Source organism: Domibacillus indicus (genome assembly GCF_023715895.1).
Lineage (GTDB): Bacteria > Bacillota > Bacilli > Bacillales > Domibacillaceae > Domibacillus > Domibacillus indicus_A.
The window spans coordinates 230,687-287,404 of the sequence record NZ_JAMBOO010000002.1; the positions used below are offsets into that span (position 1 = coordinate 230,687).

General features: G+C 44.5%; 62 protein-coding genes (2 of these 62 only partly in view). 16 read left to right on the forward strand and 46 right to left on the reverse strand.

Annotated elements, in window-relative coordinates; all coding sequences use genetic code 11:
* From M3221_RS04400 to M3221_RS04435, 8 genes are all read right to left on the reverse strand, one after another.
* Positions 1-484 carry the 5' end (the start) of a UDP-N-acetylmuramoyl-L-alanyl-D-glutamate--2,6-diaminopimelate ligase gene (locus tag M3221_RS04400; RefSeq protein WP_251270332.1) on the reverse strand. 992 nt of this gene lie to the left of the window's left edge, so only the first 484 of its 1,476 coding nucleotides appear in the window; its start codon is at positions 482-484; its stop codon lies beyond the left edge, outside the window.
* Between the two features lie 129 nt (positions 485-613).
* The gene (locus M3221_RS04405; RefSeq protein WP_251270333.1) at positions 614-2,506 is read right to left on the reverse strand and encodes a stage V sporulation protein D; all 1,893 of its coding nucleotides are present in this window, start codon (positions 2,504-2,506) and stop codon (positions 614-616) included.
* Between the two features lie 113 nt (positions 2,507-2,619).
* Positions 2,620-4,827, reverse strand: a complete 2,208-nt coding sequence (locus M3221_RS04410; protein ID WP_285879044.1) for a penicillin-binding protein — start codon at positions 4,825-4,827, stop codon at positions 2,620-2,622.
* Entirely contained in the window at positions 4,824-5,171 is a 348-nt protein-coding gene (gene ftsL / locus M3221_RS04415) for a cell division protein FtsL (protein ID WP_251270334.1), read from the reverse strand. Before ftsL ends, M3221_RS04410 begins: the two co-directional genes overlap by 4 nt.
* Before the next feature lie 12 nt (positions 5,172-5,183).
* Positions 5,184-6,131 carry a 16S rRNA (cytosine(1402)-N(4))-methyltransferase RsmH gene (gene rsmH / locus M3221_RS04420; RefSeq protein ID WP_251270335.1) on the reverse strand — a complete coding sequence of 316 codons (948 nt, stop codon included), beginning with the start codon at positions 6,129-6,131 and terminating at the stop codon, positions 5,184-5,186.
* A 22-nt stretch (positions 6,132-6,153) separates the two neighbouring features.
* Complete coding sequence (gene mraZ / locus M3221_RS04425) at positions 6,154-6,585, reverse strand: division/cell wall cluster transcriptional repressor MraZ (RefSeq protein WP_251270336.1); 432 nt, start codon at positions 6,583-6,585, stop codon at positions 6,154-6,156.
* 123 nt (positions 6,586-6,708) lie between these two features.
* The gene (gene bshC, locus M3221_RS04430; RefSeq protein WP_251270337.1) at positions 6,709-8,325 is read right to left on the reverse strand and encodes a bacillithiol biosynthesis cysteine-adding enzyme BshC; all 1,617 of its coding nucleotides are present in this window, start codon (positions 8,323-8,325) and stop codon (positions 6,709-6,711) included.
* Between the two features lie 102 nt (positions 8,326-8,427).
* Positions 8,428-9,300, reverse strand: a complete 873-nt coding sequence (locus M3221_RS04435; protein ID WP_251270338.1) for a 2-dehydropantoate 2-reductase — start codon at positions 9,298-9,300, stop codon at positions 8,428-8,430.
* A 109-nt stretch (positions 9,301-9,409) separates the two neighbouring features.
* On the opposite strand from M3221_RS04435, the gene M3221_RS04440 reads away from it, so the two are divergent.
* Positions 9,410-9,865: a GNAT family N-acetyltransferase gene (locus tag M3221_RS04440; protein ID WP_251270339.1), complete on the forward strand. Its 456-nt coding sequence runs from the start codon at positions 9,410-9,412 to the stop codon at positions 9,863-9,865.
* 96 nt (positions 9,866-9,961) lie between these two features.
* On the opposite strand, the gene rpmF is transcribed toward M3221_RS04440, so the two are convergent.
* Both rpmF and M3221_RS04450 read right to left on the reverse strand, forming a co-directional pair.
* On the reverse strand, positions 9,962-10,135 hold the full coding sequence (rpmF, locus tag M3221_RS04445) for a 50S ribosomal protein L32 (RefSeq protein ID WP_046175141.1): 174 nt from the start codon (positions 10,133-10,135) through the stop codon (positions 9,962-9,964).
* Positions 10,136-10,197: 62 nt separating this feature from the next.
* A complete protein-coding gene (locus tag M3221_RS04450; protein WP_242232136.1) occupies positions 10,198-10,728 on the reverse strand; it encodes a YceD family protein in 531 nt (176 codons plus the stop codon).
* Between the two features lie 146 nt (positions 10,729-10,874).
* Here M3221_RS04450 and M3221_RS04455 point away from each other — a divergent pair, with 146 nt between their 5' ends.
* Entirely contained in the window at positions 10,875-12,062 is a 1,188-nt protein-coding gene (locus M3221_RS04455) for a nucleotidyltransferase (protein WP_251270340.1), read from the forward strand.
* On the opposite strand, the gene M3221_RS04460 is transcribed toward M3221_RS04455, so the two are convergent.
* The gene (locus tag M3221_RS04460) at positions 12,054-13,151 is read right to left on the reverse strand and encodes a SepM family pheromone-processing serine protease (RefSeq protein ID WP_251270341.1); all 1,098 of its coding nucleotides are present in this window, start codon (positions 13,149-13,151) and stop codon (positions 12,054-12,056) included. The genes M3221_RS04455 and M3221_RS04460 overlap by 9 nt on opposite strands.
* 100 nt (positions 13,152-13,251) lie before the next feature.
* Between M3221_RS04460 and ylbJ the strand changes: the two genes are divergently transcribed.
* Entirely contained in the window at positions 13,252-14,379 is a 1,128-nt protein-coding gene (gene ylbJ / locus M3221_RS04465; RefSeq protein WP_251270342.1) for a sporulation integral membrane protein YlbJ, read from the forward strand.
* 18 nt (positions 14,380-14,397) lie between these two features.
* Here the strand turns inward: ylbJ and coaD are convergent, their stop codons facing one another.
* From coaD to M3221_RS04480, 3 genes are all read right to left on the reverse strand, one after another.
* Positions 14,398-14,895, reverse strand: a complete 498-nt coding sequence (gene coaD / locus M3221_RS04470) for a pantetheine-phosphate adenylyltransferase (protein ID WP_242232140.1) — start codon at positions 14,893-14,895, stop codon at positions 14,398-14,400.
* Positions 14,892-15,461 (reverse strand): 16S rRNA (guanine(966)-N(2))-methyltransferase RsmD, encoded by a 570-nt coding sequence (rsmD, locus tag M3221_RS04475; RefSeq protein ID WP_251270343.1) that lies wholly within the window; start codon positions 15,459-15,461, stop codon positions 14,892-14,894. The genes coaD and rsmD overlap by 4 nt, the downstream gene beginning before the upstream one ends.
* Positions 15,462-15,560: 99 nt before the next feature.
* Positions 15,561-16,964, reverse strand: coding sequence for a copper amine oxidase N-terminal domain-containing protein (locus M3221_RS04480; protein WP_251270344.1), 1,404 nt, complete (start codon positions 16,962-16,964; stop codon positions 15,561-15,563).
* A gap of 129 nt (positions 16,965-17,093) precedes the next feature.
* Between M3221_RS04480 and M3221_RS04485 the strand changes: the two genes are divergently transcribed.
* A complete protein-coding gene (locus M3221_RS04485; protein WP_251270345.1) occupies positions 17,094-17,468 on the forward strand; it encodes a DUF7147 family protein in 375 nt (124 codons plus the stop codon).
* A 104-nt stretch (positions 17,469-17,572) separates the two neighbouring features.
* Here M3221_RS04485 and M3221_RS04490 read toward each other — a convergent pair whose 3' ends face one another.
* From M3221_RS04490 to M3221_RS04505, 4 genes are all read right to left on the reverse strand, one after another.
* A complete protein-coding gene (locus M3221_RS04490) occupies positions 17,573-17,755 on the reverse strand; it encodes an alpha/beta-type small acid-soluble spore protein (RefSeq protein WP_251270346.1) in 183 nt (60 codons plus the stop codon).
* 287 nt (positions 17,756-18,042) lie between these two features.
* Positions 18,043-18,318, reverse strand: a complete 276-nt coding sequence (locus M3221_RS04495; RefSeq protein WP_251270347.1) for a YlbG family protein — start codon at positions 18,316-18,318, stop codon at positions 18,043-18,045.
* Positions 18,319-18,342: 24 nt separating this feature from the next.
* Entirely contained in the window at positions 18,343-18,783 is a 441-nt protein-coding gene (locus M3221_RS04500; protein ID WP_251270348.1) for a YlbF/YmcA family competence regulator, read from the reverse strand.
* Between the two features lie 36 nt (positions 18,784-18,819).
* A complete protein-coding gene (locus M3221_RS04505) occupies positions 18,820-19,836 on the reverse strand; it encodes a CAP domain-containing protein (protein WP_251270349.1) in 1,017 nt (338 codons plus the stop codon).
* 213 nt (positions 19,837-20,049) lie between these two features.
* Here M3221_RS04505 and M3221_RS04510 point away from each other — a divergent pair, with 213 nt between their 5' ends.
* Entirely contained in the window at positions 20,050-20,406 is a 357-nt protein-coding gene (locus tag M3221_RS04510) for a YugN family protein (RefSeq protein ID WP_251270350.1), read from the forward strand.
* Between the two features lie 35 nt (positions 20,407-20,441).
* On the opposite strand, the gene M3221_RS04515 is transcribed toward M3221_RS04510, so the two are convergent.
* The 7 genes from M3221_RS04515 to cyoE all read right to left on the reverse strand — a co-directional run bounded on the left by M3221_RS04515 (position 20,442) and on the right by cyoE (position 26,892).
* A complete protein-coding gene (locus tag M3221_RS04515) occupies positions 20,442-20,906 on the reverse strand; it encodes a DUF420 domain-containing protein (RefSeq protein ID WP_251270351.1) in 465 nt (154 codons plus the stop codon).
* A gap of 60 nt (positions 20,907-20,966) precedes the next feature.
* Entirely contained in the window at positions 20,967-21,872 is a 906-nt protein-coding gene (gene ctaG, locus M3221_RS04520) for a cytochrome c oxidase assembly factor CtaG (protein ID WP_251270352.1), read from the reverse strand.
* A gap of 131 nt (positions 21,873-22,003) precedes the next feature.
* On the reverse strand, positions 22,004-22,336 hold the full coding sequence (gene ctaF / locus M3221_RS04525) for a cytochrome c oxidase subunit IVB (protein ID WP_242232150.1): 333 nt from the start codon (positions 22,334-22,336) through the stop codon (positions 22,004-22,006).
* 3 nt (positions 22,337-22,339) lie between these two features.
* Positions 22,340-22,969 (reverse strand): cytochrome (ubi)quinol oxidase subunit III, encoded by a 630-nt coding sequence (locus M3221_RS04530; RefSeq protein ID WP_242232151.1) that lies wholly within the window; start codon positions 22,967-22,969, stop codon positions 22,340-22,342.
* Positions 22,969-24,846: a cbb3-type cytochrome c oxidase subunit I gene (locus M3221_RS04535; RefSeq protein ID WP_242232152.1), complete on the reverse strand. Its 1,878-nt coding sequence runs from the start codon at positions 24,844-24,846 to the stop codon at positions 22,969-22,971. Before M3221_RS04535 ends, M3221_RS04530 begins: the two co-directional genes overlap by 1 nt.
* Before the next feature lie 33 nt (positions 24,847-24,879).
* Complete coding sequence (gene coxB, locus M3221_RS04540) at positions 24,880-25,965, reverse strand: cytochrome c oxidase subunit II (RefSeq protein ID WP_251270353.1); 1,086 nt, start codon at positions 25,963-25,965, stop codon at positions 24,880-24,882.
* An 84-nt stretch (positions 25,966-26,049) separates the two neighbouring features.
* Entirely contained in the window at positions 26,050-26,892 is an 843-nt protein-coding gene (cyoE, locus tag M3221_RS04545; protein WP_285879307.1) for a heme o synthase, read from the reverse strand.
* Between the two features lie 384 nt (positions 26,893-27,276).
* Here cyoE and M3221_RS04550 point away from each other — a divergent pair, with 384 nt between their 5' ends.
* On the forward strand, positions 27,277-28,182 hold the full coding sequence (locus M3221_RS04550; protein ID WP_396120241.1) for a heme A synthase: 906 nt from the start codon (positions 27,277-27,279) through the stop codon (positions 28,180-28,182).
* A 47-nt stretch (positions 28,183-28,229) separates the two neighbouring features.
* Here M3221_RS04550 and pyc read toward each other — a convergent pair whose 3' ends face one another.
* From pyc to M3221_RS04565, 3 genes are all read right to left on the reverse strand, one after another.
* Entirely contained in the window at positions 28,230-31,667 is a 3,438-nt protein-coding gene (gene pyc / locus M3221_RS04555) for a pyruvate carboxylase (RefSeq protein WP_251270354.1), read from the reverse strand.
* A 77-nt stretch (positions 31,668-31,744) separates the two neighbouring features.
* Complete coding sequence (locus M3221_RS04560) at positions 31,745-32,890, reverse strand: FtsW/RodA/SpoVE family cell cycle protein (RefSeq protein WP_251270355.1); 1,146 nt, start codon at positions 32,888-32,890, stop codon at positions 31,745-31,747.
* An 85-nt stretch (positions 32,891-32,975) separates the two neighbouring features.
* Positions 32,976-33,257, reverse strand: a complete 282-nt coding sequence (locus M3221_RS04565; protein ID WP_050181559.1) for an Fpa/YlaN family protein — start codon at positions 33,255-33,257, stop codon at positions 32,976-32,978.
* Between the two features lie 164 nt (positions 33,258-33,421).
* On the opposite strand from M3221_RS04565, the gene M3221_RS04570 reads away from it, so the two are divergent.
* Positions 33,422-33,922, forward strand: coding sequence for a peptidyl-prolyl cis-trans isomerase (locus M3221_RS04570; protein ID WP_251270356.1), 501 nt, complete (start codon positions 33,422-33,424; stop codon positions 33,920-33,922).
* 30 nt (positions 33,923-33,952) lie between these two features.
* Here the strand turns inward: M3221_RS04570 and M3221_RS04575 are convergent, their stop codons facing one another.
* Entirely contained in the window at positions 33,953-35,056 is a 1,104-nt protein-coding gene (locus M3221_RS04575; protein ID WP_251270357.1) for an HD-GYP domain-containing protein, read from the reverse strand.
* A gap of 33 nt (positions 35,057-35,089) precedes the next feature.
* Positions 35,090-35,554: a pyridoxamine 5'-phosphate oxidase family protein gene (locus M3221_RS04580; RefSeq protein WP_251270358.1), complete on the reverse strand. Its 465-nt coding sequence runs from the start codon at positions 35,552-35,554 to the stop codon at positions 35,090-35,092.
* Between the two features lie 106 nt (positions 35,555-35,660).
* On the opposite strand from M3221_RS04580, the gene M3221_RS04585 reads away from it, so the two are divergent.
* Together M3221_RS04585 and M3221_RS04590 are read left to right on the forward strand one after the other, a co-directional pair.
* Positions 35,661-35,864, forward strand: coding sequence for a YlaI family protein (locus tag M3221_RS04585; RefSeq protein WP_242232159.1), 204 nt, complete (start codon positions 35,661-35,663; stop codon positions 35,862-35,864).
* Between the two features lie 11 nt (positions 35,865-35,875).
* A complete protein-coding gene (locus M3221_RS04590; protein WP_251270359.1) occupies positions 35,876-36,277 on the forward strand; it encodes a hypothetical protein in 402 nt (133 codons plus the stop codon).
* A 14-nt stretch (positions 36,278-36,291) separates the two neighbouring features.
* On the opposite strand, the gene M3221_RS04595 is transcribed toward M3221_RS04590, so the two are convergent.
* Positions 36,292-36,606 carry a YlaH-like family protein gene (locus M3221_RS04595; RefSeq protein ID WP_251270360.1) on the reverse strand — a complete coding sequence of 105 codons (315 nt, stop codon included), beginning with the start codon at positions 36,604-36,606 and terminating at the stop codon, positions 36,292-36,294.
* A 31-nt stretch (positions 36,607-36,637) separates the two neighbouring features.
* Entirely contained in the window at positions 36,638-38,467 is a 1,830-nt protein-coding gene (typA, locus tag M3221_RS04600) for a translational GTPase TypA (protein ID WP_242232162.1), read from the reverse strand.
* Positions 38,468-38,623: 156 nt separating this feature from the next.
* On the opposite strand from typA, the gene M3221_RS04605 reads away from it, so the two are divergent.
* Positions 38,624-38,809 (forward strand): DUF5325 family protein, encoded by a 186-nt coding sequence (locus tag M3221_RS04605; RefSeq protein ID WP_242232163.1) that lies wholly within the window; start codon positions 38,624-38,626, stop codon positions 38,807-38,809.
* Between the two features lie 106 nt (positions 38,810-38,915).
* Here M3221_RS04605 and M3221_RS04610 read toward each other — a convergent pair whose 3' ends face one another.
* Positions 38,916-39,704, reverse strand: coding sequence for an inositol monophosphatase family protein (locus M3221_RS04610; protein WP_251270361.1), 789 nt, complete (start codon positions 39,702-39,704; stop codon positions 38,916-38,918).
* A gap of 137 nt (positions 39,705-39,841) precedes the next feature.
* On the opposite strand from M3221_RS04610, the gene M3221_RS04615 reads away from it, so the two are divergent.
* On the forward strand, positions 39,842-40,459 hold the full coding sequence (locus tag M3221_RS04615; RefSeq protein WP_251270362.1) for a YktB family protein: 618 nt from the start codon (positions 39,842-39,844) through the stop codon (positions 40,457-40,459).
* Positions 40,460-40,498: 39 nt separating this feature from the next.
* On the opposite strand, the gene M3221_RS04620 is transcribed toward M3221_RS04615, so the two are convergent.
* A complete protein-coding gene (locus tag M3221_RS04620) occupies positions 40,499-40,768 on the reverse strand; it encodes a UPF0223 family protein (RefSeq protein WP_242232166.1) in 270 nt (89 codons plus the stop codon).
* 139 nt (positions 40,769-40,907) lie between these two features.
* On the opposite strand from M3221_RS04620, the gene M3221_RS04625 reads away from it, so the two are divergent.
* Positions 40,908-42,377, forward strand: coding sequence for an aminotransferase class I/II-fold pyridoxal phosphate-dependent enzyme (locus M3221_RS04625; RefSeq protein WP_251270363.1), 1,470 nt, complete (start codon positions 40,908-40,910; stop codon positions 42,375-42,377).
* 42 nt (positions 42,378-42,419) lie between these two features.
* Here M3221_RS04625 and M3221_RS04630 read toward each other — a convergent pair whose 3' ends face one another.
* The 6 genes from M3221_RS04630 to pdhA all read right to left on the reverse strand — a co-directional run bounded on the left by M3221_RS04630 (position 42,420) and on the right by pdhA (position 47,850).
* Positions 42,420-42,536 (reverse strand): GapA-binding peptide SR1P, encoded by a 117-nt coding sequence (locus tag M3221_RS04630; RefSeq protein WP_251270364.1) that lies wholly within the window; start codon positions 42,534-42,536, stop codon positions 42,420-42,422.
* Positions 42,537-42,623: 87 nt separating this feature from the next.
* On the reverse strand, positions 42,624-42,740 hold the full coding sequence (locus M3221_RS04635) for a GapA-binding peptide SR1P (RefSeq protein WP_242232169.1): 117 nt from the start codon (positions 42,738-42,740) through the stop codon (positions 42,624-42,626).
* Between the two features lie 172 nt (positions 42,741-42,912).
* Positions 42,913-44,322 carry a dihydrolipoyl dehydrogenase gene (gene lpdA, locus M3221_RS04640; RefSeq protein WP_251270365.1) on the reverse strand — a complete coding sequence of 470 codons (1,410 nt, stop codon included), beginning with the start codon at positions 44,320-44,322 and terminating at the stop codon, positions 42,913-42,915.
* Between the two features lie 3 nt (positions 44,323-44,325).
* On the reverse strand, positions 44,326-45,690 hold the full coding sequence (locus tag M3221_RS04645) for a dihydrolipoamide acetyltransferase family protein (protein WP_251270366.1): 1,365 nt from the start codon (positions 45,688-45,690) through the stop codon (positions 44,326-44,328).
* A 69-nt stretch (positions 45,691-45,759) separates the two neighbouring features.
* A complete protein-coding gene (locus tag M3221_RS04650) occupies positions 45,760-46,737 on the reverse strand; it encodes an alpha-ketoacid dehydrogenase subunit beta (protein WP_251270367.1) in 978 nt (325 codons plus the stop codon).
* 3 nt (positions 46,738-46,740) lie between these two features.
* Complete coding sequence (gene pdhA, locus M3221_RS04655) at positions 46,741-47,850, reverse strand: pyruvate dehydrogenase (acetyl-transferring) E1 component subunit alpha (protein WP_251270368.1); 1,110 nt, start codon at positions 47,848-47,850, stop codon at positions 46,741-46,743.
* 377 nt (positions 47,851-48,227) lie between these two features.
* Between pdhA and def the strand changes: the two genes are divergently transcribed.
* The 4 genes from def to M3221_RS04675 all read left to right on the forward strand — a co-directional run bounded on the left by def (position 48,228) and on the right by M3221_RS04675 (position 51,568).
* Entirely contained in the window at positions 48,228-48,782 is a 555-nt protein-coding gene (gene def / locus M3221_RS04660; RefSeq protein ID WP_251270369.1) for a peptide deformylase, read from the forward strand.
* Positions 48,783-49,126: 344 nt separating this feature from the next.
* Entirely contained in the window at positions 49,127-49,336 is a 210-nt protein-coding gene (locus M3221_RS04665; RefSeq protein WP_242232175.1) for a DNA-dependent RNA polymerase subunit epsilon, read from the forward strand.
* Positions 49,337-49,339: 3 nt separating this feature from the next.
* Positions 49,340-51,007 (forward strand): ribonuclease J1, encoded by a 1,668-nt coding sequence (gene rnjA / locus M3221_RS04670; protein WP_251270370.1) that lies wholly within the window; start codon positions 49,340-49,342, stop codon positions 51,005-51,007.
* 45 nt (positions 51,008-51,052) lie between these two features.
* On the forward strand, positions 51,053-51,568 hold the full coding sequence (locus tag M3221_RS04675; RefSeq protein ID WP_251270371.1) for a C39 family peptidase: 516 nt from the start codon (positions 51,053-51,055) through the stop codon (positions 51,566-51,568).
* Between the two features lie 13 nt (positions 51,569-51,581).
* Here the strand turns inward: M3221_RS04675 and M3221_RS04680 are convergent, their stop codons facing one another.
* From M3221_RS04680 to M3221_RS04705, 6 genes are all read right to left on the reverse strand, one after another.
* Positions 51,582-52,241, reverse strand: a complete 660-nt coding sequence (locus tag M3221_RS04680) for a potassium channel family protein (RefSeq protein WP_251270372.1) — start codon at positions 52,239-52,241, stop codon at positions 51,582-51,584.
* Between the two features lie 162 nt (positions 52,242-52,403).
* Entirely contained in the window at positions 52,404-52,859 is a 456-nt protein-coding gene (locus M3221_RS04685; protein WP_251270373.1) for a TlpA disulfide reductase family protein, read from the reverse strand.
* A gap of 173 nt (positions 52,860-53,032) precedes the next feature.
* On the reverse strand, positions 53,033-54,154 hold the full coding sequence (locus M3221_RS04690) for an N-acetyldiaminopimelate deacetylase (RefSeq protein ID WP_251270374.1): 1,122 nt from the start codon (positions 54,152-54,154) through the stop codon (positions 53,033-53,035).
* A 67-nt stretch (positions 54,155-54,221) separates the two neighbouring features.
* On the reverse strand, positions 54,222-54,932 hold the full coding sequence (gene dapD, locus M3221_RS04695; protein WP_242232181.1) for a 2,3,4,5-tetrahydropyridine-2,6-dicarboxylate N-acetyltransferase: 711 nt from the start codon (positions 54,930-54,932) through the stop codon (positions 54,222-54,224).
* A gap of 64 nt (positions 54,933-54,996) precedes the next feature.
* Positions 54,997-55,887, reverse strand: a complete 891-nt coding sequence (locus M3221_RS04700; protein ID WP_242232182.1) for a LysR family transcriptional regulator — start codon at positions 55,885-55,887, stop codon at positions 54,997-54,999.
* A 4-nt stretch (positions 55,888-55,891) separates the two neighbouring features.
* A protein-coding gene (locus tag M3221_RS04705; RefSeq protein WP_396120253.1) for an MDR family MFS transporter crosses the window boundary here: on the reverse strand, positions 55,892-56,718 show its 3' portion. The gene runs 577 nt beyond the window's last position; the window shows 827 of its 1,404 coding nt (coding positions 578-1,404); its start codon lies off the right edge, out of view — the gene reads right to left on this strand; its stop codon occupies positions 55,892-55,894.

Below are 56,718 nucleotides of genomic sequence, written 5' to 3' on the forward strand. Positions count from 1 at the left end.
AAAATGTTTTTTGAAGCGTAAGGCTCTCTGGTGTCGTGTTTTTCGTTTCAATAGTCTGATCGCCAATCTTCATATACATCGTTCCGATTAAACCAGTCGTCTCTCCGTGAGCCCGCAAAATATGGTCAATTAAATGGCTCGTAGTTGTTTTTCCGTTTGTTCCTGTAATCCCAATTAGATGGAAGGAATCTGTCGGGTAACCGTAAAAATGAGCCGCTAAAAGCGCCATTGCCCGTTTTGTATCCGGCACATAAATAACTGGAACAGATACGTCCACAGGCCGTTCTGCTACAATGGCAGCTGCCCCTTTTCTCACTGCTTCTTCCGCAGCGTTATGGCCATCAAAGGTAAATCCTTTTATACAAATAAATATTGATCCCTCTTGAACGAGGCGGTGATCGTTTTCCATCGACGTAATCGCCGGATTTCCATCCTTATCTTGCTGATAAAATGGAAGTGCTCGGAGCACAGTTGATAAATCCACGTTTTTTCAATCCTTTCTTTTCTGCAAACACTATGTACAATTTCCCGCGATTTCTATTGTAACGAAAAAAAGCCGCCGATGCGAATGCTTTTCAGCCTGTTTCGATCAAATTTGGCGGCATAGGCTCTTTTATTTTAATAAAACGCGTACTTTGCTTCCTCTCTCTACTTTTACTCCTTGTTTCGGCGATTGGTACACGACCTTATCTCCCGCTCCTTCAGCTACAATTTCAACATTGATCAGCTGTTCTTTTAATTTCTTTTTTGACAGGCCAATCAAGTTAGGCACTTGAATGAAATCCGGGTCATTCCAGGCTTTTTCTTTTTCGATCTGATTCGTTTGTTTTTCAACGTTTAACAGCGGAAGAACATCCTGCATCATTTTCCCGACAATCGGGGCGGCGACTGTACCGCCAAACTGAACCGTGCCTTTTGGGTTGTCAATAGCCGTGTAAATGACCACCTTCGGATCATTTGCGGGCGCCATTCCGATAAAAGAAACAATATGGTTGTTTTCAAGATAACGGCCGTCTTTCGCTTTCTGGGCGGTACCCGTTTTCCCTCCAACCCGGTATCCGTCTACGAAAGCGTTTCGTCCGGTTCCTTTGGCTACTACGTTTTCAAGAGCGCGCCGCACTTCTTTCGATGTTTCTTCACTAATAACCCGGCGTACCTTTTTCGGCTTACGAACCTCTTCCGTTTTGCCTGTCTCCGGGTTTGTCCAGCTCTCGGCTACATACGGCTCATACAATATGCCGCCGTTTATCGCCGCGGACACTGCTGTCACCTGCTGGATAGGTGTAACGGCTACACCTTGTCCGAAAGCTGCCGTTGCCGCTTCTACCGGACCGGCCGATTCCTCTGTAAAAAGGATTCCAGTTCCTTCTCCATACAAGTCAATGCCTGTTTTTTCGCCAAATCCAAATTTGCGAATGTAAGAAAAAAGCTTTTTTTCACCAAGGCGTGAACCGAGCTCTACAAAACCCGGGTTACAAGAATTCTGCACGACTTCAAGGAAAGTCTGATGGCCGTGCCCTTCCCGCTTCCAGCAGCGCAGCCGCGCACCATCCACTTCCACGTAGCCGGGGTCATTAAAGTGATCCTTATCAAGATCTACTTTCTTTTCTTCTAAAGCAGCTGCCAGTGTAATGATCTTAAACGTTGATCCCGGCTCAAATGTGCTCCATACAGGAAGATTTCGATTATATACATCTGGATCATATTCGCTAAAGCGGGCCGGGTCATAAGACGGGCGTGAAGACATCGCCAAAATAGCCCCTGTGTTCGGATCCATTGCGATACTCATAGCCGCATCCGGCTTGTACGTTTTTTCAGCCTGATCCAGCTCTCTTTCCATTACAGCTTGAATATCCGCATCAATCGTTAAACTTAAATCCATTCCATTTACCGGTTCCTCATAATGATTGGTAAGCCCCGGCATTTGGTTTCCTTTCGCATCTGTATACATTTGGATCGAACCTGGTTTGCCAGAAAGCTTTTTATCATAATAGGCTTCGATCCCGGCAAGCCCCTGGTTGTCAGCTCCCGTAAATCCAATAATGTGGGCAAGCCTGTCCTTCATCACATAATCCCGGATCGAGTCTTCCCCAAGCCAGACTCCCTTTAATTGAAGATCCCTTACCGCCTGCGCGGTTTCAGCGGATAAATGCCTGCCTTTGGAAGAAAGACGTTCAATTGAAGAACGTTTTGTCATTCGTTCATACAAAACCGATTCTTTCTCCCCGAGAACGGCGGCCAGCTTCTTGGCCGTTTGTTTCGGGTCGTCAATTTGAGCCGGAATCACATAAACCGTCGGCGCATTTTTATTCCCCACTAATACTTTTCCATTTCGGTCCAGGATCAGACCGCGCTCCGGCTCAGCAGGGATGCTTCTTCCCCACAGTTCTTCTGCTTTATCTGTCAGCTCACCCCCATTAACAAGCTGGATATAGCCGGTGCGGATGACCAATGCCGAAAAAGCCAAAAAAGACAAAAGAAGGATCCAAAACATTCGCACCCGCATTGTCCACACTCCTTTTCTTCATGATCATATGCTTCATTTGAGGAAAATTGACAAAAAAAAAAGAGCCGTCCCGGCGATTTAGTGACTGGCACTAAAAAGCGAGACTGCTCCCTTTATCGGGATTGATCCGAGTCTTCATTTGCTTTTTGGTTAGCTTCTTCCGCACTGCCAGGCTCTTCAAGCTTAATAATAAGCTTCTGGCCTTCTTTTACGGCTTTGTTTGGTTCAATATTTTGAGATACTACATAGCCGGATCCTGAATAGCTTACTTTAAGACCCATACTCTCAGCTACTTTCATCACATCACGCATGGCCCAGCCTTTCATATTTGGCATCGTCCACTTCTCAGATGTCAGCAGGATGGCTTTCTCTCCCTGCAGCAGCTTTTCGCCGGCCGCTGGTACTTGCTTTTCAATTTTACTGCCTGTACCGATCACGACCGGATCCATTCCGGCGTCTTCGTACGCCTTACGTGCTTCTGATGTTTTCTTGCCGGTAAAATCTTTTAACGTTACCGTTTGAGAAATAATCGTTTTATCCGGCTTGATATTTAAATATTGAAGACTGTTTCGCATAACAGGATTGAAAATCTTTGAAACAGGGACCGACCCGGACTCTCCATCCAGCTGCGGCTGCGCAACTGCTACATATACGATGAGCTCCGGATCTTCTTTTGGGGCCATGCCCATAAAAGAAAACAAATAATTGTTTGATCCTGTTAAATAGCGCCCATCTTCTCCGACAAGCTGCGCGGTTCCTGTTTTCCCTGCCACATCGTATCCTTCAATATGATACGGCTTGCCAGTGCCATGTTCTGCTGTTACGACTGTTTCTAGAATGTTTAGTGTTTCGGCTGCCGTTTCTTTAGAAATAGGCTCACCAACCACTTCCGGCTTTGTATCGACAATTGTTTTTCCGGTCGTGTCATCCACAATTTTATCAATAATATACGGCTTCATCATTTTTCCGCCGTTGGCAATCGCCGTCGCTGCCTGGAGCATCTGCATCGCATTTACCGTTGATCCTTGACCAAATGCTGTTGTCACTTGTTCAAGCGGGTAATTATACAAAATACTGCCTGCCGCTTCGTTAGGCAGTTCAATACCTGTTTTACGCCCGAAATGGAAGTCTTCAAGATACTGCCTGAAAACACCCGGCGACATTTGTTCCAGCATATTCGCAATCGCTACATTGGAAGAGCGCTGAATGCCTTCTTTATATGTAATATTGCCCCAGCCGGCCCCGCCGTTATGATCTCCAATACTGCCCCCACCTTTTACTTTATATCTTCCTGACTTGTAAAGAGCATCGGCTTCAAACGTGCCTTCCTCAATCGCCGCTGCCAGCGTAAAAATTTTCATCGTAGATCCAGGCTCATATGAATATTCAACGAGGTCGTTCATCCAGTTTACATCAAGCCCTTCCCGCGTGCCCGGATGAAATGTAGGACGCTGGCTCATCGCCAAAATTTTCCCTGTTTTAGCTTCGGCTACAATGGCAAACGCTTTGGATGGATTGTATTGCGCTTCTACTTCACTTAATGCGTCTTCCATAAACGTCTGGATTTTAGAGTCAATGGTTAAATACATATCATCGCCGTTTTGTGGCTCAGTGACCATTTCTTGTTTTTCAGGAAGCAGGTAACCCCATAAGTCGCTCGTATAACGGATTTTCCCATTTTTGCCCTGCAAATATTTTTCATAGGATTTTTCAATGCCCATCTGGCCTTTTGTTTCAAACGTAACATTCCCATTTTTATCTTCTTGTTCAATTTGCTGTGTAAAGCCGATTAAATGAGAAGCAAATTTTCCATTTGGATAAAACCGTTTCGCCTGTCGGGTAAATGTAATACCGGGCAGCTTTTCGGCTTCAATTTTTCGCTTTACACTGTTTGTCAGCCCGCGCCCTGCCGTGCCAAACTCTACCTGGAATGCTCCTTCTTTTTTCAAACGCGCCAGTATATCTTCCTCATCCATATCAATATATTTCGCAAGCACCTTTGCTGTTTTCTCTGGATCTACTACATGATTTGGAGATTCTGGATTCGTTGTTACAGAATCGTCTAAAATCGCTGCCATTGTAAATGAAGTAGTATCTTCTGCGATGACTTCTCCATTTGTATCATAAATCGTTCCCCGGCTCGCTTCAAGAACATCCGTGCGCATGTATTTTTCAAGCGCTTCGTTTTTAAGTTTATGTCCGTCCGCTGTTCCGGTCGCCTGAATGTAAAATACCCGTGAAAATAAGATAAAAAAGAGGAGGGCGAACCCGACGTACAGGATCGCAACTCCTATTTTCCGATTGTTTCTATTTTCCATCATTTCGGCTCAACAACCTTAATGTTTTTGCTTAAATCCAGCCCCATCGCTTTAGCACGTTCCCAAATTTTTTCATACGTGCTTTCTTCGCTGATTTGGACCTCAAGATCATGATTCACTTTTTCCTGCTCCTGGATTTTCGCTTCTACATCTTGAATTTGTTTGTTTGTTTCATAGATCGCTGCCTGTGTAGAGATAAGCTTTGCACTCATAAAGCAAACTGTTAATACAAAAACAAGAAACAGCACCTTTTCTCCAGGAGTAAAAAATGACCTGCTGATCTTCCGCTGTTTAACAGAAGCCTTTTTAGGCTGTTCGACAATCGGCTTTCTCGCTGTGTTGTTCATTTCGATCCCCCCCTAATTGGTTTGTTTTCTTTTTTCTGCAATACGCAGTTTGGCTGAACGTGCCCGATTGTTTTCTGTCAGCTCTTTTTCAGTCGGGATAATCGGTTTTCTTGTTACCAGCTTTAAAACAGGTTCATATTCTTCCGGGATTACAGGTAAGCCGGGCGGCAGCTCCGGCCCTGCAGACGCTTCCTTGAAAACCGTTTTGCAAATACGGTCTTCAAGCGAGTGGAAGGTGATGACACTAATACGCCCATCGACATTCAATAAATCGATCGCATCGTGAAGTGACCGTTCAAACACACCCAGTTCATCATTTACCGCAATTCGAATAGCCTGGAAAATACGTTTGGCCGGATGGCCGCCTTTTCTTCTTGCCGGGGCCGGAATTCCTTCTTTGATCAGTTCCGTCAGCTGGCCTGTCGTTTCAATCGGCTGAACTTCCCGCGCAGCTTCAATTTTCCGGGCAATCTGCTTGGAAAACTTTTCTTCTCCATATCTGAAGAAAATGCGGACAAGCTCTTCAAAAGACCATTCATTCACAACGTGATAAGCGGTCAGTGCAGCGCTTTTGTCCATTCTCATATCAAGAGGTGCATCATGATGATAGCTGAAACCGCGCTCCGGTGTGTCAAGCTGAGGTGATGAAACACCCAAGTCGTACAAAATGCCGTCGATTCCCGTAACATTTCGTTTGTGAAGCTCTTCCTTCACATGTTCAAAGTTGCTTTTTATAAATTCAACACGCTCAAGAAACGGAGCAAGCCGTTTTTTCGCATGTTCAATCGCGGTTTCATCTTGATCAAATGCATATAGTTTTCCGTTTGGCCCAAGCTTTGACAGCAAATATTCACTGTGTCCGGCTCCGCCGAGTGTACAATCTACATAAATTCCGTCCGGGCGGATATTCAGCCCGTCGACTGTTTCATGAAGTAGGACAGTCGTATGATTAAATTCCATTTTCTTATCAGTCCAATCAGCATTATAAATCGAAATCAGTTAAATTTTCCGCTATGTCTGCGAATGAATCCGCCGATGCTTCCACATACTCATCCCATGCTGCGGCACACCAGATTTCCATCCGGTTTGACACTCCAACAATCACACATTCTTTTTGAAGTGAGGCATATTGCAGAAGCGGGGCGGGGATATTGATTCTGCCCTGCCGGTCAAGGGTACAGTCGTTTGCTCCCGAAAAGAAAAAACGGGCGAACGCACGTGAATCCTTCCTTGTTAACGGCAAAGCGGCGAGTTTTTTCTCGAGTACTTTCCACTCGTCCAGGGGATATAAAAACAAGCACTTGTCCAATCCGCGTGTGACCACAAAAGTTTGGCCGGCTTCACCGCGGAATTTTGCGGGGATAATCAATCTGCCTTTTTCATCGACTGAATGACGGTATTCACCCATGAACATAATGCTTCCCCACTTTCTACACTAACTTTACCACATCCCCCCACTTTGCACCACCAATTTCATGTTGCAGATCTTTTCATTTCGTTTACACAAAAAAGCCTGCCCTAAGAGCAGACTTTTCATTTATACATATAGAAGATAATGGCCGCCATCGTGTTTATATGGCTGATTCAACAAGTCATCAATAAAAGAAGGACCGTACACATTTAAAAATGGATATACATTCCAAACTCTTTCCTGCAGTCCATCCGGGCGCAGAGCGACTTGTACACGGTCGAACCGGCGTAAAGCCGCATCGTGTGTCTGCTTCAAAACAGCGTCGCTTTTTTGAAGCAGCAGCTCAATTTGCCGTTCATGATACTGCTTGTTTTTTTCAACAATCGGTGCAAGGCCATTATGAAGCTCGGCCGCACGCGCTTCAATTTTCTCATAGCTCGCCATCAAATCCTGCTTCATATGGGCAACAAGCTCATCAAGGTGGTGATCACGAATAGAGTCCATATAAGCAGATTTTTCATTTTGCACGCCTTGCTGCACCGCCGTTTCAATCGGTGTCCCAATCTCTGAAACAATCTCCGCCACTGTCCGGTCTACAATCGTAATATTTAATCTTGGCATAATAAGCGGCATCGTAAGCCCGATATATTCAAAAGCTCCTTTTAACTCCGCCCAATAAGCAATCTCGCCTGGACCGGCGATAAAAGCAAGTGTAGGAAACAGCCATTCCTGCATAAGCGGCCGCGTCACAACGTTGTTACTAAAGGATTCCGGCGACGTTTCCAGAAGCTGCAGTAAATCACCTTCTGTGTACGACCTCCCGCTTTTGCTGATAAACAGCGCGCCTTCCCTTTCAAGCAGGTGGCGCTCTTCTTCTTCAATCAGGAATAGATTCGCCGGCTGGCCGCTCATTTCAATTGCGGGCGTAAAGCCGGCTTGTTCAAGATCCTGCTGCGTGGAGTGCACCGCTTCCGCAATCGGGCCGCTTTCCACAATCAGTCTCTTGAAAAACGGCGCTTCAAGCTTTCGAAGCTCCGGGTCTGCCGCATCAATCAGCAGCAGGCCGTGCTTGGCAAAAAAGGAGCCGGTTAAAAAAGCAAAAAAATCGGTAAATGTGCGGCTTGCCTTCACCGCTTTTTTCACATCATGAAGAAGCTGATTCGTATAGTGTGTTTCTTTTAAACAAGCAAAAACAGAGGCCACCCAGCCGAGCATTTGCTCCTGATCGTAGACCGTGCTTGATGCGGCCTGTTTTTTCACAAACCGCTCTGGGTATCCTATTTTTTGCATACTCCCGTTTTTTTCTACAAACACATGGTTGATTTCCAGCAGATCATGATCCTCGCCGGCAATCCAAAAAACGGGGACAACCGGAATACCCAGCTGCTCTTCCTGCTCTCTCGCCAGGTGCAGAATCGAAATGATTTTATGTATAGAATAAAGCGGACCTGTTAAAAGTCCAGCCTGCTGGCCGCCGATCACGACAACCGATTCAGGGTCTTCAAGCTTCTGAAGAGAGTGCTCTGTTTGCACTGTCACATGATGCGGCGCCATATAATTCCGAATGATGCCAGCCAGCTCTTTTCGCTTAAACATTCGTGTCCGCACCTCTTCTGACCGCTGCTGAAAAGACTGCTGCGAAAATGGATCGTAGTCAAAAAAGCCGCCTGCCTGCTTTGAGCCGCTTATATATTCCCTGGCAAAGGGGGTCAAAGCGGGAACAGAAATGCGTTTTTGTTCCATGGATGTACTTCCTTTCTTTCGGACAAATTTTCTTGTTCGAGTATACCACCTGTCGGATTGAAAGGGAAAACAATGTGCCTGCACAGCTCCAATTCTTTTTCCTTATCTGCCCAATTCGGCTTCTTTTCCTTTTATAAGATGGTATAAGAGCGAAAAAGCGGGGGTCTCAACGCCCCTTTGTGCTGCTTCTTCCAAAAGAGCTCCTACGATTGCGTCTAATTCCGTTTTCCGCCCTGCTTTTATGTCTCGAAGCATTGAGGATTCATTGGCGGCTGTCTGACGGCACACATCGAAAACAGACTGTGTAACGGATTCCTTCGTTTTAAAAGGAAAAACGGCCGCAATTTCTGCACATAAATTTTCTGCCGCTGCAGCGTATTCGCTGTTTTCAGCCAACTCTCCGTTTTTCGCATGTAAAAGGGCAGTTAACGGATTAATCACTGCATTTGCGGCCATTTTATCAACCAGCATCTCGTATGCACTTTCTGCCCATTGAAAAGAAAAAACAGGTGTTTCCAGTTCTCGGACAATCGCTTCCTCTCCCCCTTTAACACAGGCTATTTTCGTTTGGCCGCGCCCGTTCACCTGCACCGTACGCTCGTCTATTTTGGCTGCCCCATGCGTCACAGAGCCGGCATAAATATTTGAAAAAGGAAGCTGCTGAATCAGCTTAAGATGGCTTAAACCATTTTGGATAAACAGCAAAGATGATACTTTTGGAAGGTGCTGAAGGATTCCCGGCAAATGGTACTGCTTCACCGCTGCAACGATTAAATCCGTTTCCGGAGGCGCAGCAGCGGCTGTTTGAACCGGATAAATATGTGACTGCCCCTGCTCAATGACATGAATGCCTTCCTTTTCAAGGCGTTTCCGTTGTACGTTTGTTCTCGTTTGAATAGTTATGCGGTGGCGGCTGCTCCACTCTGCAGCAAAAAACAGCCCAAGGGCACCTGCTCCAATAATATGAATGTTCATGTATCTCTCCCAGTTTGTAAGCGATAACAGGATCGCTACTTTTTTTATTTACTTTATTATATAATAAAGGAGACAAATCAAGAGAGAGTTTGCAAAGGAGATTGAGGAAATGGGCTTAGCAGTTGAGAATCTGAAAATGAATTTCAAAACGATGGAAGAGTTTAAATCCTTCAAAGAATATGGACTTGAAGAACTTTCGATGATCGAAGAATTACAAACTTCCATGGTGGAAGACAATACCGATTCGCCTTTTTACGGCATTTATTACGGGGACCGGCTTGCTGCCCGTATGTGCCTGTACATCCGGCGGGATGCGTTAAATCTTGTACCCGGAAACGATCAGTATGTGGAAATATGGAAACTTGAAGTGCTGCCGGCTTTTCAAAAAAAAGGACTTGGGGCATTGCTTGTCCAGTTTGCCAAGTCGTTTGAACTCCCTATCATGACAAAGCCACGCGTAAAGTCACAGTCTTTTTGGGAGAAAGTAGATTTTAAGCCGGTATCCGAAAACAGCACACGCCTTATTTGGCTTCCTGAAAAGAAAAACGCTCAGAAAACAAGCTGAACTCACGCACAATCTGTTCTCTTTTACCCATACTCTAATGACAAAAAAAGCGAAGAGCCATGGCCTCTTCGCTTTTTTTGAAAGATGTAAAAGATGTTATTTGCTAACAACTTCTTTACCTTTATATGTTCCGCACTCTTTGCATACGCGGTGCGCAAGTTTCATCTCACCGCAGTTCGGGCAAGCTACCATACCTGGCACTTGAAGTTTGAAGTGCGTACGGCGTTTGTTTTTGCGTGTAGTAGAAGTTCTTCTAAAAGGTACTGCCATGTGATATACACCTCCTTAACGGAATAAAAACTATATGAAGCCAGAATAGCTGTACTTCTCAATTACTCATCATCGGACGAAAAGAAGTTTTGAAGTCCTGCTAATCTTGGATCAACAGCCGGCTTCTTTTTTTCGGGAAGCTCTTCTTCTTCTTCAAAAAACGCCCAATCTTTCCCAGACTGAACAACATGCTCATCCGCTTCTTCACTGAAAATCTGCATTGGTACCTCTAAAATGATCGCTTCTTTTAAAATCGGCCGGAGATCTATTACATTTCCCTCCGGAAAGTGAACATCTTCTGTCTCATATGATTCGCCTTCCTCCGGCTTTAATAAAAACCGTTCTGTCAGCGGAATTTCAAACGAGTAAGGCACGTCTACAAGTGTCCGAGAACAAGGGACAATCATTTCACCCGTTGCTTTTACATGAAAAACAATTTGATCATGACGAATATCAGCTCTGCCTGTTACATGGACAGGCGAAATGCGGCGTATGTCATTATCGAGTGTTGTTAAGTCTGTTACGTCAACTGTTTCATCAATTTCAAGACCGCGGTCGCGGTATTTTTGCAGTTGAATTATTGACCATTTCATTTAATCACCTCAAGGCAACAAAAGTAATTATAGCCCTCTCCCGATTGAATGTCAATATATTTTCTTTACAGTGAAATACCGGTTTGACTTTTTATTCACCATCTTTGAAAATAAAAGAACATTCTCCTGAAGAAAGGACGTTTCACATGAACGCAGCCGGCATTGTTGTTGAATACAATCCATTTCATAATGGACATCTCTACCATATAAATGAAACGAGGCGTTTGTCAAATGCAGACACCATTATCGCAGTGATGAGCGGCTCATTTTTACAGCGCGGAGAGCCGGCCATTGTTGATAAGTGGACCCGCACAAAGGTAGCCCTGCAGCACGGTGTGGATATTGTTGTTGAACTTCCATACGCTTTTTCAACGCAGCGGGCTGAAATATTTGCACAGGGCGCCATTGAGATTCTTTCCCATTTAAAGTGCCGCTTTTTTTGCTTCGGCAGTGAAAATGGCGGTATGGATCCTTTCCTCCACACCGCAGAACAACTGAAAAAAAACAGCATAGAGCTTGATACCTGCGTCCGCTCCCTTATGAAAGAAGGAATGAGCTACCCCGCCGCCCAGACAAAAGCAAGAAACGAAGTGTTCGGAGAAAATGCACTGCCGCTTGATTTGTCAAAGCCAAATAACATTTTAGGCTTTCATTATGTAAAAGCCAACCTCGGGCTGACCACGCCTATGCAGCCGCTGACGATTCAGCGAAAAGGAGCAGGATTCCATGATACTGAATCAACAGGGCCGATTGCAAGTGCGACAGCGATTCGGCAGCGCCTCTTTACTACAGAAGAACCGATTCATGATGTCATGCCTTCGCTGAGTGCTGAAGCCATGCAAAACCGTCCGCTGCATTCATGGGAATCTTACTGGCCTCTACTTCGCTACCGCTTGCTGTCCATTGAACCCGGCCGTCTTGCTTCCATTTATGAAGTAGAGGAAGGCATCGGGCCAAGACTCACAGAAGCAGCACGGCAAAGCAGCTCCTTTGCTGGCTTTATGGAACAGGTTAAAACGAAACGTTACACGTGGACCCGCCTTCAGCGAATGATGACCCACATTTTAACTGACACCGATAAAGCAAGCATACAGAAGGCTCAGCAGACTTCGTTTGTCCGGCTGCTTGGTATGACCGAAAGTGGGCGTGCATATATCCGGTCCGTTAAAAAAGAAATGGAAGTGCCGCTGCTTTCCCGCACAGCTGCTGCCGGCAGCCTGCTTGCGCTGGATATAAAAGCATCCCGTGTGTTCGCTTCCGCCCCCAACGCGAGTGAAAGCTACGTGCGTTCTCTTTTAGAGCAAGAATATTCCATGCCGCCGATTTTACTTTGACACAGACAGGTTTCTTAAATAGTCCACTGCGTCCGAAAAAGTTTGAACCGGTACAATAACCATGCTTGTTCCAATATCCTCTGCAGCTTTTTTAGCTTCTTCATAATTGGTTTTGACATCTGTACGGCCCGCCGGCAGCTTATCATCCGGTGCAAAGAAAAACTGCGCCCCTGCCCGGTCGGCCGCTACGACTTTTTGAGCAATGCCTCCAATCCGGCCAACTGTGCCGTCCGGGGCAATTGTTCCCGTTCCAGCTACCTTTAATCCAGCCGCCAAATCCTCTTCTACCAGCTGGTCGTAAATTTCAAGTGAAAACATAAGACCGGCAGAAGGACCGCCAATGTCATCTGCTTTCAGCGTTACCTTTGGGTCGCTTTTGAGCGCTCGATCATCGGCCAGGCTGATGCCAAGGCCGGACTTGCCGCCCAGCTCTGCGAATGCTCTCAGCTGAACGGTTTTTTCATAATTTTTTTTATCGCGTGTAAATGCGACTGTAATTCGGCTGCCTGGCTTTTTCGCCTGCACATAATCCGTCATTTGTTTAGACGATGTAACAGAACGGCCATCAATAGATATGATGCGGTCGCCTGCTTCAAGCACTCCTTCCGCAGGCATTTCAGGAAATACACTTAACACATAAATACCTTTGTATATCCAGTTGTACGGTTTGCCCGCTTCCCTAAAAGCAACCGCTATGGCGTTTTGCTGTGAGGTATCCATTAAATGAACCTGCCTCACGTTAAATTCGTTCTCTGATTCGTGTGAATAGCGAACCGTTTCTTTCGGGAGAATTTCCTCATAATCCCGAAGAAATGCCCACGCGTATGAATAAATGTTAGCAGGCCCCATCTGTATCGTGGTCAGCATCAATGTGCTTGTATCATTGTCGTCTCCTTCATCTACATCAACAATTGGATTAAGCGTGTGCGCTTCTCCCGGTCTTGTAATGTAAAATGGCAGCGGGATAAAGGCTGCCACAATAATCAGCAGCAGAATCGCATATAAGAGCCCTGTTCTTTTATTTTTCACATTTGTTCTTCCTTCCATGCAGAAATCATCCAGCTCTATAACTGGTATGAATTGTTTCATTAGTCTATTCTTTCTGCCTTTACATATCCTTTTGTACAGGCTCTTTTATTGTACAAAATTTTAAGAAGGCGTGCTTTATATTCTAATCAGGGGGCTTTTTATGTGGAAAACTTATGCTGCTGCCTGCTCCATTACGCTGCTGGCTGCCGCTCTTTTATTTTCACCTCAAACCGGCTTGAAGGCAGCAGTCTACGGTATGGATATATGGTGGAAAACTGTTTTTCCATCCCTTCTTCCTTTTCTCATTTTAACAGAGTTAATGACAGGTCTTGGCGTGATTGCTTTTTTCGGCTCCATTCTAAGCGGTTTGATGCGGTTTTTTTTTCGCATTCCCGGTCCAGCCGGTGTGACTTGGATGCTGTCACTTGCTTCAGGATTTCCGGCCGGCGCAAGAATGGCTGCACAGCTTCGCACGGAGCAGTCGATTACCCGTACGGAAGCGGAACGGCTCGTTGCGATGGCCCATTCCTCTAACCCATTATTTATTTTAAGTGCGGTGGCCAGCGGTTTTTTAAAAAGTCCGGAGACCGGCCTGCTGCTTGCCTCAGCTCATTACAGCGGTGCTTTTTTAGTCGGGCTTACAATGCGTTTTTATGGAAAAGAAGAAAAAATAGAGAGAAAAAAAATAAAAACAGCCGGGCCTCTTCAGGCATTTAAAGAAGCACGCGAAAAAGATGGACGGGTTTTTGGCACCTTGCTTGCTGATGCAGTACTGTCTTCTGTTAAAACACTTGTACTGGTTGGCGGCTTTATTCTCTTTTTTTCTGTCTTAACCACTTTGCTGCATAAGTATGGAGTGGCCGCTTTTTTATTTTCTCTTCTTGGCTCCAACGAAACAAGCATGCCTGTGTTTAAAGCGCTTTTTGCTGGCTTTTTCGAACTCACGTCTGGTGTGCAGCTCTCCTCTTCCGAATCGATTCCTTTACCCGTAAGCCTGCTGATGATCAGTGCTATTCTTGGCTTTAGCGGCTTAAGCGTTCACGCGCAGGTAGCGGCGATTATTAGTGAAACGGATATCCGTTTCGGTCCTTTTTTCGCCGGCCGTATTCTTCATAGTGTATATGCAGCAGTCATTACTTTTTGTTTGTTATCATGGCCTGTTTCTTTTCCGAAGGCGGCTCTATCGTTTGCGCCAGAGCATGGCATGCTGATCACAGTAGTTGTTCTGGGTATCGCTTCTCTTTTGCTGGGAATCCGCTATTCAAAAAGCCGGACCAAAAGAGTTTAATCTTTCGGCCCGGCTTTTTTATTTCGAAACGGAATCAGCAAGACGTTTTTTTATTAAAGCTTCTTCCACTTCCCTCGGGACAAGCTCTGAAATATCCGCCCCATATTTCGCCACTTCCTTGACAATGCTTGAGCTGAGAAACGAATACTGACTATTGGTCATCATAAAAAACGTTTCAAGCTCATCGTTTAATACGCGGTTCATGGACGTAATCTGCATTTCATATTCAAAGTCAGATACAGCCCGCAGTCCACGCAGTATGGCTTTTGCTTTTACCTGTTTTGCGTAATCAACGAGCAGGCCCTGATAATGGTCCACTTCCACATTTGGAATATGTGCCGTAACCTGGCGGATTAACTCAGCCCGCTCCTCCGCCGAAAACAGCGGTTGTTTAGATGAATTACTTAAAATGACGACATACACTTTGTCGAATACTTTCGCCCCGCGCTGAATAATATCCAGGTGCCCGTTGGTAATCGGATCAAAGCTTCCTGGGCAAACTGCAATACTTGTCATGATCTTTCCTCCTCATCTGCCGCTTCGTAAATGGAAACAGAAATCATTCCGTACGTTTCGGCGCGTGTGCAAGAAAACGGGCCGACCTGTTCAGGAAGGCGTACATCTGATCCGTGCTCACACATCACAAATCCATGTGGTGCAAGCAGATTATGCTCCGCAATAAACAGCAGCATGGCTTCAAGCTTTTGCTTTTTATAAGGCGGATCAAGAAAAATACCATCGAATACTAATTCGCGCTTTACAATGGCTTTTAATGCCCGCTCCGCTTCATTTCGATATACTTCTGAGCACTCTGTAAATCCAGCGTTCCGTATATTTTCTTTTACCGTTTGAATCGCTTTCATATCGCGATCAACAAAAATCATTCGATCCATTCCCCGGCTGAGCGCTTCAATTCCGAGCCCTCCTGAGCCTGCGAATAAATCTAATCCAGTGCCGCCTTCAAAATAAGGACCGACCATATTGAAAATGGACTCCTTTACTTTATCTGTCGTAGGGCGCGTGTCTTTTCCCGGCACAGCTTTTAAAGGCAGCCCCTTTTTTCCACCTGAAATGATTCTCATATTTTAACCTGCCATTCGTTTTTCTTCATTCATGGTATCATAAACGTATAAATGAAATCTATAGGGTGAAAAAGAAACCCCGCCTTTGGCGCGAGGTTTCTACAGTCCATAAGGTGTCAGCTCAATGGCTTCATTGGATTCTTTTACTTCAAAGAGAAACACTTTTTGAAACCAAATTTTATCTATATACGTTATACCGTCGATTTGGTCAAGAGCATGTTCATACAAAAGATGCGGATGGTTATTTACATATACCTGGTTTCGGGCTGCATCGAACCGGTATACATCCACTCCTTTTTTCATCCTCCACTGCTGCAGTGATACTTTTTGAACAGAAAATCCGAGAGCTTTAGCTGCGTCTTCAAGCGGAATATACAGCAGGCCATTTTTTGTTTTAACATGAAAAGGCACTGGCTGATCCTCTACTGTAACAAGCCGTCCATCAAAAAAAACAAGAGGCAGAGACGGAGGGCGGCTGCTTTTGTTTTCTTTAAAAAAGTTTGTCTGCTCACCTTTTACTGCTGACAGCACCTGGTCAAGCTTAACGGCATTTATTTCTTTGCCTTTAAGCTGCAAAAGTGCTTCTTCCCATTTCTTTTCTTCTTGTTCAGTCAGTACGGCCGTAACTTGCTCCTTCATCTCGGCGGCTTTCATATACATCGGTTTTGCGTTATATAAAGACACAGCAAGGAATGACGTCATCCATTGTTCATCTGCCGGAAAAATAAAGTGTTTTTTTACATACGCATACACCGCATTTGTGTGGATGGTGTTTAAATCACTTTGCTGCCGGATAAACAGCAATCCATCAAGCTGCTGCGGTTTAATATCAGAAGAGATCACAACGGTCTGCCTTGGAAGGTCTTCTGTAGAAAATGGCATGTCCATTAATCCTGACGGAAGCTGCACGGTGTCTCGTGCAAAAATGGTCCCTCCTGAAAATTGGGTTTCTTTTAAACGTTCTTTTTGCCAGAAAAGCGGCGGCCTTTCTGCTTCCCCTTCAAAGGAATAAAAATCAATTTCTGAAAGCTGCTTGGCGGCTTTTTGCTCAATAGAGGATATCCATTGTCCACCTCTTTTTGTATGATCCGTTATGAGCAGCGTTGTTTTGGCTGAGGTCATTTCTTCAAACGCTGCCTGCCAATTGTTCAATAAAAAAGAACGTGGAGAAAGCGAAGCTGGAATCGTGTATTGAATCGAGACATTTTCACCTTTTACCGTAATGGTTCCCGACTGACTGCTCGTTATGCACGTATCTCCTTTTGAACAGGATACTTCTTTTGCATCGGCAGGCAGCCTCATTGTTAAATTCGTGCCTTCCGATACGGAAGCGAGCGTTTGCTTGATCGTAAAGCCGCTTTCTTTAACATCTATTTCAATCGTCTGGTTTGCGATTACTTTCTGGGAAGCGCTTGATCGTTTCTCATAGCCAATCCATTGAACTGTTAACAATATGCTGGCGACCGCTGTTAAAAGAAAAAGAAACACAGGGACTTTATTCATGCACAACTCACACCCCTTAAGAACTATGACCTATCCCTATCATATCAAAAAAATTTTTCGCTGACGATGAAATTTGTCAAAACCAAGTGAACATTGCTTATAATAAGGGAGATGAATGGAGGTATATAGATGATTCAACGATTTATTGAACTTGGTGAAGGATATTCAGATTTATATGAGCTTCTTGATATTACGGAGCGCGCAGCCGGCCGGATTTCGCAATTTGTTGCCCTGCACTCTGCCGGGGGTACGTCATGTGCGGTTATTCTACATCCAACGGAGACAGGCAGTTTTCAGCCGATTTATGTATGCCGGGAGGGCATTCCCAATCCTTATCAAAAAGAAAATGAACGGTTTCGCTTATTTCAGCAGGCTGCAGCTTCAGCGGGTAAGCCGCTCATTGAGCTAGAAGTCAAGCCTTCCTCCCAGTTTGCCGAAAAAACGTTGTACTACCAGTATTTAATCGGCATTTTACGCCTTAACCATTATCTTCGTCCGCTTTAAATAAAAGGTTAGGTTAAAGATGAATATTGTTAATGACGACAAAAGGCAGAGGACCCCGTCTCCTTGGATTCCCTGCCTTTTGCTTTTTAGTTTCACCGTGTTTCCTAACGGCGAGACAATTGCTGTTCCGCCATTTGCACGAGGCGTTTCGTGATTTCACCGTTGACACGCGACGGGGCATCGGCCCCGGGCTGAACACCAAATTCAGAGGCGATTTCGTGCTTCAATTGGTCAATAGCTTGCTGGGCTCCAGGAACCAACAGCCGATTGCGATTGCTGCTTGACATGATTCAATCACTCCCTCTTTTTTTGTCCGCCTTGCCTTACCAGTATGGGGCGTTTCTATCCTTCCCATCCTGGTAACTTAACCAAATAAAAAAGCCTGTCTAAAGACAGGCTTCAGGCTGTTGACAAACGCCCGCTTTCAGCGTCACTTGCCGGCAGTGAATGCTCATGACCCAAAAAGGTCACTCCGCTTCCCAGCCAGCGGCGTTCCTAGAAAGCCAGACGTTTTCAACCAGCCTGCTTTCTTACTTTGTCTACAATCTCAAGTCTGTTTAAAAACAGGCTTTTTTTATACACCAATTTTATAATCGTATTCTTTTGCTTTATCGGGACGGGAGTTTTCGTAGTCCACCTTTAAAAACGGCTTTTCGGAAAAATCAACTTTCTTAACAAAAGAAAATCCCGTCAGCTTTTCCGCCAGTTCCCGCGATTCTGCATGGTTGCAATAAAGAACCGCATACTTCATTTTTTTTGAGACGTAATGAATATTCCCGTATTTGCGTAATGATTTGGCTGGCTTCAATGAATGAAGCCATACAATCAATGCCTGCCTTTCTGTCAGCATGTCCATCCCCCGCTTTTTTACTTTTTATGCCGAACAGCCACAAGAACCGCCGCTTCCACAGCTTCCACATCCGCTTGAAAATATAGAGCCGGCTCCTGGCACCTTTACCTGCTCTGATACAGACCGGGCAACAAGCAGGCTCACTTCATCGAGCAGCTGCTGCAGTTCCGTTTCCGCCCGTCTAAAGGCTGCGACATGCTCATCCATATCCATTTCTCGTTTGGCTGTACGTGTTTCCATCATAATCCGCTTATAGTCCGGATGATATCGCCCAAAACGCTGTACTTCTTCATATTGCTCTTTCAGACGGCTGAAAGCGAAAATTTTATGTTTAACGGATTCTTCCGTATAAAGTTTCTGGTAACATTCACGGTACTGCACGGCCTGCTCTGATTGAAGAATCATATCTCCAAGTGCGTCTGCTGCATCGGCAACGTTAATAAGTTCCATTGTTGTTGCAATCATATGTGCACCTCCATCGGCTTATTCTACCACATATCGTTACTTTCCGGTTAAAATTTGTGTAAAATGCGTTCGGTAGGCACCGGTACCAAATGAAGTAAACGTATCGCTCAACAACAATTCCCTCTCATCCGGTGAATTGAGCCATGCTTCCATCGCAGCGGGTGCGTCCGGATAATTGGCATTAATCATTTCATCCGCTTGATCAAAGAACAAACCTGCTCTTGTTAAACGCTGCTTTAAATCTCCAAATCGAGGTGATTGATGCCCAAAATAGTCAGCTTCAAACATGTCCTGGCTGTGTGACTTGGCTGCGCTGTTTAATTCAGGCGCCCAAACAAGCGCCGGCACGCCTTCTTTGTCTCTGATGAATTGACTTATATCAGCCAGCTGCGCTTCACTTCCGCGCTCAATATGAACCCATGCCGACCTGCCCGGCGAAGGAACTTCCGGCAATACCCCTTCATACACAAGCTCATAAGGCTTCATTTTTAGCAAAACGTCCGCTGTCATAAATCGGATACCTGATAAAATGCCAGTCTGCTGATCAATATAAAGCTGGGCGTAAAAATCACCAATTGGAATAAGCGGCCTGATATTCAGCTCTTCTTCCGACAATTCAAAGCGATAATAGCTGTCATTTGCATGGGCTACGATTTCAGCTTCTGGATACCGGGAACGGAAAATTTCGCTGGCAGAGCGGCCGAGTAAGAAAGGAGACGTATTCATCTCTCCCTTTGCAAAAATCGTGACAACCTGGCTGTTTTGGACTCCCGCAAGCATATAGCTTTCAGACGTTTTATATACCCACCATGTATAGCCATAGGCAGATGGCTCTCTCCGAACCGGCTCCCCGTATTTTTTGATGAGCACTTCCTGTGATGCACCGACCAGGGTCCCCACGCCTTCTTTCGGCGCCGGTTCTACATCTGCCGGCAGGCGGGGATCAACCTTTCCGCTGTTTACGGGAGGCAGTGAAGGCGGCCCCTCGCCCTTTTCATCTATTGCTTTGTCAGCATAAATGCCAATCAGCATGATAATTAAAAAAATGACCAAAATCTTAAAAACAGCTCGCAGACGATCATCTCCCTATCCAGTCCTTCTCTTTCTTTCATCAGTATATCATTCCCTTTCTATGTTTCAAAAACTTTCCTTGCCTGCATTGCATTTTGTTCACTTTCACTCCCCAACTCCATTGCGTGAAAGCGCATTTTCGACTATGATGAAAAGAAGAAATAAATGGATGATATAGCGGAAAGGGGTATGTGTATGAAATTTGAGAATACAGGCTTGGAAGGCATGCAAATTGACTTGAACCAGCTGACTCATATCATGGAACAGCACGGGATGGTTCTGGCAGGACAGTGGGATTATGAACGTGTCACCTATGACCGCAAATTTGAATTAAAAGAAGGTATATATTATTTACGTATCTTTGGTTTTGCCGCAAAAGGAGACGTGGGAGCTGAAGATGCCCTGATCGAGTTAATGGCGCCGCTTCTAGGCAAACACTATTATCCACACGGCGTAGAATATGGGGACAATGAATATTTTCCAGAGTCTCTTGTTCAAACCTGTGAAAAGCTGCTGACCGATATAAAAGGAGAAATCCTTTATTATGTATAAAAAAAGCTTTCCTCTTTTCAAAGAGGAAAGCTTTTTTAATGACCGCCTAAAATGGCTTTAAACATAGATGTAGTTGGACCGCCTGTGTAAAAAACATACAAAAGCAAGTATACCGCTACACCCGTAATCGCGGTGAAAAACCAAATAACACTCGTGATAGGCCCTATTTTCCGATGAAGGACCCATTTACTTTTCAAGCCGCTGGCAATAGAGACGATGCCAAAAACAGCTCCTGTTGTGGCCAGAAAAATATGAAAAACCAAAAAAATCGTATAATAAATTTTAATGTTGTCTGGACCGCCAAATGCCGTATTGCCAATAAACAGCGTGCGGCTTACGTAAATGGTGAAAAACGTAAGAGCAAAAAGCCCTGCTAAAAGCATCGTTTTTTTATGTTTCTCTATTTTTCTCTGTTTGATTTGTGCCCAGCCGATCGCTACGAAAACAGCGCTTAAAACGATAAAAAACGTACTGATCGTCGGCAAAATTGGTAATGACATTTTTTTCCTCACTTCCATTATGTAAAACAAAAGAAATGGCAGACCATTTCTTTTAATAGATTACATTGTTTTATTGTGCCGGGCAAGTGCGGCCTCTGTTAGTTTGTCCGCCTCTTTTTCTTCTTTTCTCACCCATTCAAAAAAGACCTGGGCCAGAACAACACCAAATACAATTTCCTGTACAACTTTCATGACAATGCCGCCGGTTTTTTGGTCTTCAACAACCGCCATGTTAGAAAATAGTTCCGGTCCGCTTAACTGCAAGTTCGATAACGTGGAGGAAGGCACACAAAGCTCCATCGCTTTAAGCCATGCGGTTCCATCAGAGTAAGTGGCATAAAGCGGTGCGGATGCAAAAATAATCAGCGCGCAGGCAGGCGTAAGCAATATGCCGTTCGCAAAAATGTAGCCGACTTTTTTTAATCCATCCAGCCCTTTTTCTCCCGGCTGCTCATTCACAAGCGGCCACCACATGCAAACTGCAAAGAAAAACAACATAACCGTATATAAACTGTGAAATACCTCGTTCATCTTAACAAAATCAAAAATGAGCGGAATGTGGTAAAAAGAAAACAAACCGTTAAATAAAATAAGCGCAAGCAGCGGCCGCGACGAAAATGAAAAAAGCGGTTTTACTACAGGAAGAGTCATAACAGGCCGCCATATCCACCAAGGAATCGCTTTAATAAAAAGAGGCGGCACGACAAGATAAAGCACAGCCATTTGCAGCATATGGTAGGTCATCATAATATGCCCAAGCAGATCAAGCGGCGAGCCTTTGATCGTATACAAAATGATCACCGCACTTACAAACAGCAGCGCCTGGCGCTTTGTGAGCGGTTCACTGTTTTGAAAATGCCGGCGCCCTTTCGTTGTCACCCAAAAGAACAGCATGGTTATAACCAATAATACAGCCAGAAAATAGGGGCTCCAAAGAGCGGAAAAACCAAATATACGGATCGGCATTTTTCCCACCTCATTTGTATTTCACTGCTTCTCTTATTATATCGTCCGCCCACATACTTGACAACGACAGCAAATGACAAGTTCTTGACAGAAAAAAGTGCTCCCCGGCAATGTCGGGCAGCACTTTTTTCTCAGAGCCAAATAATCGTTAAAAAAGCAAGAATCGTCACAAAAGCTACCACGATGCCTGAGTACATAAATAACTGCGGCGCTTCATGACCTTTGTGACTCATATGCATAAAATAGTACAGCTGAAAGATGACCTGTACGACCGCTAGAAGCAATACGAATGGAACAACAAACCATTTAGAAAAACCCGCCCCCACTGCAGCAAAAGCAATGACGGTAAAAAAGATCATCATCGTAAACGTAATAACCTGCATTCTCATTTCTTCTGCATTCTTTTTACGGCGATATTCATACGTAACTTTAGGATCTCCTGACTTTGGGTGTAAATTCGCCATTCGCTATCCCACCATTCCCATTAAGTATACAACCGTAAAGATAAACACCCATACTACATCGATAAAATGCCAGTAAAGACTTGCTAAATAAAATTTAGGTGCATTGTACAGATTAAGACCGCGTTTTGCATTTCGAACCATCAACGCAATAATCCAGGAAAGACCGAAGACGACGTGTCCTCCGTGAAAACCAACAAGCGTATAAAAAGCAGATCCAAATGCGCTGCTTGTAAATTTGTGTTCAAACTCATGGTAGTAATGATAAAATTCATAAATTTCACATGCAAGAAAGCCCAAGCCGAGCACAACGGTTATAAACAGCCATTGCTGCATTTTTTTAAAGCTGTAGTTTTTCATATGATAGATCGCAAAAACCGATGTTAAAGAGCTGGTTAAAAGCAGCATTGTCATTAAAAAAACGAGCGGCAATTCAAACAGGTCACTTGCTTTGGCATGCGTATCGCTTGGCACACTATCTTTCAGGGCTAAATACGTTGCAAATAACGAAGCAAATAAAACGGTCTCGCCTCCCAGGAAAAACCAAAAGCCAAGAAATTTATTTTTCCCTTCAAGCGTTGCCTGCTCAGGCGATTCGGGCCACGTCTGCGGAGTGAATTTTTGTTCAGCTGCCATTACCGTGTTCCTCCTTCTGCCTCATCCAGCAAGTCTTCTTTATGAATATGGTATCCATGATCATCTTTAACAGAGCGGTACAGCATCGCGCCAAATGTGATCAGCATACCGATAATCAGCACAGGAATGGCCCAGTCCTTACCTTCATCAGCATGATACATGGCGCCAAATGCAGCGATAAACAGCCCAAGGGAAATCACAAACGGCACAAACGAATTGTTTGGCATGTGAATGTCACCAATTGGTTCAGCCGGTGTCATATCTGTTTTTCCTTCCATCTTTTCGATCCAAAAAGCATCCAGTCCGCGAACGAGCGGAAGCTGCTTGAAATTATAGAAAGGAGTCGGAGATGGAATCGCCCATTCAAGTGTACGGCCATCTTTCCATGGGTCTCTGCCTACCTGTATATTATTTTTCTGCGTAATGACGATATTCACAAGCAGGACGAGAATGCCGAGAGCCATCAAACCAGCACCGATCGAACTGATTAAGTTCCCTGTCTCAAGTCCCTGCCCTTCAAGGAATGTCCATACACGGCGCGGCATTCCCATCAATCCAAGAAAATGCTGAATAAAGAAGGTTAAATGGAAGCCGACTAAAAACAGCACAAACGTAATTTTGCCCAGCTTTTCGCTAAGCATCGTGCCAAACATAAGCGGCCAATAAAAGTGGGCGCCTCCAAGCAGTCCAAGAACGATTCCCCCTACGATTACATAGTGGAAATGCGCAACAATAAAGTAGCTGTCATGGAACTGGTAGTCAGCTGGCGCAGCAGCCTGCATCACTCCTGTTACGCCGCCCATCACGAAAGAAGGAATAAACGCAACTGCGTACAGCATCGGCACAGTGAATTTAATGCTTCCTCCCCAAATCGTTAAAATCCAGTTGAAAATCTTAATGCCCGTCGGAACGGCAATAGCCATTGTAGCAACGGCGAAAATCGCATTGGCAACAGGACCAAGCCCGGTTGTAAACATGTGGTGTGCCCACACCATAAATCCAAGGAAGCCGATCAGCACCGTAGCAAACACCATAGATGAGTAGCCAAACAAGCGCTTTCTCGCAAAAGTCGGGAATATTTCCGAGAAAAGGCCAAACGCCGGCAGGACGAGAATGTATACTTCCGGGTGGCCGAAAATCCAGAAAAAGTGCTCCCAGATAATGGTGTTCCCGCCCATTGCTACATCAAAAAATCCCGAGCCAAACATCCGGTCAAAAATGAGCATAAACAATCCAACGGTAAGCGGAGGAAATGCAAACAAAATCAGAGCGGACGCTACAAATGTTGTCCATGTAAAAAGCGGCATTCTCATATACGTCATTCCCGGTGCACGCATGTTGATAATTGTTACTAAAAAGTTAATGCCGCCCATCAGTGTGCCGAAGCCGGAAATTTGAAGCCCAAGAGCATAAAAGTCAATGCCATGCCCTTCGGAAGCAAGTGAAAGTGAGGCGTAGGACGTCCAGCCTGCATCAGGTGCTCCCCCCAGGAACCAGGAAAGATTTAAAAACAGCCCGCCGAAAAAAAACAGCCAAAAACCAAGTGCATTTACAAAAGGGAAAGCCACATCGCGCGCGCCGATTTGAAGCGGCATCACAGCGTTCATAAAAGCGAATAAAAGCGGCATAGCAGCCAGGAAAATCATGGTAGTACCGTGCATGGTAATAATTTCATTAAACAACCCGGCACTGACAAAGTCATTATTCGGCACAGCCAGCTGAATGCGGATCATCATCGCTTCAATACCGCCGACAATAAAGAAAAAGCCGCCGGCAAGCAAATATAAAATAGCGATTTTCTTGTGGTCCACTGTCGTTAAGTATTCCCAAACTGTGCTGGTAAATCCCCGTTTTTGTGTATGTGCAATGCTACTCAACGGTTTTACCTCCTTTACCCTGATTCTATATATTTATTCTACTTTAAGGCTCATCAAGTACGCAGCTAGCTGATCTGTTTCCTGATCAGACAATTCTCCATACGTGCCTGTCATTTTATTGCCTGGTTTGTACTCTTCCGGATTTGAAATCCAATTCTTCAATTCTTCTTCGTTATGCTCAAGAATACCTGCTATTCTTTCACGTTCTCCAAATCCTGCAAGGTTTGGCGCAGTACGGGCTGCTTCGGGACGTGCATCAGCCGTTGTAACAGCATGACAGCTCAAACACTTTTGATTGAATATTTCCTGCCCTGCAGCTGCAGCTGGATCCTCTGGTTTTGCTTCTGCTGCTTTCGCGTCGATTGCCTGCATCGCTGTTACCCACTGGTTAAATTCCTGTTTTGGAAGCGCATGCACTTTAAAGTCCATTAAAGCATGGGAAGGACCGCAAAGCTCTGCACATTTCCCATAAAATAGATTGTCTGCTTCTTCTGCTTTTTCACCATCAAACTCAAGCCAGATTTGATTAACGTTCTCTACATTTGTGTCTATTTTCCCACCGGCCGCTGGAATCCAAAAAGAGTGTTTTACATCGGATGCTTTTACGTTAAAGTACACCTTCTGATCGGTCGGAACAACGAGCTCCTGGCTTGTAATAATTTTTTGGTTCGGATATTCAAATTCCCACCAATACAAATTGGCCCGTACGTTTACAACCATGGCATCTGTTGTACCGTCTTCTTTTTTCTTATCCATTGCTTTTGTGTCAGCTAAATCAAATGTAGCCAAAACTGTTGGAATTGCTAAAATAATCAGTAAAATGATTGGAATAATCGTCCATATCATTTCGAGTACATGGCTTCCTTCCACTTGCTTTGGAATAGCCGGGTCATCTTTTTTGCGGCGGAACTTCAAAACCGCAATGGCAAATAAAACAGAGACAACGATGACCACGCCGACCATGATCCATGTGCTGAGCAACATGAGATCATAGGCGGTTTGGCCTGCTTCACCAGCAGGAGTCAACGTTGAAAGAAATGGTTCGCCGCAGCCGGACAGAAAGAGCGCCGTCAGGCCGGTAAACGTAAAAAGACGCCAGTTTGTCAGCTTCTTTTTCATAGCGTATTACAACCCCTCTTTCGTTTGAAATGTTTACTAAAACAGTGCATATATATGGATTTCTTAAAAGAAGAATTCCCCTGTTTAAATAACGGTAACGATAACCATCGCAACGAAAATAATGGTTAAATACTGCAATGAATAAATAAACATATATCTGGCCCATTTCAAATCATCTTTTGCTTTAAAGCCTGTTGCTGCCAGGGCAACCCAGCCTACGTTTAGCAAGGTAGCCAGAACGATAAACGCCATGCCAAGTTCTGTCATGAAAAACGGCAGCGGCAAAAGAAGCAGTGTCCAAACAAACATATGACGCTTTGTAACGGAAAATCCTTTTACAGTGGGAAGCATCGGAATTCCTGCTCTTCCATATTCATCAGCACGCTTCATCGCCAATGCGTAAAAGTGCGGCGGCTGCCAGATAAACATAATTAAAAACAGCATCCAAGCCAGCATATCCAGTGTTGGGTCTACAGCAGCCCAACCGATAAGAGGCGGCACAGCACCTGAGATGCTGCCAACGATTGTATTGCTGACATGACGGCGCTTTGACCACATTGTGTAAATCACTACGTAGCTGATGATCCCAATGACTCCGATCACCCCTGCTGTAAAGGTCGTCATAAATAAAAGCGCTGATCCGACAATGACAAGCGCCAGTCCTATGGTTAGTACTTTTGGATAGCTGATTTTTCCGGTAACTGTCGGCCTTGTTTTTGTACGCTCCATTAAAGGATCGATGTCCCGGTCAATATAGTTGTTCAAACTTGCTGAGCCCGCGATGATAAGGGCGGAACCAATGAGTGTTAAAGCAATGGTATCAAGGTTGGCTAAAAACCGGATATCGTTTAAAATAAAAGCCAGCCACATACCTGTAAAAACAGTTATTAAATTGGAGTTAACGATGCCGATCTTAATCAAGGCCATAAAATCTTTTACAGCCGTTGTTTCTGGCACACTTGTTTTATCTAATGTTGTACTGCGCAACACTATTCCCCCCCTTTCTTTAAACACACTATCTTAATCTTACTATAAAGGATATAGCTGCGCTTTTCTACACAATTTAAAAACATTTCAAGCGAATAGACGCTCTCTTCCATATTAAATCATATTCACCGTTTTTATGTGAACGGCTGATGAACGATTTATGTCGAATTTGTGTCTCGTAAAAACGATTTGTTTCCAGTGATTCTTTTTTGTAAGATAATAGAATAAATATGGGAATGGACAAAAATGAAACGGTTTTCTTTCCCGTGTATAAAAGGTTAAAGATAGATAGATAGATAGACAGACAGAGAGAAGAAGGTGAGCATGTTGAACGGCTGGCTTAAATGGCTTGGAGTTGTGACCACATTGGTTATGCTTGCAGTTTTAATTGGCGGTGCACTTGTGACAAAAACGGATTCCGGGCTTGGCTGTGGTAACGACTGGCCGCTTTGCCATGGACAGGTTATTCCCGAAAACATTCAGGCAGAAACCATCATTGAGCTTTCCCATCGTGCTGTTTCTGGTGCAGCCGGACTTCTTGTTTTAGCGCTGTCTGTTTTTTCCTGGCGCTGTATCGGCCATAAGCGGGAAACAAAATTCCTCTCTGCTCTGGCTTTTTTGTTTCTGCTTGTCCAGGCACTAATTGGAGCGGCGGCTGTTTTGTGGGGGCAAAACGACTTTGTGCTCGCTCTTCATTTTGGCATCTCTCTTATTTCGTTTTCCGCCGTTTTATTGCTGACCCTGCTTATTTTTGAAGTGGATCAGCGATTTGATGCTTCCTCCATCGTGATTGACAGCCGAATGAAATGGCATACTGTCGGCGTTACCCTGTACAGCTATATCGTTGTATATACGGGGGCGCTCGTCCGCCATACAAAATCCAGCATGGTATGCGGGTCCTGGCCGCTGTGCGGAAATGATGATATACTGCCTTCAAATTTGTATCAGTGGATTCAAATGAGTCATCGGGCGGCAGCCGGCTTGATTTTCATCTGGATTGCTTATATCGCTTACCTTGCCCTTAAATACTATAAGCACCAGCGTGTTTTGTATTATGGATGGCTGATTGCCTTCATTCTTGTTTCACTGCAGGCAATTGCAGGCGCGTTTATTATTTGGACCCGCTTAAATCTGTATATCGCTCTCGCACACGCTTTATTTGTATCCTGCTTGTTTGGACTGTTGTGTTACTTTATTCTGCTCGTCTCCCGAAGCAGAATCAATACTTAACAAAAAAGCACCGCCTCTTTTGAGACCGGTGCTTTTTGTTTTTTATTTTATTTTTCAAGTTCTACCAGAAGATCGCCCGTAGAAATGGCTTCGCCATTTTGTACATGGACAGCTTTAACAGTTCCATCAAATGGTGCCTGTACCGTTGTCTCCATTTTCATCGCTTCGGTAATCATGAGATGATCCCCGCGCTTTACTTTATCGCCTTTTTCAAGGATGACTTTAATGACCGTACCCGGCATTGTGGCCGCAATATGACCCTCATTTTTCGGATCAGCTTTCACTTTCGCATTAACGGCTGATTTGATGCTTTCATCTTTAATCACCACATCACGCGGCTGGCCATTCAGTTCGAAGCTTAAAATACGTGTTCCATCGACCTGCGGGTGACCGATCGAAACGAGTTTCACAATGAGTGTTTTTCCTGTTTCAATCTCGATTTCTTTTTCTTCACCGAGACGCATGCCGTACAGGAACGTTGGTGTATCGAGAACCGAAATATCGCCATACTGTGCTTTTACTTTTGCATAATCCGTAAACACTTTTGGATACAGAGCATACGCAATCACATCATGATCCGTTGGTTCTTCCCCGATTTCCTGCTCCAGCTCTTTGCGAAGGGCATCGAAATCAACGTCTTCCAAAAGTTCACCCGGACGTACGGTGATCGGTGATTTTCCTTTTAAGATAACTTTTTGCAGCTGCTCTGGGAAGCCGCCAACCGGCTGGCCAAGATAGCCTTCAAACAGTTCAATCACAGAGTCAGGGAAATCAATTTTGTCGCCGCGAAGCAGCACTTCTTCTTCCGTCAGGTCATTCTGCACCATAAAGAGGGCCATATCCCCGACTACTTTAGAAGACGGTGTTACTTTGACAATATCACCGAACATAAGGTTCACGCGGCGGTACATATCTTTTACTTCATCCCAGCGGTCGCCAAGGCCGACGCCTTTCGCCTGCTGCTGAAGGTTCGAATACTGACCGCCCGGCATTTCATGCTCGTAAATTTCCGTATGCGGCGCAAGCATCCCGCTTTCAAACGGTGCATAAAACTTGCGGACATCTTCCCAGTAGTAAGAGACTTTTTCAAGCGCATCGATGCTGACAGACGGAGCCCGGTCTGTTCCTTCAAGTGCGTAGTGAAGCGTGTTGGCGCTCGGCTGTGATGTAAGCCCCGCCATTGTGCTGAGAGCCGTATCAACGATATCTACACCCGCTTCAATCGCTTTCGTGTACATCAGCACACCGTTGCCGCTTGTGTCGTGCGTATGCAGGTGAACCGGAATATCAACCGCTTCTTTTAATTCAGAAATCAGGCGGTAGGCAGCCTGCGGTTTCAAAAGGCCGGCCATATCTTTAATGCCCAGAATATGAGCACCCTGTGCTTCCAGCTCTTTCGCCATGTTTTTGTAGTATTCTACATTGTATTTCGCACGGGATGGATCATCGATATCCCCTGTGTAGCAAATCGCCGCTTCGGCAATTTTACCAGACTGGCGGACTGCATCGATGGCAACCTCCATGCCTTTCACCCAGTTTAAGCTGTCAAAAATACGGAACACGTCAATGCCGGACTCGGCAGACTGCTGAACAAACTCTTTAATGACGTTGTCCGGATAGTTTTTGTAGCCGACCGCATTTGATGCGCGAAGCAGCATCTGGAATAGAATATTCGGTACCTGCTTGCGAAGCGTTTCAAGACGCTTCCACGGATCTTCTTTCAGGAAGCGGTACGCCACATCAAACGTCGCTCCCCCCCACATTTCCATTGAGAACAATTCTGGAAGAAGACGGGCCGTTGCCGGTGCGATATGAGTCAGATCCGTTGTACGGACGCGTGTTGCAAGCAGTGACTGGTGCGCATCACGCATCGTCGTATCCGTTAACAGCACCTCTTTTTGTTCTTTCACCCAGCTGACAAGGCCGTCTGCGCCCTGCTCATCCAGGATCTGCTTCGTTCCGCCTGCCGGCTTTTCGGACAGTTTAACTTTCGGGATGCGCGGCGTGTCAAACACAGGCTTTTTCTTCTGCTCCACACCCGGGAATCCATTCACTGTTACGGTGCCGATATAATTGAGCATTTTTGTTCCGCGGTCTTTTCGTTTCGGGAATACAAACAGCTCAGGTGATTTGTCAATAAAAGACGTATCATAGTTGCCTGAAATAAAATCTTCATGGCGCATGACGTTTTCCAAAAACGGAATGTTTGTTTTAATTCCGCGGATCCGGAATTCCTGCAGGTTCCGCAGCATTTTAGATGCGGCCTGTTCAAAAGTCATCGCAAACGTCGATACTTTTACAAGCAGTGAATCATAGTATGGCGTGATTACCGCACCCTGGAAGCTGTTCCCGGCATCCAGGCGGACACCGTAGCCGCCGCCAGAACGGTAAGCCATGATACGGCCCGTATCCGGCATAAAGCCGTTTTCAGGATCTTCTGTTGTAACGCGGGACTGAATGGCATATCCCATAGTACGAATGTCTTCCTGCTCAGGAATGCCGACTTTGTCGCTATGCAGCCCATGACCTTCTGCCACAAGGATCTGCGTCTGCACGATATCGATCCCTGTAATCAGCTCCGTAATCGTATGTTCAACCTGGATGCGCGGGTTGACTTCGATAAAGTAAAAATCTTCACCTGCGGTTAAGAATTCCACTGTTCCCGCGTTTAAATAGTCCACATTTTTCATCAGCTTCACAGCTGCTTCACAGATACGATCACGCAGGTCTTCTGAAATCGAAACGGCTGGTGCTACCTCAACTACTTTTTGATGACGGCGCTGAACCGAACAGTCACGCTCATATAAATGAACGACATTTCCTTCATGGTCGCCAATAATCTGCACTTCAATGTGCTTTGGATTTTGAACAAATTTTTCTACATACACTTCGTCATTACCGAAGGCTGCTTTGGCTTCAGACTTGGCACGGTCGTATGCTTCACGCACTTCTCCGAGGTTTTGAACAATCCGCATACCGCGTCCGCCGCCGCCAAGAGCCGCTTTGATGATAATAGGGAAGCCGTGATTTTTCCCAAATTCAATGACTTCATCTAAACTGCCAACCGGTCCATCAGTGCCTGGAATAACCGGGATCTCTGCTTTTATTGCCTGTGTGCGTGCTTTTACTTTATCGCCAAACATATCAAGGTGAGCGGATTTCGGTCCAATAAAGACAATACCTTCCTCTTCACAACGTTTTGCAAATTCGATATTTTCAGATAAAAATCCATAGCCAGGATGAATAGCATCGACCTCTGCCTGCTTGGCAATTTCAATGATGCCCTCGATATCAAGATAAGCATCAATTGGTTTTTTTCCTTCTCCTACCAAGTATGCTTCGTCGGCCTTATAGCGATGATATGAACCTGAATCTTCCTTCGAGTAAACAGCTACTGTCCGGATATGTAGTTCTGTGCAGGCGCGGAATACGCGGATGGCAATCTCTCCCCTGTTTGCCACCAGCACTTTGCTGATTTTTTTCATCTTCATCTCTCCCCTGATCTGTTGATAAAATTATATATAAAAAGGTTCAAATCTTTGAACCTTTTTATTTTTAAGATTTATAGTTTTTTTTCGTATTTTGACTGCATCGATATGTTGGCCAAAATACCAAGTGAAATTGAGAGCAGCAGTAAAGAAGATCCGCCATAACTGATAAATGGCAACGGAACCCCCGTAATAGGGATGACCCCTGACATGCCGCCGAGATTGATAAATGCCTGTATCCCAATCATCGAAGAAACGCCGACTGCAAGCATTGAACCAAACGAATCGGGACTCTTCACGGCAATACGAAGGCCGTGTAACACAATAAATAAAATGCCGCCTATTGCAAAAATGACTCCCAAGATTCCAAGTTCTTCAGCGATAATCGCCATGATAAAATCTGTATGCGGCTCCGGTAAGTAGCCAAGCTTTTGTACACTTTGGCCAAGTCCCCGACCGGTCAGTCCGCCCGAGCCAATCGCAAGATAGGAATTTACTAGATGATAGCCGTCGCCCTGCTCATATTTAAAAGGATCTAAATAACTTGTTAGACGCCCCATTCGCTCTTCAGACAAAATTTCATCTTTTTGCCAAAAGAACAGCGGCGACAAAAACAGGGCAAAAATACCAATCAACAGCATAAACTTAACAAGCTTTTTCATTTTTATACCGGATGTTAGGACGATTGTCAACCCGATCGCAAAAATGATCGCAGCCGTTCCGAAGTCAGGCTGAAGCGCTACAAGGAAACAAATGCTAAAAAGCATAATAACTGGCGGCGCAATACTGTTGTTAAGCGAGTTAATATTTTTTTGTTTTTTTGAAAAAATGGCAGCCATATAAAGAATGACAACCAACTTAGCAAACTCTGACGGCTGAATCGAACGCGCCCCTATTTGAAACCAGCTTTGGGCATTGTTTGATACATGTCCAAATGCAAACAGTAAAAGCAGCATTCCAAACATGCCTGCCAGCATCCATTGCTGAAACCGCTTTGCTCTTAAACGCTGGTACGGAAAAAAGGATACAACGCCAAAAGCAATAAAAGCCATAAGTATATGTATCTTCTGCTTATCATAAAAATAACCACTTTCAAGTCCCCACCGCTGAACGGCCATTACTGAACTTGCACTAAAAATCATCATCAGCCCAAATAAACATAAAATACAAAACACGGCCGCCAACGGATAATCATATGATTTTAAATTTCTTTTCCACATACAAACCTTCCATTCATGCGCTTACCGATAAGCGATACTCGTTAAGTTAAAAAAACTCAAACAGCTGTTTGAGTTTTCTGTCTGTTTACCGGTCAACGGATGCTTCATGCAATGCTGAAAGTTCTTGCTCAAGTGAGTCAATCAGCTGTTTGCCATCTGCTTCATCCACCAGTCCGAGACGTATAGCGAAGTCTATTTCACGGGATAAGCCGAACATTTGAGTGTCAAGCACTTCCTCGTATAAAGGACATTGCGGCATCGTTAAATTGTCCATTTGCACTTTGATGAGACGCAAAATTTTTTCCGCATCCGCCTGCAACAGAGAGTAGGCCTTTTCCCGATGGTCTATTTTCATTTCAGATGCCATAATTTCTCCCCCTGTTCCAAGAATGGAATCACTGTATATTAAAAGATTTTATCGTTAATACAGGGAATTTGCAAGGAATTTTAACAGGCAGACTGACAACACAAAATTTTCACGCTATACTTATGAGGAAACATAGTTCACTTACATAAAGGAGATATGATTCGATGGAGCAAATCATTCCCATCAAAGGAAACGTCTCGTTTCCGCTCACTCTTGACCCCGGTGTGTGGATTTTCGACGACCGCCGCATTGATTTAGACGACTTTTTTTCCTCATCACCTCAGCCTGAACGGGACACAGAGCAAGAATACATAAAAAGCACATCGAAATTTTGGGAAAAAGAAATTCGGGAAGGTGCGGTTTTTCCGCCGACGATTAAATCTGAAAAAAAATATGAAAAAGAAAAAGTGCTCACCAGCACATTCGGCGTGCCGCTTTCACCCTTTTTAAAAAATGCAGTGCCGTCAGACAGCGCTTCCCAAATTGTGATCGAAACAAAGGACGGTTCTTTTTCATTTCCCCTTGCAGAAGCGGACTCGCTCATCATGCAGTTTTCCTTTAAAGGAAAACCGCTGCGGGAAGACGGCCCCGTTTATGTCTTACTGAAAGATGGATCAAACCGTGACTGTCCGATCAAAAATGTAACGGCTATTTCTGTTCAGTAAAAATCCATCTGCCTTCGGGCAGATGGATTTTTATGTACCAGACAATGTTGTATCCGTTTCTTTTATAAAAACGGTTGTTTCAACTGCTAGATTCACTTTATAAGGCACTTTTAAGTTGTGACCGTCTTCTTCTAAAATAAGCAAAACAGGCCGGTCGCTGACATGCTCATTCTGCTCGCACACAATACCCTTCCGGCCGTCTGTAAGCCATACGGTTAAACCTGTTGGATACATCACGATCGCTTTGCGGAATTTTTCAATATACTCCGTTTCAAACTCGGTTCCTGAACCTGCATATAAAATTTCCATTCCTTCATGCGGCAGCATCGCTTTGCGGTAAATTCGATTTGAGGTTACCGCGTCGTATACATCGGCAATCCCAATCATTTTCCCAAAAAAATGAATTTCATTTCCCTTTAAGCCGCGCGGATAGCCAGAACCGTTTAAGCGCTCATGGTGCTGAAGCGCACAATGGGCTGCAGTCAGCGGCAGCCCGTGTTCTTTCCGAAGCAGCTCAAAGCCTAATTCTGTATGAGATTTCATAATAGTAAATTCGTCACTTGTCAGCTTTGAAGGCTTTTTTAAAATGGCTAACGGAATCAGCATTTTTCCTACATCGTGCAGCATTGCCCCTAAGCCGATTTCTTCTGTTTGTTTTGGTGTTAAATTTTTCAGTTTCATACTGAGCGCCAGTGTGTAAATGGTCACGTTTAGTGAATGAGTAAAAATATAATCATCGTGGGCATATAAGTGGGTCAATAAATCAATCGCTTCTTTTCGGCTTTTGATCTGCCTGATAATATCGCGGACAACAGAAACAAACTTTTTTTCCATTTTGTGAAAGCCAAATTCCGGTGAATCTGCCGATAAGTCTTTTTTCACTTGATTAAACGCTTCCGACATAATACAGAGAGCTTCTCTTCTTGTCCCTTCTGTTAAAACCGGGCGAATATAGATGTCATCCGTACGTGCATCTTCAATGTATACGTATGAAATACCAAGCGAGTACAGCCGCTTCACGATAGGCGGTGTGAGCTCAGCACCTGCCTTCAACAGTATTCGTCCTTTGCTGTTTAAGACATTTTCAGCAAGAAAGACATTTTCTTGGATGGATGACACAGCGACTAATCTCAAAATGTTCGAACTCCTTATATAGCCGAAATAACTTTATTGAATCGTTTCCTGTTTTAAAGCTGCCATAATTTGCCCGTCCAGCTTTTCGGCTGCCTGTAAATCGTATGTTTTTTCGGAAACAGGTTCTACTGTAATTCTCGATCCATAAAACATAACATCCCGCACTTCTTTAATAGACACTTCGATAACGGATGCTTTTAACGGTACTCCCTCTAAATGATAGGATAGGATTTTTGCACTACCACTGATTGTATAAGCCGATTCGGAGGCAAAAACAGCCAGGGAAACCAGTGCATTTTTATGAATATTATGGATGATTTTTGAACGGCTGTCTACCGCTATACGCAGCGTTGTATCATTTAAAGCATACACCCAGGAAATCGCATTCATAAAAGGGGCCCCTGTTTCCGCATCTACTGTCGAAAAAAATGAAAGGCGTTCCGATTGAAGTGCTTCGAACAATTCCGGTATTAAATATGGTTCGTTTCGATTTGCCAACGCCACCGCTCCTTCTGACTTTTCTCCTATTATACCGATATTCTGTCTGCATTTCTATATGCTGCCCTCTCCCATGTTATACTACTTGTAAAACGGAGGTGCCTCTATGAGAGTAAAATGCATAATGTGTGACAAAATTGAATCAATTGACGATCAATTGCCTTCTGCTAAAAAGCTGCGCAACCGGCCTATTCATACCTATATGTGTGAAGCATGCCGGGCACGTATTGCGGAAAAAACCGAGCAGCGAATCCGTACAGGACAGTTTTTTGTTTATCGTTCTGGCAAAGAAAAAGAGTGGCTTTCATAAGAAGCCTTCTGTTGGCTGGCACTGCAGGAGGAATAGTACTCGGCTTTTTTTTAAAGGCAGCCGAATGGCTTACAGGAAAAAAAGTGTATACCTTACTGCTGAACGTTGATTTCATTCCTCTTCTTAACCGAATCGTGTGGCCGGAATGGATGGAATTCTTCTTTCACTTACTTCTTTCTTTTTCGATTACAGCTGTTTTTTTGGGACTGCTTTCCAAAACGAAGCGGCCTTTTACAACTGCTTTTGTTCTTGTGCTGCCGACTGTTTTTCTGTACTACCCTTTATCTATACTTTCCCACAAGCCCGTTGCTGCTCCGTACAATGGACAGGCTTTTGGCTGGTGGGCAGCAGGACACGCTTTATATGCCCTTGTCCTTGGTCTGTACGGGCAAAAAATAAAGCGGGAGGCATAAGCCCCCCGCTTTATTCAGCGTGCGGTTCTTTCTTGTTTTTGATGCTTTCTCAGCCTGAATTTATACGCCCCTAACACAAGGGCAGCTACAATCAGGCTTTCAACAACCGGCAGCTGGTAAGACAGGATTAAAAGCAGCAGGGAGCCGGCCGCAAGGGAAACATAAACGATGGCGTTTTGCCACATTTTTAGTTTTTTTGCAAACCCGAGATTATAAACGAGAATGGAGAGGGCAATTAAAACAGCCCAATAAATATAGATCGCTGTTTGAACACCAAATGATTCAATAAGAGCCCGGAGAAGCGGGCCGACATGTTCCAATCCTTCCACACTCATTCCTCCCTATCCTTATGCTTAATGCTTAGTCCTGCTTATTCTTTTTCGCTGCGCGCTCACGTTCGTTTTTATCTAGGATTTTTTTGCGAAGACGGATCGATTCCGGCGTTAATTCGCAGTATTCATCATCATTCAAGTACTCAAGCGCTTCTTCAAGAGACATAATGCGCGGCTTTTTCATTGTAGCGGTTTGATCTTTGTTTGCAGAACGGACATTGGTTGCCTGTTTTGTTTTTGCGATATTTACCGTTAAATCATTGTCACGTGTATGTTCGCCCACGATCATACCGGCATAAATTTCTGTACCCGCTTCGACAAAAATCGTTCCGCGGTCTTCCACACCCATGATGCCGTATGTTGATGCTTTTCCAGTTTCCTGCGATACAAGAACGCCCTGACGGCGGCCGCCGATGCGTCCTTTTTGCATTGGCTGATAGCTGTCAAACGTGTGGTTGATAATGCCGTAACCGCGTGTCATGGTTAAAAACTCTGTTGTGTATCCGATCAATCCACGTGCAGGCACCATGAAAATCAAGCGGACCTGGCCGTTTCCATTGTTGATCATGTCGAGCATTTCACCTTTACGCTCACCCATTGATTCGATGATAGAGCCGGTGTATTCTTCCGGCACATCAATTTGAACGCGTTCAACCGGTTCACATTGAACTCCATCAATTTCGCGAACGATAACCTGCGGCTTCGATACTTGAAGCTCGAATCCTTCACGGCGAAGGTTTTCAATTAAAATGGATAAGTGAAGCTCGCCACGCCCTGATACGATCCACTCATCCGGAGAAGCGGTATTTTCAACACGAAGGCTGACATCTGTTTCAAGCTGTGCATGAAGACGTTCTTCGATTTTTCTTGATGTAACAAATTTCCCTTCGCGGCCAGCGAATGGGCTGTTGTTTACAAGGAAGTTCATTTGCAATGTTGGCTCATCAATGCGAAGTACCGGAAGTGCTTCTTGATGCTCCATTGGTGTAACTGTTTCACCAACGTTAATATCTTCCATGCCGGAAACGGCTACAAGATCGCCGGCTTTTGCCGTTTCAATTTCAACCCGTTTTAATCCAAGGAAGCCAAACATTTTTGTTACACGGAACTGTTTTACTTTACCGTCAAGCTTCATTAACGCTACAGACTGTCCAACAGACATTTCGCCGCGGAAAACACGGCCGATTCCGATACGGCCTAAATAGTCATTGTAATCAAGAAGAGCTACCTGGAATTGAAGCGGCTCGTCACTGTTATCAACCGGTGCCGGGATATGTTCGATAATCGCTTCGTATAGTGCTTCCATGTTTTCATCTTGTTTTTCCGGATCTGTACTTGCAGTTCCGTTAATACCAGACGCATAAATAACCGGGAATTCAAGCTGCTCATCGTTTGCATCAAGCTCAATGAAAAGCTCAAGTACTTCATCTACTACTTCTGCCGGACGGGCAAAATCACGGTCAATTTTGTTAACAACAACAATCGGACGCAAATTTTGCTCTAGTGCTTTTTTCAATACGAAGCGTGTCTGAGGCATGCAGCCTTCGTACGCATCGACAACAAGTAAAACACCGTCAACCATTTTCATGATCCGCTCTACTTCGCCGCCGAAGTCAGCGTGTCCTGGTGTATCCAAAATGTTGATTTTTGTATCTTTATATTGAATCGCAGTATTTTTAGCGAGAATTGTAATACCGCGTTCGCGTTCAAGGTCGTTTGAATCCATCGCGCGCTCTTCTACATGCTCATTTGAACGAAAAATACCTGACTGCTTCAATAACTGATCGACCAGCGTTGTTTTTCCGTGGTCAACGTGGGCGATAATCGCGATGTTCCGTAAATCGTTTCTTGTTTTCAACCTATTTCCTCCTGCCTTTTCTAGAAACTTCGTTTTGTTCGGTTTCCATTAACTGAACTATTATACCACATCATAACCACGATGCCTATTTGGAAAAAGCGGCATTGCAAAAAAAGATCTCGTTGTACTACAATAGACAAAAAGGAGGTCTGCACTTTGCCTACTATTCAATGGCCGTTTTTAGGATTTGCTGTTTTAGCCGCTGCATGCATGATTGGCATCGGTATTGCCATCGGTGAAGGAAGTATTTTAGGCGGCGCGCTCTCTATTATCCTGCTTCTCGCTGTTATGGGATTTGGATTTTCGTACAAAGCGAAAATGCGCCGGGCAGGCAAATTATAAAAAGGTACAAGGTAACAATGCCTGGTGCCGGGCCGAGTAACGCCCTACATATAACGGACTGCTTACAATAAAAAGGAACAGCCGCACAAAGCGCTGTTCTTTTTTATTAGCTCAAATACTTTTTTAAAATGTCCTCATAAAGACCCGGCGCTGCCGCAAAAACCGGATTGATGGAAAGCATATCAATTTCTTCTCCGCTAATCGTGCTCACAATGCCGCCCGCTTCTTCGACAATTATTTTGCCGCCGGCAAAATCCCACGGCGCATTCCGCATTGTAATATAGGCGCTTAAACGCCCTGAAGCTATATAAGCAAGTTCCAGCGCTGCTGATCCGTATGATCTTACTCCGCGCACATCTTTCGCCAGCTGGATGAGTTTGTTTTGATCAAAATGCCGATTGTTAATCAGCCAAGTGGCACTAATCCCTAATATAGCCGTTTCAACCGGTACTTGTTCGAGTTTTTGAAGCGGTGTATCGTTCATCCAGGCCCCCTGTCCTTTTCTGGCATGATAAAGCTCGTCATGAACAATATCATATATGTATCCAAGCTGGCCGATACCGTCCTCATAAATACCGATAGAGATGGCGAAATTACGCTGCTGGTGAACAAAATTCATCGTACCGTCAATCGGGTCGATCATCCATATCACACCATCAAGCGATTTGATTTGATCTCCCTGGCCTTCTTCACCTAAAATACGATGATCAGGAAAGTGGGAGCGGATATTCTCTATAAAAAACCGCTCTGTTTCCTGGTCTACATTTGTCACTAAATCATTCGGATTTGACTTTGTCTGAATGGTGAGCGAATTAGTAAAGGATGCGCGTATATTTGTGCCGGCTTCCTGAATCCACCGCTTCACCGTTTGGTCTATTTTTGTCCAATTCGCCATGATACAGCCCCCGTCTCACTTCTATTCCGTTTTTTATCACCTTACACGAAATAAAAAGGCTTATCAAGTTTTTCCAACTTCTCACGATATGGTAACATTAATATGAAAAATGATTTACAGGAAAGGATTACACTCTCATGAATTTTACCGGTTTTACAGAAGAAGATTTTCAGGTCTTCCAAATAAATGGTCTTACAGAAAGAATGACCGCCATACAGGAACGGATCCAGCCGAAATTCAATCAGCTCGGCAGCGCTCTGGCCGATGATTTGGCAGCACTGCTCGGACAGGAAATGTTTTTACACATTGCACGCCACGCGCGACGTAAAGTGAATCCGCCAAACGATACATGGCTTGCTGTGGCAGACAACAAGCGTGGATATAAGCAGCACCCCCATTTTCAAGTCGGCTTGTTTGACGATCATGTTTTCGTTTGGCTTGCTTTTATTTACGAGCTGCCGCGTAAAAAAGAAATTGCTCAAACCTTCTTAACTCATCAGCAGATGCTCCATAATACGATACCCACTGACTATGTGGTGTCTCTCGATCATTTGAAAAAAGACGCTCAAACGTGGGAAGAGCTGGACGTTGAACAGGCTCTCGAGCGGTTCCGGGATGTAAAAAAAGCGGAGCTTTTAATTGGCCGCCACATTCAAGCGGATGACCCCGTGCTGCAGGATGGAAAAGCACTTTATACCCTTATTAAAGAAACGTTTGAAACACTTCTTCCTATTTACCAGCTTGCTTATAAATAAACAGCAGCCCATTTCCTCTGCCGAAATGGGCTGCTGTATTTACATGCGTATTTTTGTTTGTTCAGGAGCCTGCTTCATTTTTTGAACAGCCCGGTAGGAAGAATAGCCGCTTACTTCTTCAAACTCATTGCAAATGCGCTTTTCTTCTGCTTTTCCTGGCACAATTTCTTTAAAGCGGCGATACCGCTCCATTAACGTTTCTTTGGCAATTCCTTTTTCATAAGCCTGTTCAATGGCTTCGAAAAAGGAAACGACATCAATCACTTCTTCCGTTGACCAGTCCGTTGAAAACGGGTACGAATATTCCATTTTTCTCACCTCCCTTTATTTATTCGCTTTTGTACAAGTCATCTCCTTGCTTGGGAAGAAAAATTTCTTTGCAAGGACCATGCAAAGTGCTATAATTCTTTTGCTTTAGCGAATGATTAGAAAAGAGGTGGAAATGGCGTTGTCACAACACGAAACACCATTATTTGACGGGCTTCTTCGCCACGCCGAACGGAACCCAGTTCAATTTCATATTCCAGGTCATAAAAAAGGAAGCGGAATGGACCCCGTCTTCAAAGAATTTATCGGAGAAAATGCGCTTTCCATTGATTTAATTAATATTGCACCCCTTGATGACCTCCATCAGCCGCACGGTATCATTAAAGAAGCCCAGCAGCTGGCTGCCGAGGCATTTGGTGCTGACCATACGTTTTTCTCTGTTCAAGGAACAAGTGGAGCTATTATGACGATGATTATGGCCGTTTGCGGACCTGGTGAAAAAATCATTGTACCGCGTAATGTCCATAAATCCATTATGACCGCGATTGTATTTTCTGGTGCAGTTCCGATCTTTATTCACCCTGAAATTGATAAAGATTTAGGAATTTCGCATGGTATTACAACCGAGTCTGTTACTCGGGCATTAACAGAGCATCCGGATGCAAAAGGCCTGCTCGTGATTAACCCGACGTACTTCGGCATTGCGGGCGATTTAAAACAAATCGTTGATATTGCCCATTCATTCAACGTTCCCGTTCTTGTCGACGAAGCACACGGTGTTCATATCCATTTTCATGAAGACCTTCCGATTTCGGCTATGCAGGCAGGAGCCGATATGGCGGCCACGAGTGTGCATAAGCTGGGCGGTTCTATGACCCAGAGCTCTATCTTAAATGTACGCGAAGGACTTGTATCCGTAAATCGTGTACAGACGATTTTGAGTATGCTGACAACGACATCTACGTCTTATATCCTGCTTGCTTCCCTTGACACCGCACGGAGACACCTTGCGATCAACGGGCATCAAATTATTGAGCAGACCCTGAAACACGCGCAGGAAACACGAAAAAAAATAAACGAAATTGATCACCTGTATTGTGTAGGTGAAGAAATTCTAGGCTCAAAAGCCACGTATGATTATGACCCGACCAAACTGATTGTTTCTGTTAAGAACCTTGGTATAAGCGGCCATGATGCAGAAAAATGGCTCCGGGACCGTTATAACATCGAGGTAGAGCTCAGTGATTTATACAACATTCTCTGCATTATTACACCAGGGGATACGAAAGAAGATTGTGAACTGCTTGTGAAAGCCTTAACTGAAATGGCAGCTTCCTTTAAAGGCACTGTTCAGTCTAGATATGCGCATGTAATGCTGCCGGATATCCCGCTGTTAGCACTGTCTCCTCGCGAAGCTTTTTATAGCGAGACAGAAACAGTCCCGCTTGATGAATCAGCAGGCCGGATCATGGCAGAATTTATGATGGTTTACCCACCGGGTATCCCGATTTTTATTCCGGGTGAAATCATTACAGAAGAAAACCTGCGTTATGTAAAAGAAAACGTAGCAGCCGGACTTCCTGTTCAAGGCCCGGAAGATGAAGAATTAAAAACATTACGTGTGATCCGCGAACGCAAGCCGATTTATTAAAAAAAGAGCCGCTCCAGTTGGAGCGGCTCTTTATCTATCCGTTCAGTCATCACTCTCTGTTTCATGATCACAGCCACAATGAGAGTATAAAACTGTCACCTTTTCTTCTTCAAAGTGCTCAATTGTTGCTTTGCATGACTTGCAGATGATTGTTCCCATGTTTTATAACCCCCTGTTTTTGTTTTTGAAAGCGATTTATGTTTATTAAATTTATATCCACTTGGAGCGGCTCTTTTAGCTATCCGTTCAGTCGTCACTTTCAGTTTCATGATCACAGCCACAATGAGAGTATAAAACTGTCACCTTTTCTTCTTCGAAATGCTCAATTGTTGCTTGGCAAGACTTGCAGATGATTGTTCCCATGTTTTATAACCTCCTGTTTTTGTTTTTGAAAGCGTTTTATGTTTCTTGAGTTAATAATAATATAACACATTTAAAATTTCAAGCTCTAATTGTATAACATATTTAAAAACGGGACAAAAAACCCCCGGTTTCCTAAAATAAGGAAACCGGGGGTTTCAATGTAATCATTCGATTATTTTACGATGTGAATTGGTGTTCCAAGTGCTACTTCTGCTGCTTCCATTGTCATTTCAGCAAGCGTAGGGTGAGCATGGATTGTCATCGCTACATCTTCAAGTGTCATACCTGCTTCAATCGCAAGACCAAGCTCTGCTACCATGTCAGAAGCGCCTGAACCAGCGATTTGCGCGCCGATGATCAGTCCGTCTTCTTTGCGTGATACCACTTTTACGAAGCCGTCTGTGCTGTTAAGCGCAAGCGCACGGCCATTCGCTGCAAATGGGAATTTCGCAGATACGATTTCGATGTTTTCTTCTTTTGCTTGTGCTTCACTGTAACCAACTGTTGCAAGTTCTGGCTCTGTAAAGCAAACCGCTGGAATCGCAAGGTAATCCACTTCAGATTTTTCTCCTGCAATCGCCTCAGCAGCAATCTTACCTTCATAAGATGCTTTATGGGCCAAAGGAGGTCCCGAAACGATATCGCCGATTGCGTAAATGTTTTCTACACTTGTACGGCACTGTTTGTCAACTTCTACCAAGCCGCGCTCTGCTACTTTCACGCCAATGCCTTCAAGACCCATTTCATCCGTGTTTGGACGACGGCCTACTGTAACAAGTACGTAATCAGCTTCAATTGTTTCTTCTTTTCCGCCTGCTTCGTATGTTACTTTTACGCCGTTTTCTGTTTCTACGGCTGATTTAGCCATCGCACTCGTTACGATTTCGATGCCTTTTTTCTTCATATTGCGTTTAACGATAGCAGACATTTGTTTTTCAAAGCCGCCAAGAATTTCAGGAGCGCCTTCAAGGATTGTTACTTCTGTTCCAAAATCCGCATATGCTGTTGAAAGCTCAGAGCCGATGTAGCCGCCGCCGACAACAACCATTTTTTTAGGGATTTCTTTTAGTGATAATGCGCCTGTTGAATCAATAACGCGGTTTGAAAATTTAAAGTTCGGAATTTCAATTGGGCGTGATCCAGTAGCAATGATCGCATTTTTAAATGTATACGTTTGTGCAGAATCTTCACCCATAACACGAAGCGTGTTCGCATCGTTGAAGTATGCTTCACCGCGAACGATTTCCACTTTGTTTCCTTTTAGAAGGCCTTCAACGCCGCCTGTAAGCTTGTTCACGACGCCAGCTTTCCACTCTTGTACTTTGTCGAAGTTTACAGAAACAGCTTCAGCAATGATACCGATATCGTCAGAGTGTTTCGCCTGCTCGAAACGGTGAGCTGCTGTTAAAAGAGCTTTAGAAGGAATACAGCCTACGTTTAAGCAGACGCCTCCAAGATTTTCTTTTTCAACGATCGTTACTTTTTGTCCAAGCTGTGCTGCGCGGATTGCCGCTACATAACCGCCAGGGCCTGAACCAATTACTATAGTGTCTGTTTCAATTGGGAAATCTCCTACTACCATCTCTTACGCCTCCATTAGTAAAAGTTCTGGGTTGTTTAACAACCGTTTAATGTGATTCAACGCATTTTGTGCAGTCGCTCCGTCAATCATACGATGATCAAAGCTCAATGATAATGCTAACACAGGTGCCGCTACAATTTCACCATTTTTTACAATTGGTTTTTCAGCAATGCGTCCAATACCCAAAATTGCTACTTCTGGATGGTTGATAACTGGTGTAAACCATTGTCCGCCGGCAGAACCGATATTGGTGATTGTGCAAGATGCGCCTTTCATTTCTGCAGGAGCCAATTTGCCGTCACGTGCTTTTACAGCAAGTTCATTGATTTCGTTAGAGATCGTAAACATTGATTTACGGTCTGCGTTTTTCACAACTGGTACCATCAAGCCTTTTTCAGTATCAGCTGCAATACCGATGTTGTAATAGTGCTTATGAACAATTTCGCTTGTTGCATCGTCGATGGATGTGTTAAGCGCAGGGAATTCACGAAGCGCACTTGTCAAAGCTTTTACAACGTATGGAAGGAACGTTAATTTTACGCCTTTTTCCGCCGCAATATCTTTGAACTTTTTGCGGTGTGCCCACAACTCGGTTACTTCTACTTCGTCCATTAGAGTAACGTGTGGTGCTGTATGTTTTGAGTTGACCATCGCTTTGGCAATTGCTTTGCGGATGCCGCTCATTTTTTCGCGTGTTTCTGGGAACTCGCCTTCTGGAATCGCTGCTGCCGCTGCTGGTTTTGACTCTTCTTTCGCTGCTGGAGCTTCTTGTTGTACAGCTGCTTCAGCTTGTGCAGAAGTGTTCGCACCGCCGTTTACGAATGCATCAATATCTTCTTTCACAATACGGCCGTTTTTACCGCTGCCTGCTACTTGAGCGATGTTTACATTTTTCTCACGCGCGTATTTACGTACAGATGGCATTGCAATGATGCGGCGGTTCGGGTCTACTTCTTCCTGTGTTTGAGCCGGGCCTGTGTGAATAGGACCTGTAGACTCTTTCGGCGCTTCTTCAACAGGTGCTTTATCAATGTTTTGACCGCCTTCTAAAGAAGACTGAACTTGCGCTTCTGTTTTTGCTTCGCCTTCGTCGCCATGATCGTCGCCTTTGAATTTCAAATCTTCGTATCCAGGAGCGTCAAATTTGATTAATGTATCGCCAACGATTGCTGTAGTGCCCTCTTCAACCAGTACTTCTTCTACCGTACCTGCAACTGGTGATGGGATTTCAACAACTGCTTTATCGTTTTGTACTTCGCAAAGTACGTCATCTTCCGCTACTTTGTCACCTGGCTTTACAAACCACTTGACGATTTCACCTTCGTGAATACCTTCACCGATGTCTGGTAATTTAAATTCAAATGCCAATGCATTCAGCCTCCTAATAATTGAATTTTGAAAAGGAGGCACTGCCTCCTTTTCATGAATTAAGTATGATTAAAATTGAAGAACTTTTTTCGCTGTTTCGATAACATCTTTATGGTTTGGAAGCCATACACCCTCTGCTTGTGAGAATGGGAATACCGTATCCGGTGCTGCTACACGCAGAACAGGAGCTTCCAGGCTTAAAATTGCACGATCGTTGATTTCTGCTACAACGTTCGCTGCAATACCGCCTTGTTTTTGCGCTTCTTGAACAACGATAGCGCGTCCTGTTTTCTCAACTGAAGCGATGATTGTTTCGATATCAAGCGGCTGGATCGTACGAAGATCGATTACTTCAACAGAATGTCCTTCTTTTTCAAGCGCTTCTGCTGCTTTAAGAGATTCATGAACCATTGCACCGTACGTAATGATTGAAAGATCTGTACCTTCACGTTTTACTGCTGCTTTTCCAAGAGGAATTGTATATTCTTCTTCCGGCACTTCTTCACGGAATGAACGGTACAATTTCATGTGCTCTAAGAAAATAACCGGATCGTTGTCACGAATAGCAGAGATCAAAAGTCCTTTTGCTTCGTAAGGAGTAGAAGGAATAACTACTTTTAAACCAGGCTGCTGTGCTACCAATCCTTCTAAGCTGTCCGCATGAAGTTCTGGTGTATGAACGCCGCCGCCAAATGGAGAACGGAACGTTACAGGAGCAGAATAAGTTCCGCCTGAACGGTAACGCATACGTGCAAGCTGTCCGTTGATAGAATCCATTACTTCGTAAACAAATCCGAAAAACTGAAGCTCTGGTACTGGGCGGAACCCTTCTAAAGCAAGACCGACAGCTAAACCACCGATTCCAGATTCTGCAAGCGGCGTATCGAAAACGCGATCTTCCCCGAATTCTTTTTGAAGGCCTTCTGTTGCACGGAATACGCCGCCGTTAACGCCTACGTCTTCGCCGAAAACAAGGACGTTTTCGTCATTTTTAAGCTCTACGCGCAAGGCATCCGTAATCGCTTGAATCATTGTCATTTGTGCCATGGCTTACTTCGACTCCTTTTCAGTGTAGATTGCATATTGTTCTTTTAAGTTTGCTGGCATTTCTTCATACATATTTTTCATAAGGTCTGTTACTTTTTGTTTTGGCGTTTCATCCGCTTTTTTGATCGCGTCTTTGATTTCTTCTTTCGCGCGTTCAATTACTTCTGTTTCTTTTTCTTCGTTCCATAGACCTTTTGCTTCTAAGTATTTGCGGAAACGAACAAGCGGATCTTTTTTCTCCCACTCTGTATCAAGGTCAGATGTACGGTAGCGAGTCGGGTCATCCCCGGCCATTGTATGTGGACCGTAACGGTAGCAAAGTGTTTCGATCAATGTTGGACCTTCGCCGTTGATTGCACGCTCACGCGCATCTTTAACAGCTGCATACACCGCAAGTGGATCCATACCATCAACAAGAACAGATGGAATACCTGCTGCAATCCCTTTTTGAGCGATTGTTTTCGCTGCTGTTTGTTTTTCACGCGGAGTTGAAATCGCGAATTGGTTGTTTTGAACGATAAAGATCGCTGGAGCATTGAATGCACCGGCAAAGTTGATTCCTTCGTAGAAATCACCTTGTGATGAGCCGCCGTCGCCTGTATATGTAACAGCTACTGCTTTTTTACCGCGTTTTTTAAGTCCTAGAGCCACGCCGGCATTTTGCACGTATTGTGCACCGATAATGATTTGTGGAGACAAAACATTTACGCCTTCAGGTGCCTGGTTGCCTACGTAGTGACCGCGCGAGAACAAGAATGCTTTCCATAATGGAAGGCCATGCCATACGATTTGCGGAACATCACGGTATCCTGGCAAAATCCAATCTTCTTTTTCAAGAGCATACTGGGAAGCAATTTGTGATGCTTCTTGTCCAGCTGTTGGTGCGTAGAAGCCAAGACGTCCTTGACGGTTTAATGAAATAGAACGCTGGTCAAGTACGCGTGTATATACCATGCGTGTCATCAATTCTTGAAGTTCTTCATCTGAAAGCTTTGATGCTGCACTTTCGTTTACAATTTTTCCTTCTTCATTCAAAACTTGAACCATTTCAAATTGCGTTTCAATCGACTCAAGCGTTTTTTGCGGATCGAACTGAGTTTTCTTTGGACTCATGGTTGTCACCTTTCCTTTCTCTATTTGTCATATGGCTGTTTTCATTTATAATGACCTGTACCAGTTATTTTTTATAAATCACTAATACAATTAAAAGCTTCGGTTAATAGTGTATAATAACCGTGTTCATACGTCAATTCAAAAAGAATTTTTATAATTATCCTTTAAACCACTGCTTTCACGCGCTCTGTACTAGTGTTTCTGTTTAATCTGTATTATAAAAAGAAAGCGCTTTTTTCAGCTGTTATACATTACATTTTTTACCCCTTTCCCCTATTCCCGGTTTCCAAAGCGTAAAACAAAAAATCGCTTCATTAACATTTTGCACAGTTTTTGATAAGATAAATACACTAAAAGCGAAAAAGGAAGGAAACCATATGATTAAAATGAATGACATCGTGCGGGAAGGCGATCCGGTTCTTCGGGAAAAAGCGAAAGAAGTGCCGCTTCCTGCTTCTGAAGAAGACAAAGCGGTTCTCGCTTCACTGATTGAATACGTAAAAAACAGCCAGGATCCCGAAATAGCCGAAAAATACGGGCTGCGCCCCGGTATTGGTTTGGCTGCACCGCAAATTGGTGTTTCAAAACGGATGATTGCTGTCCATGTAAATGATGAGAATGGAAACCAGCTCAGCTATGCGCTGTTTAACCCGAAAATTGTCAGCCATTCTGTTGAAAAAGCTTATTTAACAAGCGGTGAAGGGTGCTTATCCGTTGATCGTAACGTTTCGGGTTATGTACACCGCTATGCAAGAGTGACAGTAAAAGCGGTTACATTGGAAGGGGAAGAAGTAAAGCTGCGTTTAAAGGGGCTTCCTGCTATTTGTATGCAGCATGAAATAGATCACTTAAACGGCGTTATGTTTTATGATTATATCAATGAAAAAGCGCCTTTTCAGATTGAAGAGAACGCACAGGCAATCGAACGCTGAGCAGTCTAATAGAATATGTCGATCTCTTTTCATTCCGACAGCCATATGATAAAATGGCAGTGAGGAGTGATCCACAATGTTGAAGAAGCTGAAAAAAAAGCTCGTAAAACAGTGGAAAGATCTGCTTAGAAGAAAATCAATCGCATAATTTAGAATGGTTAAGCCCTTCCGTTACGAAGGGCTGTCTTTATGTATGAAACAAAAAGATGTTCTTTCGTGTCAAAACATCGTTCTTTCTATATAATAAAAACCAAGATCACTTCATAAGACGCAGCATTAAAAACGAGAAGAACCGCTTTTATGGCGGTTTGTATATATTAAACCGGAATAAAGGAGAGAAAATCATGATTTTCAAAGTGTATTACCAGGAAGACCGTTCTGAAGTGCCCGTTCGGGAAAAAACAAAAACCTTATATGCGGAAGCGCAAACAGAACGTGAAGTACGCCACGCATTAAAAAGCCGCCCATATAATATTGAGTTTGTTCAAAAGGTAACTGACAACCACCTTGAGTATGAGAAGAAGTCTCCGGACTTTAAAGTGGAGCAGCTGTAAAGCATGAAGTTTGTAAAAAATGATCAAACTGCAGTTTTCGCCCTCGGCGGTTTGGGCGAAATCGGCAAAAACACTTATGCCGTCCAATTTCAGGACGAAATTATTTTAATTGATGCAGGGATTAAGTTCCCTGAAGATGAGCTTCTTGGAATCGATTATGTGATTCCAGATTATTCTTATCTTCAAAAAAATGCGGATAAAATTAAAGGCTTGTTTGTTACACACGGTCACGAAGATCACATCGGCGGTATCCCTTACCTGCTCCGGGTTGTAAATGTACCGGTGTACGGCGGGAAGCTTGCACTTGGTCTTCTGCGCAATAAACTAGATGAACACGGCCTTCTGCGCCGCGCCCGCCTTCACGAAATCGGCGAGGATGACATTATCAAGTTCCGGAAAACATCCGTATCCTTTTTCCGGACAACCCATAGTATTCCAGACTCTTATGGTGTTGTAGTCAAAACACCGCAAGGCAATATCGTTCACACAGGCGACTTTAAATTTGACTTCACTCCTGTAGGAGAGCCGGCCAACTTAACGAAGATGGCGGAAATCGGCAAGGAAGGTGTTCTTTGTCTCCTGTCTGATAGTACTAACAGTGAAGTGCCCAATTTCACGATGTCTGAACGGAAAGTTGGGGAAAGCATTCACAATGTGTTTCGAAAAGTACAGGGACGCATTATTTTCGCTACTTTTGCTTCGAACATCCACCGCCTCCAGCAGGTCGTTGATGCAGCTGTTGAAGACGGCCGGAAAGTCGGTGTGTTTGGACGCAGCATGGAAAATGCGATTAATATCGGACAACAGCTCGGCTATATCCGCTGTCCGAAAGACACGTTTGTCGATACTCACCAGTTAAATAAATTACCGGCGAACAAAGTAACAATTTTGTGCACTGGCAGCCAGGGTGAACCTATGGCGGCACTGTCACGCATCGCCAACGGATCTCACCGTCAAATTCAAATTCAGCCGAATGATACGGTCGTTTTCTCTTCCTCACCGATTCCTGGCAACAATGTAAGTGTCAATCGAATTATTGATGCTTTGTCCCGGGCAGGAGCAGACGTTATTCACGGCCCATTAAATGAGATCCATACATCCGGGCACGGAAGCCAGGAAGAGCAAAAATTGATGCTTCGCTTGATTAAGCCTAAATTTTTCATGCCGATTCACGGTGAGTACCGGATGCAGAAAATGCACTGCCAGCACGCGATCGACTGCGGTGTTCCGCCGGAAAACTGCTTTATTATGGACAACGGCGATGTATTGGCCCTTTCAAAAGACGAAGCGCACGTGGCTGGACGCATTCAATCCGGCTCCGTTTATATTGACGGAAGCGGCATTGGCGACATCGGCAACATCGTGCTTCGTGACCGCCGCATTCTTTCAGAAGAAGGCCTTGTGATTGTGGTCGTAAGCATCAACAAAGAAAAAAATAAAATCGAAGCAGGCCCTGATATTATTTCGCGCGGATTTGTGTATATGCGTGAGTCGGGCGATCTTATTTACGAAGCACAGTCGATGCTGAATCGCCATGTAAAGCAGCTTCTCAATAACAACACCACTCAATGGTCTGATATTAAAAATGAAATTACCGATACTCTTTCACCTTTCCTTTACGAGCGGACAAAACGCCGCCCAATGATCCTGCCGATCATTATGGAAGTGTAACAAAAGAAAACGCGCTCCTGCTTTTAGGAGCGCGTTTTTTCGGAGGTGTCTGCTATCATTCAGGTAAAGAGCCAGTCCCAGTATGCAGAAAATATTGAAAAGAACTATCGTTCATCCGCCTGCGGCCCCGTCACAGTTTCGGTTATTTTAGATTATTGGGGATATTCGTGTACAGCAAACGATTTATATAAAAAACTTGGTACTACAAAAATCGGTTTATCCCGCTTTTTAATGGTTCGGAGATTAAAAAAACTGCTGGGCAGCAACTGGCGTGTTAGTTCCTCGAACCGGATTGATGAAGTGATTCACGAGCTTGATCACGGCCGGCCCGTTGCCGCAAAATTTGACAAGTATTTCACCCTCCGCTTTTTTGCCAAGCCTTTGTTTGCGTATCATTGGGTCGTGCTGATAGGATATGAAATCCAGCAAGGGCGTATTTATTTGTTCCTGCATGATCACGGTGCTCCTGGACGAAAAAGCAGAATCCGCCGCACCTCATTTGAAGATCAGGCACACGTCCTCCGTTTTGTGCTTGTTTCGCCAAAAAACCCTCCACTTTGAGTGGAGGGTTTTTTCAGTGATTCATCTTTCTCTGGAATCGGTCAATATCTCTATCCGCACCAATAATAATTAAAATGTCGCCTAAATGAATAGGCTCATCCGCCTGTGGCGACACGATAATTTCTTTACGCCGTTTAATTGCTACGATATTAATCCCGTAAAGAGCCCGAATATCAAGGTCAATCAACGTATTGCCAGCAAGCGATTCATTGGCAATAATTTCGGCGATGGAATGCTCATCGGAAAGCTCTAAATAATCTAATACGTTGTTTGAGACGATATTATTGGCAATCCGCCGTCCCATATCACGCTCCGGGTGGACAACCTGGTCTGCTCCAATCTTGATCAGCACTTTTTCATGATAATCATTTTGTGCCTTGGCCGTAACTTTTTTAACGCCCACTTCTTTTAACATCAGCGTCGTTAAAATACTGGACTGAATATCGTCTCCAATAGCGACAATCACGTGATCAAAATTTCGAATGCCCAGGCTTTTTAAAACCGATTCATCTGTCGTATCTGCGACAACAGCATGAGAAGCAATCGAAGTAAACTCATTTACACGATCCTCGTCTTTATCGATCGCCATTACTTCCATTCCTTGTTCACTCAGCTCCCGGCAAATGCTGCTTCCGAATCGACCGAGTCCAATAACGACAAATTCCTTTTTCATGATTCTTCCCCCGCTGTCAACGTTAAATAAAAGGTTTTGCTCTGACAGTTTACCACGAAAGGCCTTTAATTGCTTCCTTTCTTATTTTTCTGCTCTCGCCATACACTCACTCTTTCTTACGAAAAGAAACAAAGAAAAACCGGCTGGCGCCGGTCACCTGCTTTATCTTGTTTTGGACGTTTCACCGAGAACGCGATTTAAACGCTTCTCAAGCATTTTCAGCCCGCTTCCTCCTGCTTGAAAGTGACGCAGCCGGCCTTCTTTATCGAAAACATAATAAGCAGGAACATATTGATTGTTAAATGCTTCTGTAAGTGTATGTTCACTGTCAACAAAAATCGGCTGTGTGATTCCATGTTCTGCTGCTGCTGCTTTAATCTCTTCCAAGTCCAGATCATCCTCCGAAAGAGGCATGTGTACAGCCAGAACATTTAATGTACCCTTGTAATCATCACGGAATTTGTTGATGTTTGGCATGGCTTCTTTGCATAAGTGACAGCTTACCGACCAAAAATGAATGAGGGTTGGCTTTTCGCCAATTAACTCACTGGTAGACACTTTCCCGTTCAGCCACTTTGTTGCACCATTAAGCTCTGGCATTTGCTCTTTTAATTTCATCCGTCCACACACCCCTTTTTTAATAGTATAGACACATCAGGGCCTAACGGTGTATCAAGCCCTGGTGAGCATTACAGATTAAAGGGTTTTTTGTGATTTCGTTTTCAGTTTGGAGGGTAAAGCCGCTCGCTTAAATGGAGCGCTTTGTAAGATGGTTGGTCCTAAAAAAATGCTCAGCGGCTGCCCAGCTGCTCAAAGTAACCGCTGATAAATGAAATTGCCGTTTGGATCGCCGCCTCATCCGGGTTTAATTTTGCGTGATGAAGGCCATACTCCGATCCGACACCAAGCCAAAACATAAGACCTGGAATTTCTTTCAGCATAAAGCCAAAGTCTTCTCCTGTCATGGCTTCTCGTGCCTGCACGAATTGGATATCTGGCTGCTGCATTGCAAATTGAATAAAGCGGCCCGTCACTTCCGGATCATTATACACTTGATAATAGCCGCTGCCGCAGTCGATTTCTGTTTCGCAGTCAAACGCCGTTTCTATCCCTTTTAAAAGAGATTGAACCCGTGCCTTTGCTTTTACCATTGCTTCTGGTGAAAGCGTGCGGATGGTACCTTCCAGCCTTGCATGGTCGGCGATCACGTTTTGCACAGTGCCGGCCGTCATTTTCCCTACCGTCACCACAGCACTATCAAGCGGGTCAACGTTTCGGGAAACGATAGACTGGAGCTGTGTAACAAAGTAAGAGGCCGCTACAACCATATCCTTTGTTTCGTGCGGGTAAGCAGCATGGCCGCCTTTGCCGCGAATATCAATAAACAGCTCTGACGTATTCGCAAATAAAAGGCCCGGCTTCGTAGAAATTGTGCCCGCCGGATGCTCCGGCGCAATATGAAGTGCATAAATTTCATCCGGCAGCCATGCGCGGAACTCTTTCGATGCCATCATCGGCTCGGCTCCTCCTGGTCCTTCTTCTGCCGGCTGAAAAATAAAAACTAAATCGTCATCAATCGGATGAGAAGCAAAATGAGTAACCACGCCAAGTGCAATGCTCATATGCAGATCATGGCCGCATGCGTGCATACGCCCTTCGTGTGTTGAAGCAAATGAAAAGCCGGTCTGCTCGGTAATAGGCAGGCCATCGATATCTGACCGCCATCCGATTGTTTTAGATGGGTTAGACCCGTTTATTTTTACAAGAATGCCTGTCCGCCATGTTTGAATTTCCATCCGCTCCTGCGGAAGTGATTTTAAATACTCCAGCAAATAAGCCTGCGTTTTGAATTCTTGAAATCCGAGCTCTGGAATTTGGTGCAAATCACGTCGAATAGCCGTAAATTGGCTCATTTCTTTTCCCCCTTTTTAGAAAAAGAACGCGCGAGCAGCTGCCCACGCGTCCTTATGATTACCGCTTTTATAGTTTACGGAGTTCCTGCATGATTTCTGTTTTTGATTTTGTTTTATCATCGATCTGTTTAATCACGCGTGCTGGTGCTCCAACTGCAACAGAGTAAGGCGGGATATCTTCTGTAACGATCGCGCCTGCAGCCACGACAGAACCTTCGCCAATACGACAGCCTTCAAGCACAACCGCATTTGCCCCGATTAAAACGTTGTCTTCTAAAATAACCGGTGAAGCAGAAGGCGGCTCAATTACACCCGCTAACACAGCGCCTGCACCAACATGGCAGTTTTTACCCGTTGTCGCACGCCCGCCAAGAACCGCATTCATGTCGATCATCGTTCCTTCGCCAACTACTGCTCCAATATTAATAGAAGCACCCATCATAATAACGGCATTGTCGCCGATTTCAACTTGATCGCGGATCACAACACCCGGCTCAATACGTGCTTTAATGTTTTTCATATCTAAAAGCGGAATCGCAGAGTTGCGGCGGTCATTTTCCACTACGTAATCAGTGATTTTATCTTTATTTTGCTCAAGTGCTTCAGACACTTCTGCCCATTCACCGAACACAACAACAGATTTGCCTTCGCCAAATACTTTTGCTGATTCGCCGAAGTTAATGCCTTCTACATCTCCATTTACGTACACTTTTACCGGTGTTGATTTTTTGCTGTTTCCGATAAAAGCAATAATTTCGTGTGCATCCATCATTTTCATAAGTATGTATTCCTCCTGGTCAATCTGTTTTTTCTGCTATTACTGTATCAAAGCAGCGCCACTTTCACAAGCGATTTTCTTCCGATTGTGCCATAAAAAGCTCCACTGTTTCGACAAATGCCTGCACTTGACGAAGTTCAAAAGCGGCATCATAGCCAAGAAGCCACGTATCGCGCTGAATCGGTGCGCCTTCACGGTCAAGAAGCGGGATTTGAAAAAGGTCGTGTTCATGATTCGCTAATGTAATAGCTGGCAAAATCGCGTACCCAAGTCCATTAAACGCCATCTGCCGGCATGTTTCAATTTGGTCTACCACAATTGAGCGCTTTGGCGCCATTTGAAAACGACTGTGCCACCATTCTTGTATTTCCTGATAATAGCTTGAGTCACTTTTGAATTGAATAAACGGTTTGTCGGTGGAAAGCACATCTTCCACATTTTGAATATCTTTATCGACTAAATAAAGCGGATCTTCAAACAAGTGAATTTTTCGCCCTTTCCATTCCGGCGTTCCACGTATAATGCCAACATGTACATCCCCTTCATAAAGCGCTTTGACAATTTCGCTGCTCCAGCCGGTAATCAGCTGAATTTTGGCGTGGGGATAGCGTTCTACGTACAGCTTTAGCACTTTTGGCAGCCAGTTTTGGCCGACGATGGTAGCGCAGGCGATTTTCAATGTTCCATGCACCTGCGGCTCAAGCAGCTGCAGCTCTTCGAGGAGACGTTCTCTTTTCTCCAGGGTTTCTTTTGCATACTCCACAATTCTCTCACCTGCCGGCGTTAAAGAAAGCCCTTTTGTAGAACGGTTAAAAATTTTAACCCCCCACTCTTTTTCGACTGTCTGCAGGCGCTGGGAAAGAGCCGGCTGAGAAACAAAAAGCCGCTCTGCTGCTTTTCGCATATTCATTTCCTCTGCAAGAACGGTCAGCAGGCGAAATTCTGAAACAGACATCCCGTCACTCTCCTTTCTTTAAAAACAAAAGCAGAATAAATGAAAGGGCCGCAAATAGGAAAACGACAAAATAAACCGCGTGCAGGGAAGAAGTCAGCCCTTCACCTAAAATAGCGCGGGCGGAAGCCGGTATATCTCCTTCTCCGCCGAGGAGCTCATTCACGGAGTTAACGCTCAGATTATCTGCTCCGCTTTTGCCTGCCAAATAAGCGGACAACTGGCTGTTTAGTACACCGCCAAGCAGCGCTGCCCCTATAGCATTGCCGATATTTCTCATAAACATATTGGCTGCCGTCGCAGCTCCTCTTTCATGCCAGTCGACCGCGTTTTGTATCGAAATAATAAAAGCAGTCGAGGTCAAACCCATTCCCACTCCTGTAACGAAAGAAGAAGCGGCTGCCCACCAGGGGCCTAAATCCGGTGTCATGAACATAAACATTAAGCCGCCGGCTAACAGTGCTGCCCCGCCAATTAGAGTTGTAGCACGGTAGCCAATGGAGTGAAGAAGGCGGCCGGATAAAGAGGAGGCAATCGGCCAGCCGATTGACATAGCGGTCAGCGTGAACCCGGCGATCGTAGCACTTTTCCCCATCACACCCTGTACATAAGTCGGCAAAAAAGATGAAATGCCGATGAGCATAATGCCGGTCGTTAACGATACAAGGTTGGCAATTAAGATTGGACGCACCTTCCACAAATGAAAAGGCACAATAGGAGACGGTGCACGCCGTTCGTGCAAAGCAAAAAGACAAAACGAAACGGCTCCAAGCACCAGCAGCGGACCTGTATAAGCTGTGTTGCCTGCTTCAACCAACCAGTACATAAACGTTG

Excerpts from the sequence above, each read along its gene's own strand:
- M3221_RS04485 (WP_251270345.1), top strand. The coding sequence starts at position 17,094 with ATGATTCAACGATTTATTGAACTTGGTGAAGGATATTCAGATTTATAT.
- M3221_RS04690 (WP_251270374.1), bottom strand. The coding sequence starts at position 54,154 with ATGAGCCAATTTACGGCTATTCGACGTGATTTGCACCAAATTCCAGAG.
- M3221_RS04620 (WP_242232166.1), bottom strand. The coding sequence starts at position 40,768 with ATGGAATATTCGTACCCGTTTTCAACGGACTGGTCAACGGAAGAAGTG.
- M3221_RS04460 (WP_251270341.1), bottom strand. The coding sequence starts at position 13,151 with ATGAAACAATTCATACCAGTTATAGAGCTGGATGATTTCTGCATGGAA.
- M3221_RS04500 (WP_251270348.1), bottom strand. The coding sequence starts at position 18,783 with ATGATTGCAACAACAATGGAACTTATTAACGTTGCCGATGCAGCAGAC.
- M3221_RS04565 (WP_050181559.1), bottom strand. The coding sequence starts at position 33,257 with ATGGCATCTGAAATGAAAATAGACCATCGGGAAAAGGCCTACTCTCTG.
- pdhA (WP_251270368.1), bottom strand. The coding sequence starts at position 47,850 with ATGAGTCCAAAGAAAACTCAGTTCGATCCGCAAAAAACGCTTGAGTCG.
- M3221_RS04680 (WP_251270372.1), bottom strand. The coding sequence starts at position 52,241 with ATGAAAAAGGAATTTGTCGTTATTGGACTCGGTCGATTCGGAAGCAGC.
- ctaF (WP_242232150.1), bottom strand. The coding sequence starts at position 22,336 with ATGGCGAATTTACACCCAAAGTCAGGAGATCCTAAAGTTACGTATGAA.
- M3221_RS04530 (WP_242232151.1), bottom strand. The coding sequence starts at position 22,969 with ATGGCAGCTGAACAAAAATTCACTCCGCAGACGTGGCCCGAATCGCCT.
- M3221_RS04510 (WP_251270350.1), top strand. The coding sequence starts at position 20,050 with ATGAAATTTGAGAATACAGGCTTGGAAGGCATGCAAATTGACTTGAAC.
- M3221_RS04700 (WP_242232182.1), bottom strand. The coding sequence starts at position 55,887 with ATGTCTGTTTCAGAATTTCGCCTGCTGACCGTTCTTGCAGAGGAAATG.
- pyc (WP_251270354.1), bottom strand. The coding sequence starts at position 31,667 with ATGAAAAAAATCAGCAAAGTGCTGGTGGCAAACAGGGGAGAGATTGCC.
- M3221_RS04665 (WP_242232175.1), top strand. The coding sequence starts at position 49,127 with ATGATTTTCAAAGTGTATTACCAGGAAGACCGTTCTGAAGTGCCCGTT.
- rnjA (WP_251270370.1), top strand. The coding sequence starts at position 49,340 with ATGAAGTTTGTAAAAAATGATCAAACTGCAGTTTTCGCCCTCGGCGGT.
- coaD (WP_242232140.1), bottom strand. The coding sequence starts at position 14,895 with ATGACAAGTATTGCAGTTTGCCCAGGAAGCTTTGATCCGATTACCAAC.
- M3221_RS04635 (WP_242232169.1), bottom strand. The coding sequence starts at position 42,740 with ATGGGAACAATCATCTGCAAGTCTTGCCAAGCAACAATTGAGCATTTC.
- ylbJ (WP_251270342.1), top strand. The coding sequence starts at position 13,252 with ATGTGGAAAACTTATGCTGCTGCCTGCTCCATTACGCTGCTGGCTGCC.
- ftsL (WP_251270334.1), bottom strand. The coding sequence starts at position 5,171 with ATGAACAACACAGCGAGAAAGCCGATTGTCGAACAGCCTAAAAAGGCT.
- M3221_RS04490 (WP_251270346.1), bottom strand. The coding sequence starts at position 17,755 with ATGTCAAGCAGCAATCGCAATCGGCTGTTGGTTCCTGGAGCCCAGCAA.
- M3221_RS04455 (WP_251270340.1), top strand. The coding sequence starts at position 10,875 with ATGAACGCAGCCGGCATTGTTGTTGAATACAATCCATTTCATAATGGA.
- rsmD (WP_251270343.1), bottom strand. The coding sequence starts at position 15,461 with ATGAGAATCATTTCAGGTGGAAAAAAGGGGCTGCCTTTAAAAGCTGTG.
- M3221_RS04650 (WP_251270367.1), bottom strand. The coding sequence starts at position 46,737 with ATGGCACAAATGACAATGATTCAAGCGATTACGGATGCCTTGCGCGTA.
- M3221_RS04560 (WP_251270355.1), bottom strand. The coding sequence starts at position 32,890 with ATGTGGAAAAGAAATTTAAAATCATATGATTATCCGTTGGCGGCCGTG.
- mraZ (WP_251270336.1), bottom strand. The coding sequence starts at position 6,585 with ATGTTCATGGGTGAATACCGTCATTCAGTCGATGAAAAAGGCAGATTG.
- M3221_RS04550 (WP_396120241.1), top strand. The coding sequence starts at position 27,277 with ATGTTGAACGGCTGGCTTAAATGGCTTGGAGTTGTGACCACATTGGTT.
- M3221_RS04440 (WP_251270339.1), top strand. The coding sequence starts at position 9,410 with ATGGGCTTAGCAGTTGAGAATCTGAAAATGAATTTCAAAACGATGGAA.
- rsmH (WP_251270335.1), bottom strand. The coding sequence starts at position 6,131 with ATGGAATTTAATCATACGACTGTCCTACTTCATGAAACAGTCGACGGG.
- M3221_RS04685 (WP_251270373.1), bottom strand. The coding sequence starts at position 52,859 with ATGAAATTAAAAGAGCAAATGCCAGAGCTTAATGGTGCAACAAAGTGG.
- M3221_RS04435 (WP_251270338.1), bottom strand. The coding sequence starts at position 9,300 with ATGAACATTCATATTATTGGAGCAGGTGCCCTTGGGCTGTTTTTTGCT.
- lpdA (WP_251270365.1), bottom strand. The coding sequence starts at position 44,322 with ATGGTAGTAGGAGATTTCCCAATTGAAACAGACACTATAGTAATTGGT.
- M3221_RS04480 (WP_251270344.1), bottom strand. The coding sequence starts at position 16,964 with ATGAATAAAGTCCCTGTGTTTCTTTTTCTTTTAACAGCGGTCGCCAGC.
- coxB (WP_251270353.1), bottom strand. The coding sequence starts at position 25,965 with ATGAAAAAGAAGCTGACAAACTGGCGTCTTTTTACGTTTACCGGCCTG.
- ctaG (WP_251270352.1), bottom strand. The coding sequence starts at position 21,872 with ATGCCGATCCGTATATTTGGTTTTTCCGCTCTTTGGAGCCCCTATTTT.
- M3221_RS04610 (WP_251270361.1), bottom strand. The coding sequence starts at position 39,704 with ATGGCGAATTGGACAAAAATAGACCAAACGGTGAAGCGGTGGATTCAG.
- bshC (WP_251270337.1), bottom strand. The coding sequence starts at position 8,325 with ATGGAACAAAAACGCATTTCTGTTCCCGCTTTGACCCCCTTTGCCAGG.
- rpmF (WP_046175141.1), bottom strand. The coding sequence starts at position 10,135 with ATGGCAGTACCTTTTAGAAGAACTTCTACTACACGCAAAAACAAACGC.
- M3221_RS04405 (WP_251270333.1), bottom strand. The coding sequence starts at position 2,506 with ATGCGGGTGCGAATGTTTTGGATCCTTCTTTTGTCTTTTTTGGCTTTT.
- M3221_RS04495 (WP_251270347.1), bottom strand. The coding sequence starts at position 18,318 with ATGCTGACAGAAAGGCAGGCATTGATTGTATGGCTTCATTCATTGAAG.
- cyoE (WP_285879307.1), bottom strand. The coding sequence starts at position 26,892 with ATGGCCTTGATTAAGATCGGCATCGTTAACTCCAATTTAATAACTGTT.
- dapD (WP_242232181.1), bottom strand. The coding sequence starts at position 54,932 with ATGAAAATGATGGATGCACACGAAATTATTGCTTTTATCGGAAACAGC.
- def (WP_251270369.1), top strand. The coding sequence starts at position 48,228 with ATGATTAAAATGAATGACATCGTGCGGGAAGGCGATCCGGTTCTTCGG.
- M3221_RS04570 (WP_251270356.1), top strand. The coding sequence starts at position 33,422 with ATGGAGCAAATCATTCCCATCAAAGGAAACGTCTCGTTTCCGCTCACT.
- M3221_RS04615 (WP_251270362.1), top strand. The coding sequence starts at position 39,842 with ATGAATTTTACCGGTTTTACAGAAGAAGATTTTCAGGTCTTCCAAATA.
- M3221_RS04450 (WP_242232136.1), bottom strand. The coding sequence starts at position 10,728 with ATGAAATGGTCAATAATTCAACTGCAAAAATACCGCGACCGCGGTCTT.
- M3221_RS04410 (WP_285879044.1), bottom strand. The coding sequence starts at position 4,827 with ATGATGGAAAATAGAAACAATCGGAAAATAGGAGTTGCGATCCTGTAC.
- M3221_RS04630 (WP_251270364.1), bottom strand. The coding sequence starts at position 42,536 with ATGGGAACAATCATCTGCAAGTCATGCAAAGCAACAATTGAGCACTTT.
- M3221_RS04515 (WP_251270351.1), bottom strand. The coding sequence starts at position 20,906 with ATGTCATTACCAATTTTGCCGACGATCAGTACGTTTTTTATCGTTTTA.
- M3221_RS04585 (WP_242232159.1), top strand. The coding sequence starts at position 35,661 with ATGAGAGTAAAATGCATAATGTGTGACAAAATTGAATCAATTGACGAT.